The following is a 55,479-nucleotide window of genomic DNA, read 5'->3' on the forward strand; positions in this document are numbered from 1 at the left end:
CGGACGAGCGCGAACAGCGCGAGCGCGCGCAGCCGGGGGTCGTCCAGGTCGCGGGCGAGCGCGGCGGCCTCCTCGGCGTCCGCCCGCGCGCGCGGGTCCCCGATGCCGGTCAGTTCGGCGGCGCGAGCCGTCAGCAGGCGGCACCGGACGTCCGGGGCGAGGCCGTCGCGGTCGAGGAGGCGGGTCAGCAGGCCGATGACGCGGTCGTCGACGGTGCCGTAGGGGCGCAGCAGCCAGGGGACGGGTTCGGTCCACGCGGTGAAGGCGGCGCGGAGCAGGTCGTCGCGCCCGGCGCGTTCGGCTAGGTCGACGGCGCGGCCGCGGGTGGCGCGGGCGTCCAGCAGGGCGCCCGCGCGGATCTGCGCGCGCAGCAGGCGGCCGAGGAGGTCGATGCGGGCGGCGTCGTCCCGGCCGGGGAGGCGCTCGAACGACTCCAGGGCGCGGGTGAGCAGGCCGACGGCGGTGTCGTGCGCGTAGCGGTGCTCGGCGAGGTCGGCGGCCCGGACCGCGTACGCGACGGCCCGGGCGGCGGTCGCGGCGGACGCGGCGTGGTGGAAGTGGTGGGCGAGCGCGGGGGCGTCGTCCGGCGTCAGCCGCTCCAGGGCCGCGCCGAGCCGGGCGTGCATGCGGGCGCGGCGCAGCTCGCTGAGGTCGGCGATCATGGTGTCCCGGACGAGCGCGTGCGCGAACCGGACGCGGCCCGGCGCGGGCTCGGTGAGCAGCCCGGCGACGATCCCCGCGTCGAGCGCGTCCAGTACCGCGTCCTCGCCGGTGTCGGCGGCGAGGACGAGCGCGTCCACGTCGGCCTCGGTGCCCGCGACCGCGGCCAGCCGCAGGACGGCGACGGCGGGCTCGGGCAGCCGGGCGAGGCGGCGGCGCAGTACGTCCCGCACCCCCTCGGGGACCTGCGAGGTCGCCACCAGCGCGCCCTCGCCGCCGAGCAGCCGCGCGCTCTCCCGCACGTAGAACGGGTTGCCGCCGGTGCGTTCGGCGAGCGCCGCGACGGTGGCGGCGTCCACCTCCGCGGACACCTCGGCGGCGACGAGCCGCGCGACGGCCGGTTCGGGCAGCCCGCGCAGCGGCAGCCGCAGCGGGGACAGCCGGGCGAGGACGGCCAGCGCCTCGGTGAGCCGCGCGCCGGTCTCGTCGGCGCGGAACGCGGCGACGACCAGCAGCGGCGCGTCGCCGGACGCGGCGGCCAGGAGGGCGAGGGTCTCGGCGTCGGCCCAGTGCAGGTCGTCCAGCATGACGGTGAGCGGACGCCGCCGGGCCGCGTCGCCCAGCCACGCCCACACCGCCCGGTGGAGGGCGAACCGCCCGGCCGCGGTGTCGCGGGGCGCGGCGGCGGACGCGTCTTGCAGCAGCGGCGCGACCCCATCGGGCGCGGGGACGTGCCGGGCGAGCGCGGTGAGCGCCTCCGTCCACGCCCAGGCCGGGGGAGCGCCGTCGCTCTGCGGGCAGCGGCCGGTCACGACGAGCCCGCCCCGCCGTTCGAGGTCGTCCGCGAGCCGGGTCAGCAGCGCCGTCTTGCCCAGCCCCGCCTCGCCGGTGACGAGCGCGACGCGCAGCCCGCCGCGTTCCGCGAGCCCGGTCAGCGCGGCCACTTCGTCCTCGCGGCCGAGGAACGGCTCCCGCTCGGGGACGGGCGCGGCCGCGGGCGGCGCGGCGGGCGCGGGGAGACCGGGGTCGCGCCCCTGGAGGATCGCGGTCTCCAGCGCGGCCAGCGCGGGCCCGGGGTCGAGACCGAGTTCGGCGGCGAGCAGCGCGCGGGCCTCCCGGAGGGCGGCGAGGGCGTCGGCCCGCCGGCCCGCGCCCCACAGCGCCAGCGCGAGCAGCCGCCACGCCTCCTCGCGGAGCGGCTCCTCGCGGGTGAGGAGCTCGGCCTCCGGCACGGCCGCGGCGGCGCCGCCCGCGCGCAGGACGTCCGCGACGTGCCGCTCCCGCGCGGCGAGCCGCAGCTCGTCCAGCCGGTGGATCTCGGGGCGCGCCCACTCCTCGTCGGCGAACTCCGCGAACGCCGGACCCCGCCACAGCGCCAGGGCCTCCGCCGCCCGTCCCGGCTCCTGGGCGAGCGCGCCGAACCGCCACGCGTCCACGGCGTCGTCGGGGAGGCGCAGCGCGTACCCGGGCGCGACCGACACGAGCACCCGCGCGGGCGCGCGCGGCGCCCGCTCGGGCTCCAGGATCCGGCGCAGGTTCGAGACGTACGCCTGCAGGGACGTGACGGCCTGCGCCGGCGGCTCGCCGCGCCACACTTCCTCGATCATGCGGTCGACCGACACGACCCGCCCGCGCGCGGCGACCAGCAGCGCGAGCACCGCCTGCTGCCGGGGCCCGCCGAGCGCCACCGGGACGCCCGCCACCTCGGCCTCGAACGCACCGAGCACCCGGATCCGCACCATGACGGACCGATCGTATTGGGCGCCCGCCGGGTCGCTCCAAGTCGCGTTCCAAGCCGGCTCCAAGACGCCCCGCGCAGGCTCGTGGACATGAGCACCGACACGGTCCGCACCGCCACCCCGTTCACCCACTCGATGGTCGTCGTCCACCGCGGCATGCGCCGCGAGTCGCGCCTGCTGGCCGAGCTGGTCGCCGCGACCCGTCCCGGCGACCGCCGCCGCGCCCGCGCGCTCGCCGCGCACCTCGCCGACTACCTGCTCGGCCTGCACAACCACCACCACGGCGAGGACGAACTGATCTGGCCGCCGCTGCTCGCGCGGGTGGACCTCGACGCCGACGTCGTGCTGCGGATGGAGGCCCAGCACGAGCGGGTCGCCGCGTCGGTCGCGCGGCTGCGCGAGCTCGCCGCCCCGTGGGCCCGCACGGCGGACGCGTCCGTCCGCGACGCCCTCGCGGACGCGCTGGCCGAGCACCGCGCCGTCCTCGCCGAGCACCTGGACGACGAGGAGACGAACCTCCTGCCGATCGCCGAACGCCACCTCACGCGGGACGAATGGAACGCGCAGGGCGAGCACTTCGCGCGGCACACCCCGAAGACGAAGCTGCTCACCCTCCTCGGCGTCGTCCTGGAGGACGCGACGCCGCAGGAGCGCGCGGAGTTCCTCGCCGGACTCCCCGCACCGGCCCGCGTGCTCTGGCGGCGCTTCGGGGCGCGGCACCACGCCGCCCGGATGCGGCGGCTCCGCGAGGACGTCCGCACGTCCCGCGTCGGCACCGCCCTCGCCGCGCTCACCGGCCTCGGCATCACCTACGTCGGCCTGAGCTACCTCCTCGCCCCGGTGGCGACCGCGTCGGGCTTCGGCCTCCCGGCGTGGCCGACCGGGGAGGACGCCGCCTGGCTGAACATCAAGGGCGTGCGGGACATCGGCACCGGCCTCGCCGTCCTGGCCCTGCTGGCCAGGGGCAAGCGCGAAGCGCTCGGCTGGGTGATGCTCGCGTTCGCGACGATCCCGGCGGGAGACATGCTGACGATCCTGCGGCACGACGGCTCGGCGGCCGCCGCGTTCGGAATCCACGGCGCAACGGCCGCCGCGGTCCTCGCCTCGGGCCTGCTCCTCCTCCGCCGCACAACCCGCCGCTGACCCGCCCCGGCCAGTCCGGTACGGGAGGCCCGGGACCGCCGATCGCGGTCCCGGGCCGGGCGCGGTCAGGGCTCGGTAGTGCGGTAGGCGGCGGTCACGGCGACTGCGGCGTACTGCATGGTGAAGGTGCCGCCCAGGGTGTCGATGGCCGCGCCGACGCCGTCGAGCACCTGGGCTAGCGCGTCCGGGGGGAGGCGGGTGAACGCGCCCTGGGTGGGCATCTGGTCGAGCCACTCGTCGCGGGTGTAGGGGCGTTCCCAGTCGTGGACCCACTGCTCGACGTCGCCGAAGCCGTCGGTCGCGCGAATGCCGTCGGCGGCCTTCTCGAGGATCGGCCGGTAGCCGTCCACGCCGCCCTTCGCGACGGCGTGGAAGTCGATCGGCGAGTCGGGCATGACGCGGAGGCAGACCTCGGCGGTCGCCGCGGCCACCTCGGGCGGCGGTGCGAACACGTTCCAGAACGCGGCCAGCCGGCCGCCGGGGCGCAGCACCCGCGCCGCCTGGGCCGCGCCGGCGCGGGGGTCCACCCAGTGCCAGGCGGTTCCGGCGACGACGGCGTCGAACGTGCGGCCGGCGGGGTCCCAGTCCTCGAACGTCGCGACCTCGACGTCGATGCCCTGGGCGCGGGCGAACGCGGCCATGCGCGCGTCCGGTTCGACGCCGAGGATCCGGCAGCCGGACGCGGCGAACTGGCGGGCCTCGATGCCGGTGCCGCAGCCGACGTCGAGGACGTCCGGGCCGGGGGAGGCGGCGACGATCGCGTCGATCAGGGCGTCGGGGTAGCGGGGCCGCGTCCGGTCGTAGCGTTCGGCGTCCGTGCCGAACGACTCGGCCATGGCCCGGACCCGGTGGGGTTCCGAAGGTATAGTGGGCATGTGCCCACTGTAGTGGGCGCTCGCCCACTCGTCCAGAATGTGGGGACCGGCGGGGAAAGGGGCGTGGACGGTGCCGACAGGGGTGGCCATCCGGGACGTGCGGCGGCAGCTGTTCGACGCCGCCGAACGGGTCCTGCTGCGGGACGGGCCGAGCGGGCTGACCAGCCGCGCGGTCACCACGGAGGCCGGCTGCGCCAAGGGCGTCCTGCACCGGCACTTCGCCGACTTCGACGCCTTCCTGGCCGAGCTCGTCCGCGACCGCGTCGCCGGGCTCGACGCCCAGGGCGCCGCGCTGCGCGCCGCCGCAGGGACCGGCACCGTCCCCGGCAACCTCACCGCCGCGCTCACCGACCTGTTCGGGACGGTCGCCGTCGCGATCGTCGGCCTCGTCACCTCCCGCGACGAACTGCGCGCGCGCCTGCGCCGGGACCGTCCCGCGGGGGTCCCGCTCCTGACGGAGGCCGCGGAGATGATCGCGTCCTACCTCGCCGCCGAGCGCGACCGGGGCCGCGTCGCGGCGGACGCCGACGTCGACGCGCTCGCCCCCGCGCTGATCGGCGCCGGGCACCTGCTGTTCGCCGACCGGACGTCCGCGCCGCCGGACACGGACGCCGTCCGGGCGATCGTCACCACGGTCATCGCGGGGGCGCTGCGGGAGCCGTGACCCGCTCGCGGCGCGGGAGCAGGAAGGGCGTCGCGAGGGCGGCGGCTCCGGCGGCCGCGATCGCGGCGCGGGGCCCGGTGACGCTCGCGAGCAGCCCCCACAGCGCCGTCAGGGCCGCGGTCGCGAGCCGGCTCGTGACCGTCCACGCCGCCAGCGTCCGGACGAGCCGGTCCGGCGCGGTCAGTTCGAGCCTGCGGGTGGCGAACACGGGGTTGAACACGCCGATGCAGGTGATCATCCCGAGCTCGACGGCCATCACCAGCACGAGCCCCGCCGCCCCGGGACGGACGAACGCGAGCCCCGGCAGCCAGCAGGCGCGGAGCGTCCCGGCGACCAGCAGCACCCGGTGCGGCCCGAAACGGGGGACGAGCCGGCGGGCCAGCCGCGACCCGATCAGCCCGCCGACGCAGGGCAGCGCGAAGACGAGCCCGTACTGCCACGGCGCGAACCCGAGCCCGTCGAGCATGAGGACCGCCAGCAGCGGCCCCGCCGCCATGATCAGCCCGTTGACCAGGACCGTGTTGAGGAACAGCGCCCGCAGCGCCGGCTCGGCCAGGATGTGCCGCCAGCCCTCCAGCAGGCCGCCCGTGCCCCGCGCGCCCGCCCGGACGGGCCGCGGTTCGCGCCCGCGGACCGCGCGGAGCGACGCGGCCGACACCAGCAGCCCCGCCGCGTTCGCGAGCACCGTCGCGACCGGGCCGAACAGCCCGATCGCGGCCGTGCCGAGCGGCGGCCCGAGCGCCGTCGCCGTCCAGGTCGTCGCCTCCAGCCGCCCGTTCGCGGCGAGCAGCCGGTCCGGCGGCACGAGCTGCTTCAGGTAGGCGCCGCTCGCCGCCCGGAACGCGATGTCGGCCGCCGCCATGACGACCGCCACGGCCACGAGCTGGACGAACGTCAACCGGCCGAGCGCGTGCGCGGCGGGCACGCTGAGCAGCGCCGCGGCCCGCAGCAGGTCCATCGCGATCATCACCGGACGCTTGCGGCGGTGCTCGGCCCACGGCCCGAGCGGCACCGCGAGCGCCGCGCCCGCCGCCGTCCCGGCCGCCGCGAGCAGCGACACCGCGGCCGGTCCCGCGTCCAGCACCAGGATCGCGATCAGGGCGAACGCGTCGAACGCGAGCATCGTCCCGAAGGTGCTCGCCGCGTAGGCCGTCCAGAACGGGCCGAACCGCCGTTCCCCGCCCATGCCCCGCCGCCCGCCCTCCGGTCGCCCGCCCCCGACCGCGAGATCAAAGCAGGGACGCGCGCCGCACCGCCAACAACCGGCGCGCGGGCGGACGACAACCCCGGGTTGTACGGGCGCGTCAGCGCACGGCGCCCTCCGGCCGTTCGGCGATCCGGCGCGGCGCGGAACGGAGAGCCGGGCGGCGCCGTCCACAGCGCGGGCCCGCTGCGGCCCGGGTCGCTCGGCGGCGCCACGCGTCCGCAGCTCGGCTCCAGCGCGCCGGCGTCCGGGTGCCGGTGGCCGAGGTCGCGCACGTCGCCGCTCGCCCACTGACGGCGGCGTCGCGCCGGGACGACCGGCACCGGCCCGGCGATCATCGGCGGGACGGCCGCCACGGCGACGGGCGCGGCCGCGTCACCGGTGCGGGCTCGGGACCGGCTCGGCGGTCGCCGGGCGCCGCGGCGGCCTGCTCGGACCGGGGGTTACCGGACGACGAGGATGATCTTGCCCAGGTCGGACGCGTCGACGACCTCGTCGTCGAAGTCGACGAGGCCGCCGTTGCCGGTGCCGTCCGGGGCGCCGTACTCGATCGTCGGCTGCGGCTCGGGCGGGGGCGCGGCGGCGGCCGCCGCGGGTGCGGCGGCGAGCAGGGCGCCGACGGTGAGCAGCATGGTGATCGTGCGCATGCGGGGGTCCACCTTCCGGAGGGTCGGGGGAACGCGTGGATACGCGCCCATCGCACAGTGTATGCGATCGGTCACTTACTGTGCCCGGCGGTGGCCGCATTCAGGGAGGATGGCGGGCCCTGGGTTCGCTGTCGTTCCGCAACCGGCTGCGCATACCGCCTTTGCTCCGCCCCCGACGGATTCCTTACCCCGGCTCTCTCGCTCCGGTTCCCTCACGCCGGTTCACTCACGTCGGCTCACTCAGCTCGGGTTCGTCCCGTTCCGGGCGCGCGTCCACATCTGCAGGTAGGACTCCGCGCCGCGGGCCAGGTCGTCGATGATCTCCCGGCCGCCGACGTCGCCGACGTCGGCGAGCCAGTCGGGGACGAGGCCGTAGTTCGCGACGCCCTCGGTGTTCAGGTCCCAGGTGCGGACGCCGGTGCGGAGCCGGTCGAGCTTCACGGACGGGTCGAACGGCGAGGTGAACGGGTAGTCGAGGGGGTTCGCGCCGTTGTCCGGGCGGGGGCCGGGCAGGGGGCCCATGCCGTTGGCGTCGAGGCCGTAGCCGTAGCCGAAGAGGTGGCGGGGGTCGCGGTGCCGCTTATTGCGCTTCCATTCGGCGACGAAGCCGTCCGCCGGGGAGCCGTAGCCGGTGATCATGCCGCCGAGCCGGTAGACGCGCTCCGCGAACGTCCCGTCCGTCCAGCTGTGGGACGACACGACGCCCGAGTGGCGCGCCGCTTCGAGGACGCCGAGGGTCTCGTCGGCGGCCTTGACGCTCATGTGGTCGATCTCGACGATCATGCCGCGCTCGACCATCCCCCGGACCATGTGCTCCCCGAGGTCGGTGAGCCCGGCGACGTTGCAGTGCGGCGGGCTCGGATACAGCGGGAGCGTGACGCCGGCCATGCCGAGGCGCCGGAGGGGTTCGCGCAGGACGTCGCCGAGCCCGCCCGCGGGGGCGATCGTGTTGTCGTGGGCCGGGCCGGTGCACGTCTCGGCCCGCCAGAACCGTCCGGTGCCGAGGAAGTTGCCCGCGTTGATGACGACACCCGTGGTGCCGGGGTCGAACCGGACGCCGCAGAGCGCGTTGTCGAACTTGTGGCACAGGAACATCGACGAGACGCCGAGCCCGCGCATCTCGTCGAGGCCGCGGTCGATGTCCGCGCGGGTGCACTGCGGCTCGCCGCCGATCGTCCGGCAGCCGAACGGCTCGGACGTCTCGACGCCGAGGACGACCGCGAGCTTCCCGGCCTCGATGACGCCGCGGGCCTCGGCGGGGTCCGTGACGATGCGCAGCCAGCCGTCGCCGCCGTTCCGTGCGTCGATGTGGGCTTCGAGCTCGCGCATCCGCTGTGCCTGCAGGCGGATGACGTCCATCTCGTCGCATGCGTTGCGCTTGAGCGGATAGACCTCGCAGAGCTGCCGGTTCGCGACGAGCTGGTTCACCAGGATCCGCTGCCCGGCGCGCCGGGAGCGCTCCAGCCAGGTGTAGTGCATCTGCTGGTGGGTGCGGGAGTCCCAGGCCGGCCAGTCCGCGAAGGTCGGCCAGCCGGCCGGGTCGTGGGTGCCGAACGGGCTGCCGTGCCGGGTGAAGTTCTCGAACCAGGCGAACGCGCCGTCGAACCCGTGGTCGGGGCAGTCGCGCAGCGCCGCCGCGATGCCGTCCGGGTCGAACGGCTTCCCGCAGAGCAGGCTGCCGCCGAACGCCTCGTACGACATCAGGTGGCTGTGCAGGTCGGCGTACCCCCGCACCTCGCCGGGCGCGGACGGACGCGCACGGGCGGGGGCGGCGACGGCGAGGCAGGCGGCGAGGAGGGCGAGGACGAGCGGGACGGCGGCGGGGCGGGAGCGGCGGGACGGGCGGAGGACGTGCATGTGGCACCTCGGCCGGGGGAGTGGTCCACGGGCTGATCCGAGTGAAACACCGAACCGGCAAGAAGTGAATGTCCCTCATGTTATGAAGACGGCCTCGCGTTTTGTGCGGCGGTCATAGTCCGTCCGGGCGGCGCCGGGCCGTGTGCGGGCGGGCGGGGACGGCTAGGGTCAGAATCCCGTTCGGAAGGGAGAGACGGCATGGCGGTCGATCCGACAGGCGAAGGATTGAAGCGGTTCCTCGCGGAGGACCCGGGCGGGCCGGTGGTGATGCTCAACCTGCCGCACTTCCGCTCCGAGGCGCTCTCCGAGGCCGTCCTCCAGGCGACCGTCCCCCTCGCCTGACCCCGCCGGGCGCCGGGCCGTAGCGAACATGACATTTGTTCATGTTTAATGTGACGCCCGGTCAGGTCAGGCGGGGAGGGTTCATGGACTCGGTGCCCGAGGGGTTCCTCTGGGGGACGGCGACGGCGGCCTACCAGATCGAGGGGGCGGTCGCCGAGGACGGCCGCGGCCCGAGCATCTGGGACGCGTTCACCGCCGAGCCCGGACGGGTGAAGAACGGCGACACCGGCGACGTCGCCTGCGACCACTACCACCGCTGGCCGGAGGACGTCGCGCTGATGGCGGGCCTCGGCGTCGACGCCTACCGGTTCTCCGTCGCGTGGCCGCGGATCCAGCCGGACGGGCGCGGCCCCGCCAACCCGAAGGGGCTCGACTTCTACGACCGGCTCGTCGACGCCCTCGCCGAGCGGGACATCGCGCCCGTCGTCACCCTCTACCACTGGGACCTCCCGCAGGCCCTCCAGGACGACGGCGGCTGGATGAACCGCGACACCGCGCACCGGCTCGCCGAGTACGCGGGCATCGTCGCCGACCGGCTCGGCGACCGCGTCGCCGCCTGGATCACGCTGAACGAGCCGTTCGTCCACATGACCGAGGGGTACGGCATCGGGACGCACGCGCCCGGCGAGGCCCTCCTCCTGGACGCCCTCCCCGCGGCCCACCACATGCTGCTGGCCCACGGCCTCGCCGTCCCGGTGCTGCGCGCGCGCTCGGCCGCGCCGATCGGCATCACGAACAACTACAGCCCGGTGCGGCCCGCGAGCGACGACCCCGCCGACCGGGCCGCCGCGGACGCGTTCGACGTCCTGCAGAACCGCCTGTTCACCGACCCGGTCCTGCTCGGGCGGCTGCCCGACATGAGCGCCTACGGCATCGCGGCGGACGCGCTGCCGTTCGTCCGCGACGGCGACCTCGCCGCGATCGCCGCGCCCATCGACCGGCTCGGCGTCAACTACTACAGCCCCACCCGCATCGCCGCCCCGCGCGGCGGCGCGGCGGCCCCGGCGGCGGGCGGGTCGGTGCTCGCCGAGGTCGGCGACCGCATCGAGGACGCCGGGCTCCCGTTCGAGGACGTCCCGATCGACGGGCACCCGCTCACCGCGTTCGGCTGGCCGGTCGTCCCGGACGGCCTGTACGACCTGCTCACCGGCCTCCGCGACGCCTACGGGAACCGGCTGCCGCCCATCCTGATCACCGAGAACGGCTGCTCCGCCCCCGACGACGACCCCGCCCGCCGCGACCAGGACCGCATCGACTACCTGGACGGCCACCTGCGCGCCCTGCACCGCGCGATGGACGACGGCGTGGACGTCCGCGGCTACTTCGTCTGGTCGCTGCTCGACAACTTCGAGTGGGCCGAGGGCTACGCGCAGCGGTTCGGCCTCGTGCACGTCGACTTCGCCACGGGCGCCCGCACGCCCAAGGCGTCCTACCACTGGTTCCGGGAGCGCATCGCCCGGTACCGGTGAGCGGGACCGCCGGGTACCGCCGCCCGCCCGCCCGGGCAACGATGGTCGGTCATGAGCGAGTTGACGATTCCCGGGGTGCTGGCCCGGGCCGCGGCCACGTCCCCGGACACGGAGGCCGTCGTCGACGGGACCGTCCGCGTCACCTACGCCGAGCTGCGCGACCGGGTGCGGGCCGCCGCGCGCGGGTTCGCCGCGGCGGGCGTCGAACCGGGCGACCGCGTCTCGATCTGGGCGCCGAACGGGCTGCAGTGGATCGTGACCGTGCTCGGCGCCGTGTCGGCGGGCGCGGCGCTCGTCCCGCTCAACACCCGGTACAAGGGCGACGAGGCGCGCTGGCCGCTGGAGAAGGCCCGGGTGAAGCTGCTGTTCGTCGAGGACGGCTTCCTCGGCATCGACTACCCGGGGCTGCTCGGGCAGGACGCGTCCGGCGCGATCCCCGGGCTGCCCGACCTGCGCGGCGTCGTCACGTTCAACGGTCCCGAGCGGCCCGGCGTGACGGCGTGGGACGCGTTCCTCGGCGCGGGCGCGGCCGTCCCGGCGGCCGACGCGGACGCGCGGGCCGCCGCCGTCGCGCCCGGCGACGTCGCCGACATCCTGTTCACCTCGGGCACCACCGGACGGCCGAAGGGCGTCCTGTGCACGCACGAGCAGAACGTCCGGACGTACCGGGCGTGGTGCGGGCGGACGGGCGTCGGCGCGGGCGACCGGTACCTCATCGTCAACCCGATGTTCCACACGTTCGGCTACAAGGCGGGCGTCCTGGCGTGCCTGCTCCAGGGCGCCACGATGGTGCTGCAGCGCGTCTTCGAGGCCGCCGAGACCCTCGCGCTGATCGAGCGGGAGCGGATCACCGTCCTGCCCGGCCCGCCCACGATCTACACGACGCTGCTGGACGCCCCCGGCCGCGCGGACCGCGACCTGTCGTCGCTGCGGCTGGCCGTCACGGGCGCCGCCGACGTCCCCGTCGCGCTCGTCCGCCGCATCCGCGCCGAACTGTTCCCGCAGGTCGTGACCGCCTACGGGCTCACCGAGTCGTCCGGCACCGTCACCGCCTGCTCGGTGGACGACGACGACGAGACGATCGCGACCACGTGCGGGCGCGCGATCGACGACGTCGAGGTCGTCATCGCCGACGACAAGGGCGACCCGGTCCCGGCGGGCGAGGACGGCGCCGTCCTCGTGCGCGGCTACAACGTGATGAGCGGCTACCTCGACGACCCGGAGGCGACCGCCGCGACGCTCCGCGACGGCTGGCTCGACACCGGCGACCGGGGCCGCCTCGACGAGCGCGGCAACCTGCGGATCACCGGCCGGACGAAGGAGATGTTCACGGTCGGCGGCTTCAACGTGTACCCGGCGGAGATCGAGGACGTCCTCGCCCGGCACGACGCCGTCGCCGAGTCCGGCGTCATCGGAGTCCCGGACGAGCGGCTCGGCGAGGTCGCCCGCGCCTACGTGCGCACCCGGCCCGGCGCGTCCGTCGCCGCCGAGGAGCTGATCGCGCACTGCAAGGAGCGGCTCGCGAACTTCAAGGTCCCCCGGGAGGTCGTCTTCGTGGACGACCTCCCGAAGACCGCGTCCGGCAAGGTCCGCCGCGTGGACCTGCCCCGCTAGCCCGGACGGCTAGAGCGAGGCGACGACGCGGGCGCGGTGCTCGGCGGGGGTGCCCCACGCCGAGTGCAGCGCCCGCGCCTTGCGGATCCACAGCGACGGGTCGTACTCGTCGGTGTAGCCGATCGCGCCGTGCACCTGCAGGGCGATCTTCGCGGCGCCGTAGCACGCGTCGGACGCGGCGACCTTCGCCGCCGACACGTCCCGCCCGAACTCGGGCGTCCCGTACGCGAGCGCCGCCCCGTACAGCAGCGGCCGCGCGAACTCCAGCTCGACCATCGCGCCCGCCAGGTGGTGCTTGACCGCCTGGTACTCGCCGATCGGGCGCCCGAACTGCCGCCGCGTCTTCGCGTACTCGACCGACACGTCCAGCAGCGCCCGGCCGAGCCCGATCTGCTGCGCCGCGCACATCAGCACCCCGAAGTCGGGCCGCTCGCCCGGGGACCCGTTCACCCGGAACAGCCGCCGCGCCGGGTCGAGGGAGGTCAGCGGGCCGCCGGAGGCCGCGCGCGGCTTCCCGTCCGTCCCGAGGACGACGTCGGCGGCGTCGGCGTCCAGCGCGTGCGGGACGCCGAGCGTCACCATCGTCGCGCCCTCGGCGATGCCCGCCAGCAGCCCGCCGCCGCCCGTCCGGGGCAGCAGCTCCGCCGCCGCGAGCGTCTCGACGTACGGGCCGGGCGCCGCCGCCCGCCCGACCTCCTCCATCGCCGCGACCAGCTCGACCGGCAGCAGGCCCGCGCCGCCGCGCTCCTCCGGCACCGCGACCGCGAACAGCCCCGCCTCGGCGAGCGCCGCCCACACCTCGCGTCCCGGGCCGTGGTCCCCGGACGCCCACGCCCGGACGGCCTTCGCGGTGCCGGCCTCGGCGAGCAGCCGCCGCAGCGTCCCGGCGAACATCCGCTGCTCCTCGGACAGGACGAACCTCACCGTGCCCCCCTCGGCAGGCCGAGCAGCCGCTCGGCGATCACGTTCCGCTGGATTTCGTTGGTGCCCGCGTAGATGGGGCCGGCGAGCGAGAACACGTAGTTCTCCAGCCACTCCGACTCCAGCTCGCCGTCCGCGCCGAGCAGGTCGAGCGCCGTCTCGTGCAGCGCCACGTCCAGCTCCGACCAGAAGACCTTGTTCAGGCTCGACTCGGCGCCGATGTCGTCGTCCCTGGAGATCGTCTCGAACCCCTTCAGCCGGTACGCGCGCGACCGGATCCAGGCGTCCGCGACCCGGTCCCGCAGCGCCGTGTCCGCCGGGTCGGCCCGCTCCTTCCACAGGTCGACGAGCCGTTCCGTCGCGGCGGTGAACCGGCCGGGGGAGCGCAGCGTCAGCCCGCGCTCGTTGCCCGCCGTGCTCATCGCGACGTTCCAGCCCTTGCCGGGCTCGCCGATGACGTCGCCGTCCGGGACGAACACGCCGTCGAGGAACAGTTCCGCGAACGCGGGCTTGCCGTCGAGCCGCCCGATCGGCCGGACGGTCACGCCCTCGGCGTCCAGCGGGAACATCAGGTACGTGAGGCCCCGGTGCCGCTCGCTCTCCGGGTCGGACCGGAACAGGCCGAAGCCCCGGTCGGCGAACGCCGCCCGCGAACTCCACGTCTTCTGCCCGTTCAGCAGCCACCCGCCGTCCGTCCGGGTCGCCGTCGCGCGCAGCGCCGCCAGGTCGCTGCCCGCGCCCGGCTCCGACCACGCCTGCGCCCAGATCACCTCGCCGGCGGCCATCGGCGGCAGCACCCGCGCGAGCTGCTCCGGCGTCCCGTGCTTCATCAGGGTCGGCGCGAGCAGGTTGATGCCGTTCTGGCTGACCCGGCCGGGCGCGCCCGCCGCGTAGTACTCCTCCTCGAACACGAGCCACTGGAGCACCGACACGCCGCGGCCGCCGTACTCCTGCGGCCACGACACGACCGACAGCCGGTCGGCGCCGAGCGTCCGCTCCCACTCCCGGTGGGCCGCGAAGCCCTCCTCGGTCTCCAGCGACGGCAGCGGCTCGGCGGGCACTTGCTCCGCCAGCCACGCCCGCACCTCCGCGCGGAACTCCTCGTCCGCCGTCCCGAACTCAAGATCCATTCGCTGCCGCCTTCTCCGAAGCCGCCTTCATGCTCTTCGCGTCCTGTCCCGCCAGGGAGTCCGCGCCCGTCTCCGCGTTGTGCGCGTGCGCGAGGTGGTGGAGGCCGAACACCGAGTCCATCCCGGTCTGCAAGCCCTGCAAATCCTCGGCCTGGTTCACGGCCTTCTTCGTCAGCGCGAGCCCCATCCGGGGCATCGCCGCGATCCGGTCGGCCAGCGCGAACGTCTCGTCCTCCAGCGCGTCCCGCGCGACCACGCGGTTGACCCAGCCGAGTTCGTGCGCGCGCGCCGCCGTCATGCGTTCGCCGGTGTAGAGGAACTCCTTCGCGATGCGCGGGGGCATCACCCACGGGTGCGCGAAGTACTCCACGCCCGGAATGCCCATCCGGACGACGGGGTCGGCGAAGAAGGCGTCGTCCGACGCGACGATCAGGTCGCACACCCACGCCAGCATCAGCCCGCCCGCCACGCACGCGCCCTGCACCGACGCGATCATCGGCTTCGGGATCTCCCGCCACCGGCGGCACATCCCGAGGTAGACCTCCGACTCCCGCGCGAACCGGCTCTCCGCGCCCGACTTGCCGACGTGGTCCCACCACATGCCGGCCTTGCGGGGGAAGGTCCGGTCGGCGTCCCGCCCGGGGGTGCCGATGTCGTGCCCGGCCGAGAAGTGCGGCCCCGCCCCGGCGAGCACGATCACCTTGACGCCGTCGTCCCCGGCCGCCCGGTAGAACGCCTCGTCCAGCGCGTAGGTCATCGCGGAGTTCTGCGCGTTGCGGTACTCCGGCCGGTTCATCGTCACCACCGCGACGTCCCCCCGCCGCGCGTACTCGACCACCATGATCGCCTCCCTTCTTTCTAACAACTGTTTGGTAGAGTAACCGCTCCCGCCCGGCCCGGAACCGGGCACTCCCGCCCACCGAGAACCCGCCCCCGCGCGCGGGCCGCCGCGAGGCCCCGGCCGCCGTCCCGTCATGCCCGAACGTCTCCCGTTCGAGGGGTTCGCCCATTACGCTGCCCCGGTGGCCCACGGCGAGGTCGGACCCGGTGATGGCCTGCACGAGGTCGTCCCTGGCGGGGAAGTGCCGGTGGAGCGTGCCGATGCCGACTCCGGCCGCCGCCGCGACCGCGCGCATGTCGACGGCGCGCCGGTCCCCGTCGGCGCCGTCCAGGGCCGAGTTCATCGCCGCCGACCTCTCCCTCATCGAGGACGGCCGCCGCGTCGTCGCCCGCCTGCGGGAGAGCCTCGAACGCATCGACGCGCCGGCGCTCGCGGCGTCGTTCGTCCGGCAGCGCCGGCACGGCACCGCCTCGGCAAATACCTGTTCGTCACGCGGCTCGCCGATCTGCTGCGGGCCGCCGGCAGGCCCGTCGTCGTGAACACGGCCGTCCCGGGCGCCCGTCCGGACGCCATCGCGTTCGACGACCTGGAGATGGCGGACGGGTTCACGTTCAGGCGGTCAAGCGCTCAGCAGCGTCGGGCGAACGAACTGCTCGGGATCCTCGCCACCGACCGGAACCCGGATCTCGCCTACGTCACCTGGGGGCCCGCCCGGCTGGTGCGGACCAGCTTCGCCGGTGACGTGGGGACCGGCATGAGGATCTCCGCCGCCGTGGAGGAGGTGCTCTGACCGCGGCGCGGGATCACAGCGGCGACTTGCGCTCGCCGCGGCGGGACAGGCGGTCCTTGACCAGGGAGATGTAGCGTCGCTGCGCCTTCTCGTCGTCCCCCGCGCTCCCGCCGGGATCCCCGCCCGCGCCGCCGCCCGGGGCACCGCCCGGGGCGGGGAAGGGGCGGGGGCCGAGCGCGTCCTCCAGCAGCGACCGCAGCTCGTTCGGCAGGTACGGCGTCTCCAGGAACCCCCGGAAGTACGCGGAGGCGAGCGTCTCGCCCGCGTCCGGCTCCCGGTACAGGGCGAGGGCCGCGAAGATGAGCGCGGGCGTCGGCGGGTAGAGCCTGCCGCCGCGGACGATCCGGGCGAACTGCGAGCGGTCGAGCCGCGGGCCGAAGGCGGTCGAGAGAAGCTGCCGCAGCGAGACGAACTGGGGGTAGATGCCCCCGTGGAAGCGTTCGACCGGGCCCGCGAGGTAGCCGCTCTCCGCGAGGGCGTCCCGGACGGACGGGTCCCGTTCGGCGCGCCTGCAGAGTTCGCGGTGGACGATCTCGAGGACGTCCTTCCGGTCCTGCTGGACGGCGAGCTGCGCGAGCGTCCGGCTGCTCAGCCCGTCGAGCAGGTTCGTCGTGTTCCAGCGCAGCCGGACGGCGATCGCCAGGTAGGTGGCGGGGTCGCCGGCGGCCATGCGCGCCATGATGTTCAGCAGCCGGGCGGAGACGGCCTCGCCGAGGTCCTGCTCGACCACGAACAGGTGGGTGCGGTCGAGGGCGGGGCCGAGGCCGAGGCGCAGGCACGCCTCGTAGAGCCGGTCGACCTCCGGGTCGTCGCCGGCCCGGGGCCGCAGCGAGGGCAGCCCGCCCTCGACGGCGATGTCCCAGAGCGCGCTCCGCTGCGCCTCGTCCAGCTCGGCGTCCTGGACCTGCTGGAGGCGCGCCACCGCCTCGGTGAAGGCGGGCCCGTCGCCGTGCAGGACGGCGTGGACGCAGGCGCGCATCGCGTCCTCGGCCCGCCGGTAGTGCTCCTCGCCGTCGGACGGCGGGTCGGGCCGTGGCTCGGCCGTCTGGACCTGGGCGCGGAGCAGTTCCAGGGCCCGCACGGCGAAGCCCGCGTCCCAGCGCAGCGGCTCGCGGAGCGCGGCCAGCCGCCGGATCACGTCGGCCGCCCGTTCCGGCGTGCCCGCGTGGACGCCCAGCAGTTCGGCGTACGCGTGCGCGGGCGAGTTCCACGCGTCGGCGAAGCTCGGCACGGCGCCCCACGGCACCGCGTGCGCGTCCTTGTCGGCGTGGCTGGTGAACGCGAGCCGGATGCGGCTCTGCGACGTGCTGCTCACCCACGTCGCCGCGGACAGCTCGGTGCGCATCCCGTACGGCAGGAGCGCGGCGACGGCGTCGAGGAACCGGAGCCGCTCCAGGTACGACGGGACCTCCCCGGACGGCACGATGTGCACCGGCGTCCCGGTGAGCAGCAGCGCGGCCACGCCCATCGCGTGCTCGGTGGCCTGCGGCGCGATGGCGTCCGGGTACAGCGGCGGCAGGTGCAGGGGTGCGGCGGCGGCGCCCTCGGCCGGCGGCCGCCAGTCGCTCAGCGCGTGGTAGATCGCCTCGTACGAGACCGGCTCCGGAAGCCGCGAGTAGGGCAGCGCGCAGTAGCGCGTCATGACGATCTTGCGGCCGGTGTGGTCGCGCTCGTCCGTCCGGCGCTGGACGGCCATGCCGATGTAGAGTTCGCCCTCCGCGCGGGCCCAGCTCAGCGTGACCTGCGGCAGGTCGGTGTGGGTCCCGGTGGAGTACCGCTGCATGATGCGGGTGAAGCCGGCGTCGTTCAGGTGGCCGTCGCTGCACCGCAGCACCCGGTAGGACAGGCCGCTGGGCTCCTTCCCCCACACCGCCCACTCGGGGACGATCTCGATCCGGTCGCTCACCGTGCCGCCTCGGTCTCCAAGTCCACGCGGACGCCGTCCGACAGCCGCTCCGCCAGCCACAGGAGCGGCTCCATCACGTTGATGGGCCGCACGCCGGAACGGATGCGGAAGCCGCGCTGCGACCGGGCGTCCGGCACGACGTTCTGGTAGTCCCGCGGATTGAACCGGTTGACGCGCGGGTCCAGGTGGAACCCGACCGCGGACGTCACGAAGAAGCCGATCCGGTCCTCGCGGAAGTACCGGGTGAGCTTGCGCAGGACGAGGTCGGCGGTGCCGCTCCGCGACACCGAGCACAGCTCGCGGAACAGCTCCCGCGCGTCCTCGCCGCCCGCCACCCGGGGGCACCCGTGCTCGTCGGCGTCGAAGTCCAGCAGGCCGAGGTTCTGGGCGGTCTGCAGCACCCGCACCTCGTCGAACTTGGTGGTGCAGACCGCGACGTAGTGGGGGAGCCGCCCGTCGTCCGGCGCGTCCTCGGCGTTCAGCATGCGCTGCGCCAGCCGGGCGAGCATGCCGTCGAGGCTCTTGTAGGCGTCGCCCACCTCGAACTCGCGGATCGGGTCGAACAGGTACACGATGCCGCGGCTGCGCGCGAGGCTCTGCAGCATCGGCTCGTGGTCGCCGATGAAGTCGTTGCTGAACAGCTCGCCCTCGGCGTCGTGGACGTCGAGGCCGACGGAGTGCCCGCGCCGCACCGTGCGCCGGTTCCAGAGACGACCCTCACGGTGCTCACTCTGCCCGACGAGCCGCCACTGGTACTGCTCCACGCCGAAGGTCGCGTCGGGGAACTCGTTGTCGTTCGCGAGCTTGCTCGACAGCTTGATCAGGACGTCCGTGGACGCCTCGTTGGCGCCGATGACCTTCCAGTCGATGTGGTCCGCCCGGCTCAGCGCGATGTCCAGCGCGGCGAGGAAGGTCGTCTTGCCGGAACCGGTGGCCCCCCACATGGCGATGTTGTGGTCGGGGGACGGCGGTTGCCTCTCGGCTGCCATGCTCGGGTTCGCTCCATCCGTCGGGCGGGTCGGGTCAGGTGGTCTCGTCGAACGGGAACGGGACGTACCGCGGTTCGGCGGCGCCGAGGCCGAGCCGGGCGGCGAGCGCCGGCACGTCCACGGCGTCCTGTCCGGCGAGGGCGTCGCCCGCGAAACCGGCCCAGAACGGGTCGGCGCGGCGGGCGGGACGGTCGGTGACGGCGCCGCACGCGAAGCCGGGGCGGCGGCGCAGCACCGCCAGCGTCGTCCGCCAGTCCGCGGCGGCGGGGCACGGCAGGATCTCCGACGGCGCCACCTCGGCGGGGTGCGGCGGCCGGTCGCCGAACAGCAGCAGCGCGACGTGGGCCGGGTCCCGGGCGGGGATCAGCCGCTCGAGCTCCGCCAGGACGCACTCGACGGCGGCGGCGCGCGGGTACCCGGGGTCGTCGGGCTCGCGGTCGCGCAGGTCGTCGAGCGCCCGCAGCGCGTCGGCGGCGGGCCGGCGGTCCGCGACGACCCGCAGCGGCGGGGGCGGGCGGCGGACGAACGCGTGCGGTCCGTACGCGACGAGCGTGACCGCCGGTTCGGGCCCCGGCCCGGCCGCCGCGTTCCGGACGAACTGGGTCGCGCGGTCGAGCCGCGCGGCGACGTCGTCGGCCGGCCCGGACGTCTCGATCGCGCACACCAGGTGCACGTCCGGCGGTTCGGGCGGCAGCCGGTCCGGGACGGCCGCGACGAGCTCGTCCCACGTCCGGTCGTCGCGGACCGGCGCGTCGGGCAGCCCGTGGAACCGGACGCGGCCGGGCCGTTCGAGCTCGGCGGTCACCTCGTACCGGCCGGGCGGGACGTGCGCGCGCTGCAGCGACACCAGCCGGAAGCGGCGGTCGGCCCACGAGATGACGGCGAGCGCGGCGCCGGGCCCGTCGCTGCGGTGGAAGCGCAGGTCGAGGGGGACGGTGTCGCGGCGCCGGGACCCGACGGGGAACAGCACCCGGCCCCGGAACCGCAGCGTCCCGTCCGGTCCGGCGGCGAGGGTCGCCAGTTCGTACAGCTGGGTGAGGGGCTCGTCCGCGATGACCGTGCGCAGCAGCCCGCCGATCGCGGCGCCCGGCGCCGTGTGCGTCTGCGCGTCCGGCGCCGCCGCCTGCAGCCACGCGATCGCCTGCGCCGGATCGGCGCCGTCCGGGAAGGTGCAGACCAGCAGGGTCGTGGCGGCGGGGTCGAGGCGCGCCGCCCGCAGGACGCGCTCCTTCTCGGGCGCGCCGTCGGCCGACATCTCCTCCCACGTCGTCCGCCAGACCCTGGCCACGGGCACGTCGGCGGCGTTGCGCCCCACCTGGTAGGCGCTGATCCCGTCGGCGGCGGCCTCCACCACGATCAGCCGGTGATGCCCGGAAAGTCCCCTGATCGCCTTGGTGAGGGATTTTGGTAGTTCCTCACCTGGAACGGCCAACTGCGACTCCCGTCGTTTCCCATTCTCCCCGAGCGCCGCCGGGACGGGCGTTCCGATAACCGGCGAGGCGGCCGCGCGCGCCCGAGCGCGCGCGTCCTCGGGGATTCTCCCCGCTGATCATGCCGGTGCTGTCGATTATGGCCTGATCTGGCCACCCGGAATGCCCGCACAGCCCGTTATTCGTGGGCGCGCGGTTACACTTGGCCGTCGTCTGCCGGGGGCGTGATCGTCCCCTGCTCGAAACGGGCGAGAGGGATGAGATGCGACGTTTTCTGATCGCCCTTTCCGGGGCCCGCCCGGAGATCCTTCGCCGCTGCCCGTCCGAGCGCACGAAGTACGAGGGCATCGGCGGCGCCGTCCTCACCACCAGCGTCCTCGCCGCGCTGTCGATGTGGTTCGCCATGTACAGCGCCCTCGGCGTGCACCCCCTTCTCGCCGCGCCGATCGCGCTCGCGTGGGGCGCCGCCATCTTGAGCCTCGACCGCTGGCTCGTCACCTCCATCCCCGCCGAGGGCCCGCGGATGAAGTTCGCGGTGCCCCGCATCCTCATGGCGATCCTGCTGGGCGCCGTCGTCTCCACCCCGCTCGTCCTGCAGATCTTCAAGTCCGAGATCGACGCGCAGATCGTCGAGATCAAGCAGCGGCGCAGCAACGCGTTCACCGCCGAGCAGCGGACGGGCGAGATCGGCCGCCAGGTCACCGCCCTGCAGAAGCAGGTCGACACGCTGCAGGAGGTCGTGCGCTCGCGCGGCGACGTCCCGCTCGACCCGGCCACCGACCCGGAGATCAAGACGCTGGAGCGGCAGCGGAACGAGCAGCAGAAGGTCGCGGACAAGCACTACGACGAATGGCAGTGCCAGCTCTATGGCGGCGACGGCTGCACCCGCGAAGGCCCCGGGCCGCTGGCGTCCGCCAGTAAAGCCGCCTACGACAAGGCCCGCGGGCAGGTCACGGAACTGAACGGGCAGATCGAGGCCCGCAAGCAGGAACTCGCCGCCGACAGCGAAGCCGCCAAGAGCACCCGCCTCCAGCAGGCCACCGCGGAACTGCCCCAGGCGCGGCAACAACTGGAGGACGCCAGGGAACGGCAGGAAACGCTGCAGAAACAGTTCGACGGGGAGAACGCCAGAACCAACGGGCTGCTCATCCGCCTGGAGGCGCTCGGCGAAGTGTCCCGCAACGACACCACCCTGGCGGGCGCGCGGATCCTGCTCTTCCTGTTCTTCCTGCTGATCGAATGCCTGCCGGTGACGGTCAAGCTGATGATGAAACCCGGCAACTACGACCGCATCCTCGGCCTGGAGATCAAACGGGAGATGCGCGAGGCCCGCGCCGGCACCCGCCGGGACCCCGTCGGAATCGACTTCGGCGTCGACCCGTCGTCCTCCACCATGTCCATCTGGGAACGCAAGGGAGAGGAACGCGGCGACGCGCCGGAAGCCGCCGAACCGGTGGCGCACACCCGGGTGGCCGACCGCCCCGCCGACGCGGAGGGCCTCCCGACCGCCGACCTCGGCGACCTCGGCGGCAACGGGTTCGAGCGCAACGGGCACGACGCCGGTGCCGAGACCGCCGCCGACGACGAGGCCATCCGCCGCATCGCCGACACCCGCGCGAGCGCCGACCCGGCGCGCAACTCCGACGGGCAGCCGCTGTACGACGATGACGACTACTGAGTCGTCCCCGGGCCGCGTCCTCAACGACCGGTACCGGCTGGTGGAACCCGTCGGGCGCGGCGGCATGGGCGAGGTCTGGCTCGCCGAGGACACCGTCCTCGACCGCCGGGTGGCGCTCAAGGCGCTCCTGCTCGGCGCCTTCACCAACGCCCCCGAACTGCGCGAACGCGCCTTCCGTGAGGCGAAGGCCCTCGCCCGCGTCGCGCACCCCGGCATCGTCGGGATCTACGACGTGTTCCTCGACGGCGGCGACCCCTGGCTCGTCATGGAACTCGTCGAGGGCGTCCCGCTCGCCGACGTCCTCGCCGAGCGCACCCTCACCGAACGGGACGCCGCCCGCACCGCCCTCGCCCTCCTCGACGCCCTCGACGCCGTGCACCGCAGCGGCGTCGTCCACCGCGACGTCAAACCGGCGAACGTCCTCATCGAGGACGGCGGCCGCGTCCGCCTCATCGACTTCGGCATCGCCCTCGTCGGCGACGCCGCCCGCCTCACCGGCACCGGACTCGTCGTCGGCACCGCCGAGTACATGGCGCCCGAACGGATCAGGGGCGCCGACGTCGGCCCGCCCGCCGACCTGTGGTCGCTCGGCGTCGTCCTGTTCGAGGCCCTCGAAGGCCGCTCGCCGTTCCGCCGCGGCGAGGGCCCCGACGTCGCCTCCGCGACCCTCTGGGCCGTCATGCACGAACCCCCGCCGCACCCGACCGCCTCCGGCCGCCTCGCCGCGCCCGTCCTCGGGCTCCTGGAGAAGGACCCGTCCGCCCGCCTGACGAGCGAGTCCCTCCGCCGCACCCTGGACGCCGTCCTCGCACCCCCCGCCCGCGACCGCGCCCCGATCACCGACGACGGCGAGCCCTTCTCCTGCGGCGGCACCCCCGACCACGACCCCGCCCCGACCCGCACGGACCCCAGCCGGCGCCCCCCACCCAAGCGGCGGACATCGGACGGCGGCCGCATCCCGGGCGAACCACGCTCGCCGGGTGAGCGGCGTCCCGTGCGCGAGGGGCGGAGCCCGGCGGACGGACGTGACGCCGGTCGCGTGGGGGACGCGGTTCGGGGGGTGCGGCCGGCCGAGCTTGCGCGGGTGCTCGCGGCGGCGGACGCGGACGTGGACGCGGTGGTCGCGGCGTTGCGCGGGGTTGCGCCCGAGGTCGTCCGGGAGGTGCTGGAGGCCGTCGGCGCCCGGGCGGCCGGGGCGGTGCTGCGCCGGTTGCCGCGCGAGCAGGCCGCGCAGGTGCTCGCGGCGGGGTCGGCGCGGACGGCGGGCGTCCTGCTCGCCGCCGTGCTCGCCGCGCGCCGCCCGGACGGGCGGACGGCGGCGCACGCGGCGGCGGTGCTGCAGATGCTCGGGTCCGCCCAGGCCGGGGGCGCCGTCGGCGGGCTCGACCCGGAGGCGGCCGTGGCCGTGCTGCGGGCGATGCCGCCGGACGAGGCGGCGCGGATCCTGGCGCGGGCGGAGCCGCGGACCGCGGCGGGGATCATCGGGGCGCTGCCGGCCGCCGTCGCGGCGCGGGTGGCGGACGCGATGCCGGTCCGGCCGCTGTGCGCGGCGCTCGCCTACGTGCCGCCCGCGGTCATCGCGGACCTGCTGAGGGGGAGCGAGCGCGCCGAGGCGGTGCTGCGCGGCCTCGGCCGTCCGGTCCGCGACCAGGTCAGGCGTCGCCTGTGACGGCTCAGGACTTCCCGCGGGCCTTGCGCGTCTGGCTCTTGTTGGCCTTCTCGATGGCCTTCACCAGCTCGTTCTTGCTCATGTTCGAGCGGCCGGAGATGTCGAGGCGCTTCGCGACGTCGTAGAGGTGGGACTTCGACGCGTTCGCGTTCACGCCGCCGGCCGTCTTGCGGGAGGTGTTCCGGCCGCCTTCGGCCTGCTCGTCGGACGGCCCCTTGCCGCCGGACTTCGGCTCCCAGCGGTCGCCGACCTTCTCGTGGGTGTGCTTCAGGGCCGCGTAGGCGACCTGGTGGGCCCGGCGCCCCTCGCCGTACTCCTGGACGGCCGAGTCGTGCGCCTTCGCGAAGGTGCGCTGCGCCTTGGCGTCCGAACGCTTGATGGTGTCGGGCAGCTCCTCCTTCTTCGCCTGGCCCTTGCCGGTGGTCTTCGGCATCGTCCCGGCTCCTTTCTGATCGACTCTGCTGGGGGCGATACCCGACGGAACCGGTTAATCACACGTGACATGGGTCCCGTGGGCGCGGACGTTTGGGCCGCGCCCACGGGGCAGGGGCCCAGTGTTCGCCATCGAGAGGAGGACCCATGGCTGACGTCTTCGAAGTGCTCGGACGGGACCACGACCACGTGAAGGAGGTCCTCGCCGAACTGGAGGCCGGGGCCGGACGGACGGGTCCGGAAGGGCTCGAGCATCGCCGGAAGATGGTCGAGCGGCTGATCATGGACGAGTCCCGGCACGAGGCCGTCGAGGAGGAGTACTTCTGGCCGACGGTGCGGGAGCTGGTGCCCGAGGGCGACCGGCTCGCGGACCACGCCGTGGGGCAGGAGCAGTCCGCGAAGTTCGTCCTGAACGACCTCATGGGCATGAAGCCGGACGACGAACGGTTCGAGGAGCTGCTGCGCACGTTCATCGTGGACGGCCGCGAGCACATCGCCTACGAGGAGACCCGGGTGTGGCCGGAGCTGCGCAAGGTCATCACCAAGGAGCGGGCCGAGGAGCTGGGCCGGAAGCTGGCCGAGGGCAAGAAGAAGGCCCCGACGCGCCCGCACCCGCACACTCCCCCCAAGCCGGGCGTCCTGAAGGCCGCCGGGCCGGCGGTGGCCGCCGCCGACCGGCTGCGCGACAAGGTCGCCCACCGCGGGTGACGCCGCGTCACAGGTAGCGGAGCCACAGGTACGGGGTCGCCAGCGCGATCATCGCGACGGTGACGACGATGCCGTACTTGGTGAAGTGCCAGAAGCTGATCGGCGCCCCGTTGCGGGCGGCGATCCCGAGCACGACGACGTTCGCGCTGGCGCCGATCGCGGTGGCGTTGCCGCCGAGGTCGGCGCCGAGCGCGAGCGCCCACCACAGCACCTGGCCGTCGTCGCCGGGGTAGCCCTGGACGAGGTCGGCGACGATCGGGCTCATCGTGGCGACGTACGGGATGTTGTCGACGATCGCCGAGATGACGGCGGATCCCCACAGCAGCACCATGGTGGCGAGCCCGAGCCGCCCTTCGGTCTGCTCGGCGGCGAAGTTCGACACCTCGCCGATGACGCCCGTCTCGACGAGCCCGCCGACCATCACGAACAGGCCCGCGAAGAACACCAGCGTGGGCCACTCGACCTCGCGCAGCGCGTCCTCGGTGGTCACCTTGGTGGCGGCGACGAGCAGGCCCGCGCCGAGCAGCGCCACGACGGACGGCTCGTAGTGCAGCACCGGGTGCAGGACGAACGCGACGATCACGATCGCGAGGACGGCGAGGCCCTGCCACAGCAGCCGCCGGTCGGTGATCGCCTCGCGCTCGTTCAGCGACATGACCTCCTTCGCGCGCTCCGGGTCGTACCGGAACGCGGAGCGGAACAGCACCCGGCAGATCAGGCAGAACACGGCGACGAGCACGACGACCAGCGGCGCCAGGTGGATCAGGAAGTCGTTGAACGACAGCCCGGCGCGGCTCGCGATGATGATGTTCGGCGGGTCGCCGACGAGGGTGGCGGTGCCGCCGATGTTCGACGCCATCACCTCGGCGATCAGGTACGGGACGACCTTCAGCCCGAGCCGCTCGCAGACCAGGAACGTCACGGGCGCGATCAGCAGCACGGTCGTCACGTTGTCGAGCAGCGCGGACGCGGACGCGGTGATGAGCACGAGCATCACCATCAGCCGGTACGGCTTCCCGCGCGCCCGTTTGGCCGCCCAGATCGCGACGAACTCGAACACTCCGGTCTGCCGCAGCACCGAGACGATCACCATCATGCCGAGCAGCAGGAAGACGACGTTCCAGTCGATACCGGTCTCTTCGGAGAAGAACGCCGACTCGGCGTCGGCGATGTGCAGGAGGAGCATGAGCCCGGCGCCGCCGAGCGCGACGGCGGTGCGGTGGATCTTCTCCGAGGCGATCAGGACGTACGCGACGACGAAGATCGCGATTGCGGCGGCGGCCAAGAGGGCTCCGTTCGGGTGCGGGCTGCGGGTGGTGCGGGTGTGCGGGGGACGCGTCGGCGCGGCGCGAGCCGATCATCCGGGACGTTCGCCGCGCGCGCCAGGGGACTCTCCGGCGCCGCCCGCCTCGCGGTCGTCCGCGAGGCGCCGGGCGGACGCCCCGCGCCCGCCGGTGCGGCCGCGCGGAATCACGCCGCAGGCGATCATGGAACGGTCCAGGGGCGGGACGGCGCAGAACGGCGGCTTCGTCATCATCGGGACTTTCGGAGTCGGCGGATACGACGCCGACCAGACTTCCCGGCACACCGGTAGCAGACCTTAACGGGATCCGTACGCGCGATCCATACGCGGGGCCCGCGATCGGCGCGGGCACGCGGTACGTTCGAGACGTGCGCGCACGTGAACTCGCCGTCGAGTACCCGACCGTCACGCCGGAGGACGGCGCCCTGGACGCCGCCCGCCTGCTGGCCGAGGCCGGGCTTCCCGGGCTGATCGTCGCGGACGCGCGGGGCCGCCCGGTGGCGGTCCTGCCGGGCTCGCGGCTGCTCCGCCTGCTGATCCCGCGGTACGTCCGGGACGACCCCACCCTCGCGCACGTCTACGACGAGAGCCACGCCGACCGGCTGTGCGCGCCCCTCGCCGAGCGGAGCGTCGCCGACCTGCTCGGGCAGGACGAGCTGCCGCTCCCCGTGGTCGACGCCGACGCGACCGTCATGGAGATCGCCAGCGTCATGGACCAGGCCCGCAGCCCGATCGTCGCGGTCTGCGAGCGGCGCGGGGAGGCGATGCTCGGCGCCATCGCCGTCCCGCACCTGCTCAACCGGCTGCTGCCGGCGAAGTGACCGTCAGACACGGACGTTCCTGAACGAAGTGTTCAGTTACGTGCATGGCGTCGGGAAATCTACGTCATTTTCCGCCTCCTCGCGAGGGGCGGCGCACGGCGGTGCCCCCGGCCGGACGCGGCCGGACGCGGCCGGGAGCGGAACGTCCCCGCTGGTCGGGGGGCGCGGCGGCTCGGGAGCCTAGGCGGGGGCGTCGAATCCGCTCGCCCAGTACCGGCCGTGGACGGCCAGGTCGAGCAGCATCCGCGCGACCTCCTCGGCCGGCGGGCGCGGGTCGTCGATCTCCAGCCACCACTGCAGGACGGCCGTCTGCTCGCCGACCCAGGCCCGGGCGAGCAGCCCGGGGTTGATGCGCGGCTCGACGCCGTTGCGCTCGGAGCGGCTGCGGAACTCCTCGGCGGTGACCCGCACGCAGGACTCGACGAACATCCGCAGCGGCTTCCCGTCGCCCTCGCCGCGCAGGATGATCCGGTACAGGTCGCGCTCCTGCTCGGCGTGCCGGAGCATCTCCAGGACGGGCTTGCCGGTGAAGCCCACGGCGTTCTCGGCGATCAGCGGGCGCTGTCGCGCGCCGAGCTCGTCCAGCAGGTCCTTCGTGAGCCGGGTGAACAGGTCGTCCTTGTCGCGGCAGTGGCTGTAGAAGGTGGCGCGGGCGATGTCGGCGCGCTCGGTGACGTCCTCGACGGTGATCGACGCGTAGCCGCGTTCCAGCACCAGTCCCACCAGGGCGTCGCGCAGCGCCTTGCGCGTCCGCCGTGTCCGCCTGTCCTCAGCCATCGCCGTCCCTCGTTCACCGTGGTTCCGCCCGCGCTCGCCGGCGGGTCCCCAAGTGTAGAGACCTCTTGACAACCTGCGAGTTACTGAACACTCTGTCTGCTATTGGTCTAACGGTACGGAGAGTGTGCATGAACCTGGGGAGCTACCTGACCCGCAGCGCCCGCCACTGGCCGGACGAGCGCGCCCTCGTCTGCGGCGAGCGCGTGTGGACGTTCCGGGCGCTGGAGGACGAGGCGAACCGGCTCGCGTCGGCGCTGCTCGCCCGGGGGCTGCGCCCCGGCGACGCCGTCGCGTCGCTCGCGTGGAACCGCGGCGAGCTGGTCGTGGCCGAGTTCGCGCTCTACAAGGCGGGGCTGCTGCGGGCCCCCGTGAACGCGCGCCTCGGCCGCGGGGAGATCGAGCACGTCCTCGACTACGCGGGCGCGAAGCTCCTGCTGTTCGACGCCGCGCACGCCGGCGACGCCCTCGCCGCCGTCGGCGGCGGCTGCGAGCCCGTCGTGTTCGACCCCGAGAACCTCACCGGCGAGGCCCGCCCGCTCACCTACGCCGAACTGCTGGAGGACGGCGAGCCCGAGCCGGTCGCCGTGGACGTCTCGCCGGACGACCCCTGCACGCTGCACTTCACGTCCGGTTCGACGGGCAAGCTGAAGGCCGCGACGCAGACGTTCGGCAACCGCCGCGCGAACATGCGCAAGCAGATGATGAGCGACGACTCCCGCGCCCGGCCGGGCGTCCGCTACCTGGCGTGCGGGCCGATCACGCACGCCCCCGGGATGGGCCTGCTCGCGGGCGTGTTCGGCGGCGCGACCGCGCACGTCCTGCCCGCGTGGGACACCGGCGCGTTCCTCGACACGATCGAGCGCGAGCGGATCACCGCCACGTTCATCGTCCCGGCCATGCTCAACATGCTGCTGGCCGAGCCCGGGATCGGCGACCGCGACCTGTCGAGCCTGACGAGCCTGCGGATCGGCGGGGCGCCGGTGTCCCCGCAGCGGCTCCGGCAGGCGGTCGAGACGTTCGGGCCGATCGTCGCGCAGGGCTACGGGCTCGGCGAGACGACCAGCGTCGTCGCGGGCATCAGCAGCGCCGCGCTCGCCGAGGCCGTCGAGAAGGACCCGGAGCTGCTCGCGTCCTGCGGCCGCGCCGCGTACGACACCGAGATCCGGATCGTGGACGACGCGGGCCGCGAGCTGCCGCCCCGCGAGATCGGCGAGATGGTCGTGCGGGGCGAGGACTGCGTCCGCGAGTACTGGCGCGAGCCCGAGCTGACGAAGGAGACGTTCCGGGACGGCTGGGTGCACACCGGCGACCTGGCGTGGATGCGCGAGGACGGCTACCTGTTCATCGTCGACCGCAAGAAGGACATGATCATCTCGGGCGGGTTCAACATCTACTGCACCGAGGTCGAGTCGGCCCTCTACGAGCACCCGGCGGTCCGCGAGGTCTGCGTCGTCGGCGTCCCGGACGAGACGTGGGGCGAGGCGGTCAAGGCCGTCGTCGTCCGGCACGACGGGGCGGACGTCTCCGCCGGCGAGCTGATCGAGTTCTGCGCCGACCGCCTCGACCGCTACAAGAAGCCGCGCTCGGTCGACTTCGTCGCCGAGCTGCCGACCAACCGCAACGGCAAGGTCGACCGCAAGGCCGTGCGCGAACCGTTCTGGGCCGGCGTCGACCGGCGCGTCAACTGAGGGGACCCGATGAGCTTCTCGACCTTCACCCTGCGGCCGTCCTACGACGACGACCCCGAGCTGAACGGGCTCGTCGCGGACCTGCGCGGCTACCTCGCGGGGGAACTCGCCGACTACGAGCGCGAGCACGGCATCGACCGCACCACCCGGCTCACCCGCGGGATCCTCGAACCGGTCTGGCGGCGCAGCCGCGAACTCGGCTTCTACGGCATCCACCTGCCGGAGGAGTACGGCGGCCGCGGCCTGTCGCACACCCGGCTCGCCGCGCTCAAGGAGGAGATCGCCGCGGGCGGGCGCGTCCTCGGGCACAGCGTCCTCGGCGAGATGGGCGGCCCGCTCCGCGCCGGCGACATCTTCCGCAACGCCACCGAACGACAGATCAAGGAGTACCTGCTGCCGGTCGCGCGCGGCGAGCGGGCCTGCTGCTTCTCGCTCACCGAGGCCGACGCGGGCTCGGACGTCCGCGCCATGCGGACGGTCGCGGTCCGCGACGGCGACGGGTACCGGCTCACCGGCCACAAGGTGTTCAGCACCGCCGGGCCGTTCGCCGACTTCGCCATCGTGATCGCCCGCATGGACGGCACCGAGAGCTCCTACTCGGCGTTCTTCGTCGACCTCGACAGCCCCGGCTGCCGCGTCGAGGACGGCGCGACGCCGATGTCCGGCGAGCACATCGAGGCCGACGTGATCCTGGACGACTGCCGCGTCCCCGCCGCGAACCTGATCGGCGCCGAGGGCGAGGGCATGCGCATCGGCCTCGGCCGCGTCACCGTCAACCGGCTCCTGCACTGCCCGACGCTGCTCGGCATGGCCCGCCGCGCGCTCGAACTGTCGCTCGTGCGGGCGCAGACCCGGATCGTCCACGGCGCGCCGCTGCTGAAGCTGCAGGCCATCCAGCACAAGCTCGCCGACATGGCCACCGAGTACTACGCGGCCCGCTCGATGACCTACGGCGCGATCGCCGCGCTCGACGCCGGCACGCGGCCCCGCCTCGAGGCGTTCATGTGCAAGCTGTACGTCGCCGAGGCCGCGTTCCGGATCCTGGACGAGGCCGTGCAGATCCACGGCAAGGAGGGCCTCACGCAGGGCTCCGAGGTCGAGTACCTGTTCCGGAAGGTCCGCATGTTCCGCGTCCTGACCGGCACCTCGGAGATCCAGCGCAACGCGATCGCGAAGGGCCTGTCGATGTACGCCGAGGCCCTCGCCGGGCAGTCTGCCGGGGAGCCCGCCGCGCCGCCCGCGGGGGAGGCGGCTACGAGCCGAGGGTGAGGGCGACCTTGACGTCGTCGGCGCGGGAGTCGAACGCGTCGGCGAAGTCGTCCAGCGGGACGCGGCGGGTGACGAGGCGGCCGAGCCAGCCCGGGTCGGCCTTCGCGAGGGCGTCCGCCGCGGCCGCGTAGTGGGTGAGGTTCGCGTTGACCGAGCCGACGATCGCGTCGTTCTCGAGGACGATGTCGCGGTTCAGCGTGCCCGCGTCGACGGTCAGGTTCCGTCCCGCGGGCGACACGCCGGTCAGGCACACGATGCCGTAGGTGGCGGTGGAGCCGATCGCCCCGAACACCAGCCGCCCGACGCCCGTCGCCTCGATCACCACGTCCGGCCGCGCCGCCCGCACCGCCGCGTCGAGGCCGTCGTGGTGGTACGTCGCGCCGAGATCGGCGACGAGGCGGGGCTTCGGGCCGTCCGTGACCTGGTCCAGCACGTGGACGTCCAGGCCCCGCTGGACGCCCAGCAGCGCGGCGAGCAGCCCGATCGAGCCCGCGCCGGTGACCAGCGCCGTGCGGGGCTCGAACCAGGCGCGCGCGCCGATCCGCTCGACCTGCTCCCACGCCTTCGCGACGACGCTCGCCGGCTCCAGCAGCATGCCGACGTCCGCGAGGGCCGGGGCGAGCGTCACCGCGTACCCGGTCTCGACCCGCCACAGCTCGCTCGCGAACCCGTCGATCTCCTTGATGCCGCGCTCGGTGTAGCGGCCGTTGCGGCACATGTCGAACTGGCCGTGCGCGCACGCCCCGCACGGCTCCGGGTCGGGCCGCCGGACGACGCCCACGACCAGGTCGCCGGGGGAGAAGCCGCTGCCGGACGGCGCGTGCCGCACCCGGCCCAGCGACTCGTGCCCGATGACCAGGCGGTCGCGTCCCGGCGGGGCCCAGCCGTACTCGCCGGCCGCGATCTCCCGGTCGGTGCCGCACACCCCCACGGCGAGCCCCTCGACGAGCAGCTCGTCCGGGCCCGGCTCCGGGTCCGGGACCTCGGTGACCGACAGCGAACCCGGCCGCCCGGGGAGGATGGTCAACGCGCGCATGCCGTCTCCTTCATCGCGTGGCGGGGCGCGCCGCCGGCGGCGCGCCGCTGAGATGCCGGGCGGTGTTGACCAGCCCGACGTGCGAGTACGCCTGCGGGGTGTTCCCCACCTGCCGCCGGGCCGCCGTGTCGTACTCCTCGCTGAGCAGCCCGACGTCGTTGCGCAGGTCGAGGAGCCGCTCGAACAGCTCGACGGCGTCCGCGGTGCGGCCGACGCCGTGCAGCGCGTCCGCGAACCAGAACGTGCAGGCGAGGAACGCGCCCTCGTGCCCGGGCAGCCCGTCCACCCCGGCGCTCGTGTCGTAGCGCAGGACGAACCCGTCCCGGCAGAGGTCGCGCTCGATCGCCTCGACCGTCCCGACGACCCGCGGGTCGCCCCACGGCAGGAACCCGACCTGGGGGATCAGCAGCGTCGCCGCGTCCAGCGCGTCCGACCCGTAGAACTGCGTGAACGTGTTCCGGCGGGCGTCGTACCCGTTCTCGCAGACGTCCCGGTGGATCGTGTCCCGCAGCGCCCGCCACCGGTCGGCGGGCCCGTCCTGCCCGTACCGCTCCACCGCCTGGACGGCCCGGTCGACGCCCGCCCACGCCATCACCTTCGAGTGGACGAAGTGCCGCGGGTCCCCGCGGACCTCCCACAGGCTGTCGTCGGGGTCGCTCCAGTGCCCCTCCAGGAAGTCGAGCAGGGCCCGCTGGACGTCCCACGCGGTCTCGTCCGCCTCGATGCGGGCCTCCCGCGCGAGGTGCAGCCCCTCCAGGACCTCGCCCCACACGTCGAGCTGGAACTGCCCGGACGCCGCGTTCCCGATCCGCACCGGCGCCGCGCCCTCGTACCCGGAGAGCCAGTCGAGCTCGTACTCGGGGAGCCGCCGCGTCCCGTCGATCCCGTACATGATCTGCAGGTCGGCCGGGTTGCCCGCGACCGCCCGCAGCAGCCACTCCCGCCACGCCTTCGCCTCCGCGACGAACCCGGTGCCGAGGAGGGCCTGCAGCGTGAACGTCGCGTCCCGCAGCCAGCAGAACCGGTAGTCCCAGTTGCGCGGCCCGCCGAGCTGCTCGGGCAGCGACGTCGTCGCGGCCGCGACGATCCCGCCCGTCGGGTGGTACGTCAGCGCCTTCAGCGTGATCAGCGACCGCCGGACGGCGTCGGGCCAGCGGCCGTCGTACCGGAAGTCCTCGATCCAGCCGGACCAGAACGCCTCGGTGTCGGCGAGGGCCCGCTCGGGGTCCACCGGGTGCGGGCGGGGCTCGTGCGACGGCCGGTACGTCAGGACGAACGGCACCCGCTCGCCCGCCGACACGGCGAAGTCGGCGTACGTCGTCTCGTCGCGGCCCTCCAGCGGCACGGGGGTCTTCAGCCACGCCGCGTCCGGTCCGGCGATCGCGTTGAGCTGCCCGTCCCGGTGCCGCACCCACGGGACGATTCGGCCGTAGTCGAACCGCAGCCGCATCGCCATGTGCACGGGGACCCGCCCGCTGACGCCCTCGACGATCCGGACGACGTCGGCGGCCTCGCCGCGGCGCGGCATCGCGTCGATCAGCCGGATCGTCCCGTCGGGGGTCTCCCACTCGGTCTCCAGGATCAGCGAGTCCCCGCGGTACCGGCGCCGGGTGCACGCCCCGCCCGCCGCGGGGGCGATCCGCCAGAAGCCCGCGTGCTCGTCGCCCAGCAGGGCGGCGAAGCACGCGGGCGAGTCGAAACGCGGCAGGCACAGCCAGTCGATCGACCCGTCGCGGCCCACGAGCGCGGCCGTCTCCAGGTCGCCGAGCAGCCCGTAGTCCTCGATCCGCAACGCCACAGGTTCACTCCTCGGATGGGGGGACGCCCACGTGCCTACCCGTCCGCGGCGGAGTGAAAGCTCGCGCGGGGGACCGTGCCGGCTTGCGGGCCCGCTATCCGGTGACGACGGCCTCGGTCGTGACCGTCCCCGCGGTCGACAGGACCCACTTCGCGGAGATCCGCACCGCCGTGCCGGGCGGGACGGACGGGTCGACGCCGATGGAGAAGTTCGCGCCCGCCTCGGCGGCCGGGATCTCGATCTTCCGCGGCACCGTCACGCCGGGGGTGTGGCTGGTCAGCTCGATGACCGCGCCGAACGGGTGCCAGCGGTCGCCGAGCCCGACGGCCCCGATGTTGTTCCGGGCGCCGGCGCGCAGCTCGCGGACGACGCCGACCGTGTACTGCTTCGGCACCAGCAGCGGGGCGACCCGCATGGCCGGGTGGCCGAGGTCGGCCGCGACGTCGGTGATCCCGATCCCGCGGACGGGGACGGCGGGGTACTCCATCGTGAACGTGCCGCGGGTGCTCCCGGCGGGGACGACCGTGTAGCGCGGGATCTTCGGCACGGGGCCGTCGGGAAGCCCCGAGATGTGCGCGACCCGCAGGTCCACCGACGTCCCGCCGATCGCGGCGGGCGCCGCCAGCTCCACCGAGCCGGTGACCTTCGTGCCCGCGACCACCGCCTTCGCGTCCCCGGGGACGTCGAGGTCGACGCCCGTCACGGTCTGCTCGCGCCAGTCGAGCGGCCGCACGGTCACGCTCGTCTCGGCGGAGGCGCCGTCGCGGCGGGCGACCAGCGGGACGACCGTCTCGTCCTCGTAGGCCTCCAGCCGGATCGGGAACGTGACGCTCGTCTTCCCCTCGGGGACGCGCACGTGGCCGCCGTCCGTGGAGTACTGGTAGTTGCCGTCGGCGAACCCGACGCTGATCACCTCGACACCGAGGCCGCCCGCGGGCGCGGGCGCGGTCAGCCGGACGGTCTGCAGCGCCTGCCCGCCGGCCGTGATGACGGCGGGCGAGACGCCGGTCGAGGCGACCCGGGCCGTCGTGTCGGCGGCGGCGGACGGGGCGGCGATGAGCGCGGCGGGGAGGGCGAGGGCGAGGGCCGCGGTTCCGAGGCCCGCCCGGCGGTGGATCGTCATGTGCGACATGGGGCGAACGTAATGATCGCCGAGGCCGGCGGGGAGCGCGAAGATCATCCTGTTCGCGGCACGTAAGAATTGCTGACGCAGCGGCGCCCCGCGGTCGCTCTGCGGTCCGGGCCGCTTCCGGAGGCGTCCGCCCTTGACGGGCACGGCAGAATCGGCCACGAACCGGAGCGGAACGCGGAGGTGCGCGCATGGCGCGGCAGAGGGTGCGGCAGAGGGCGCGGCAGAACGGACGGGCGTCGTGACCGAACAGGGAAGGCCGGACGACTGGGTCGCCCGCTTCATGGCCATGCACGTCGACCGGATGGCGGCGGAGCTGTCGCCCGAGGTCACGTCGCGGCCGACGTGGGGCATGCTCACAGCGCCCGAAGTCGTCGACTTCGTGACGAACCTGGCGCCGCCGCCGTCGAAGGAACCGCTCGTCCACACCGAGACGCGGCCGTTCGGGCGCCTGTTCGTCGCGGCCAGCCACATCCCCACGATGAACATGCGGCGCTTCCGCAAGAAGCTGCTGGGCGACGGCTACCTGACGATGCTGGAGCCGATCAAGCACACGTCCGGCTTCGCCGCCGGCACCGCCGACCTCGCGCACTGGATGGTGTTCGACGACGGCAAGGGCAGCTACGGCGTGAACCTGTCGTACCTTCCGGCGGCGCGCGAGGCGAAGCCGCTGCTGCCGCTCGAACTGCTGTCGTCCAAGGAGAAACGGCAGGTCGGGCTGATCATCCGCTGAGCGGGGGGCGCGGGCCGGCGCCGCGCCCCCGCCGCGTCAGCGGCGCCGGGTGATGCGGGACGGCAGCGCCGCGAACCCCCGGTCGTTGGACGAGCGGACGCGCTTGGCGTTCGCCTCGTCGACCTCGTAGTCGGCGACGAGCCCGGTGATCTCCTCGAACGCGATCCGGGCCTCCAGCCGTCCGAGGTTCGCGCCCAGGCAGTGGTGGCGGCCGTTGCCGAACGCGAGGGACGCGCCGGTGTCGCGGTCGAGGTCGAACCGGTCGGGGTCGTCGAACACCCGCGGGTCGCGGTTCGCGGACCCGGTGAGGAGCAGGATCCGCGCGTCCGCCGGGATCGTCGTGCCGTGCAGCTCGACGGGCTCGGTCGTCGTCCGGGCGATCGCCTGCGTCGGCGGGTCCCAGCGCAGCGTCTCCTCGATCCAGTCGGGGATCCGCCCGGCGAACGCCGCCGCCCGCGCCTCCGGGTGCAGCCACGCCGCGTTCCACGCGTTGCCGAGCAGCAGCATCGTCGTCTCGATGCCCGCGCCCACCAGCAGGATCAGCACCCCGACGATCTCCTCGGGGGTGAGCCGGTCGTCGCCCTCCGCCGCGTCGAGCAGCCCCGACAGCAGGTCGCCGCGGCGCTCCCGGCCCCGCTCGATCGTCAGCTCGGTGTAGTACCCGACGAGCGCGCCGATCGCCTGCAGCGCCTCCGGCGGCAGGTCGTCGCCCTCCTCGTCCCGGTACATGATCGCCATGCCGAGGTCGCGGACCTTCGCGCGGTCCGCCTCCGGGACGCCCACCAGCTCGGAGATCACGTCCACCGGGAAGCGCGCCGCGAAGTCGGTCATCATGTCGAACGCGTCGCCCTCGACGTGCGGGCGGATGCACTCCCGGGCGATCTCCCGGATCCGCGGCTCCAGCTCCTGGACGCGCCGCGCCGTGAACGCCCGCGACACCAGCGCGCGCATCCGGGTGTGCCGCGGCGGGTCCATCGCGACGAACGAGAAGAACTTCTCCGCCTCGGGCCCCCAGAAAGCGGGCTCCAGCCGCAGTCCGTTAACACTGGAGAAACGGTTGGCGTCCTTCAGTGCCGCAATGACGTCCTCATGCCGGGACAGGGCCCAGAAATCGTCCTTGTCATTCCGGTAGACCGGCGACTCTTCGCGCAACCGCGCGTACACCGGGTAAGGGTCGTCCTGGATCGTGAAGTCGAACGGACTGTAGAAGGTCTCCACGGCGAAGTTCTCCCGGTTCGTCGGCGCGCTGCGGAAGCGATCTTGCCTGTTCCGGGGGACTCCCGCCACCAATTCACCATAATTCCGGCCCTCCCGCGTCCCGGTCATGCGGCCGGACGCAATAAAGTGAGCCAAAACATGCGGGAGGCGCCCATGGAACCGGTTCCGCCGGGGATCGATCCGACGAAGGCTCACCCTTCGCGCCGGTACAACTACTGGCTGGGCGGCAAGGACAATTTCTCCGTCGACCGCGAATCCGCCGACACCGTCGCGTCCGGCTTCCCCACCGTCGCCCTCGCGGCCCGCGAGAACCGCAAGTTCATGGCCCGCGCCGTCCGGTACCTCGCCCGCGACGCCGGCATCGACCAGTTCCTCGACATCGGCACCGGGCTGCCCTCGGCCGGCAACGTCCACGAGGTCGCCCAGTCGATCGACCCGGCGGCCCGCATCGTCTACGTCGACAACGACCCCGTCGTCCTCGTCCACGCGCGCGCCCTGCTCACCAGCTCGCCCGAGGGGCGCACCGCCTACATCGACGCCGACCTGCGCGAACCGGCGAAGATCCTCGCCGCCCCCGAACTCGCCGCGACCCTCGACCTCACCCGTCCGGTCGCGCTGATGCTCGTCGCGATCATGCACTTCATCGTCGACGAGGAGGACCCGTACGGGCTCGTCGCGCAGCTCGTCGGCGCCCTCCCGTCCGGCAGCCACGTCGTCATCACGCACGCCACCGGCGACCACCTCACCCCCGAGCAGTACGAGGAGGCCGTGGAGACGAACCGCCTCAGCGGCGTCCCGTTCGCCCTCCGCACCCGCGCCGAGTTCGCCCGCTTCTTCGACGGCCTCGACCTCGTCGACCCCGGCGTCACCGACGTCGTCGAATGGCGCCCCGACCTGCCGCCGGAGCACCGCCCCCGCGTCGAGGACGTGTCGATGTACTGCGCCGCCGCCCGCATCCCCTGATTCGCGGCCGCCCCGCGCGGGCATGCTCCGATGAGCGATGCCCGGAGTGCGCCGACTGGCCGAACGGACGCCGCCGCAGCGGGACCGGTGGGTCGACCTGGTCCGCGCGGTCGCGATCGTCCTCGTGGTGCTCGGCCACTGGCTCGCCGTCGTCGTCGTGCACGACGACGGCCTCGGCGGCGAGCACGTCCTCACGGCCCTGCCCTGGACGCAGTGGCTCTCCTGGCTCTTCCAGGTCATGCCCGTGTTCTTCCTCGCCGGAGGCTTCGCCAACGCCGCGTCCCTGAAACCCGACCGGCGCGCGTGGCTGCTCGGCCGCGCCGACCGCCTGCTCCGCCCCACGACCCTCTTCCTCGTCGTGGTCGCCGCGGCGGCGGCCCTCGCCCGCGCCGCCGGCGCCCCGGCCGGACCCGTCGGGACCGCCGTCTGGCTCGCGACGATCCCGCTCTGGTTCCTGGCCGCCTACCTCCCGATGATCGCGCTCACCCCGCCGATGCACGCCCTGCACCGCCGCTGGGGCCTCGCCGTCCCCGCCGCCCTGACCGTCCTCGTGGGCCTCGGCGACGCCGCCCGCCTGTGGGCGGACGTCCCCCACGGCGGCACGGCCAACTACCTCCTGATGTGGCTCGCCGTCCACCAGCTCGGCTTCGCCTGGCAGGACGGGCGGCTGCCCGCCCGGACGGCCCCGGCCCTGCTCCTCGGCGGGCTCTGCGGCCTCGTCCTGCTCACCACGGCCGGCCCGTACCCGGTCAGCATGGTCGCCGAGCCGGGCGCGGCCGTCCAGAACACCGCCCCGCCCACCCTCGCCCTCCTCTGCCTGGCGGCCGCCCAGGCGGGCGTCGTCCTCCTCCTGCACGACCGCGGGAACCGGTGGCTCCGGCGGCCCCGCCCGTGGACGGCCGTCGTCGCGATCAGCACCGTGATCCTGACCCTCTTCCTGTGGCACATGACGGCCGTCGTGATCGCCGCCGTCGCCCTGTACCCCACCGGCGCCTTCCCGCAGCCCCCGATCGGGACGGCCGAGTGGTACGCCCTCCGCGTCCCCTGGCTGGCGTGCCTCCTGCTGATCCTCGCCGCCCTCCTCGCCCTCTTCGCGCGCGCCGAACGCCCCGCCCGTCCGCCCCGGCGCGCGCCGTCCGCCGCCCTCACCGTCATCGGCCTGGTCTGCGTGCAGGCGGGCCTCATCGGCATCGCCCTCGCGGGCCCCGCCTTCCGCGCCCCCGCCGCCCTGCCCGCCTGGGCCCTGGCGGCCTACCTCACCGGCGCCGCCGTCATCCACCTCCGGCGCGCCTGACCGGTCAGGGTTCGAGGCCGGCCACGCCCATGCCGGTCGCCATGTCGACCGGCACGGACACCTGGTCGTGCGCGATCACCCACACGCCGTCGATCCGCCGGAAGCCGAACGTGACCCGGACCCACGTCCCCTTCACCGCCTCCCCGGTGCCCAGCGTGCCGCCGAGCCGGCCGAACCCGTGCCCGAACGCCACGTCGTCGCCCACCGCGAACGTCAGCTCCCGGAACTCGTACGTCACCTCCCCGAAGACCGCGAACACCTTCGCCCAGTTCTTCAGCTTCGCGTCGACCCCGAAGTGCTGCAGCGGCGGCTCGACGTCGAACGACACGACGTCCGCCGTGTAAAGCCCCTCCAGACTCTCGAGGTCCCGGGCCCGCAGCCCCTCGACCAGCCCGTCGATCCGCCGCCTGATCTCGGCCTCGTCCGCCGCCCGCCGTGCGTCCATCGTCTGCGTCCTTTCGATGCGGATCCTCGTGCCCGCATATACGACAACGCAGCCGCCCAAAATGTGACACGTCCCGCGCGGGCCGCTTGTTCGCCCGTCCGTCCCGGCGCTAGCGTGCCGCGGTGGACCTCTTCTCGCGCTCCTGGACGGCGCTGCGCGCGGCGGTCGCCGAACTGCCGGACGACGCCTACGCGCGGCCGTCCGGCTGCACCGGCTGGCTCGTCCGCGACCTCGTGTGCCACCTGGTCATCGACGCCCAGGACGTCCTGATCACCCTCGTCACGCCCGCCGACTCCGAACCGACCGTCGACGCCGTCACGTACTGGAAGCTCGTCGACCCGCCGACCGGGGAGGACCCCCTCGACGCGCTGATCCCCCGGCTGGCCGCCGCGTACGAGGATCCGCGGCTGCTCGCGTTCCACCTCGACGACGTCGGCTCCGCCGCCGGTCGCGCCGCCGAACTCGCGGACCCGTCCGTCCGCGTGAGCACGCAGGGCGAGGTGCTCACCGTCCGCGACTACCTGTCGGCGTACGTCCTCGAGTGGACGCTGCACCACCTCGACCTGCTCGCACACCTGCCCCCGGGCCCGCCCGAACCGCCCGCCGAGTGCCTCGCGGCGGCGCGCGCGTTGCTGGAACGGATCGCCGGGCGCCCGTTCCCGCCGTCGTTCACCGACACGGACGCGCTGCTGATCGGCACCGGACGCCGCACCCCGACGCAGGAGGAGACCGCCGCACTGCGCGACCTCGCGGCCGAACTCCCGTTCGTCCTCGGCTGACCCCGCCCCCGGCGACGCCCGTCAGAACCTCGATCCTCCACGGTGAGGAGGGTGAACGACCCGTCGAGCCCCACGTGTGCGCCGGTGCGAAGTGCACGCCCGACGCCGAGATCAGGGTGCGGCTCACGCGGGAGCCGCGGTGTCCTCTTCGGGGTCTGGGACTCCTCCGATGACCCCCCGGTCGCCAAGCCGCCGCCCGACCTGTCGTTGGCGGACCTCGTCCCGGATCCCGAGGCTCTCGACCCCGGCCACGACGAGGGGACGTGCGGGCGGGGCCTGCCGATCGTCGAGGCGCTTTCGTCGCAGTGCGGTGTGGACAAGACCCACCCGCACGGCAAGTGGGTCTGGTCGCGTGTCGCCTTCTGAAGATGGGGGTCATCACGCGCGGGCACGCCCCGCTTTGAGATTCCGGTTACGGGGCCGGGGTGCGGTAGCGGTCGAGTTCCCAGGGGTCGTGGGCGCTGAAGACCTCGACCTGGTCGCCGTGCCGGCGGAGGAGTTCGCGGAGCCGGGCCTGGGTGCCGAGCCTGAGGTCGTGGTGGGTCTCCGAACTGGTCTGCACGAGGTCCAGGACCGGGTGCGGGTGCGGGTCGGGGTCGAGTTCCCGGTGGTAGTAGTAGGCGTCCCCGCAGTGCAGGAGCCAGCGGTCGCCGTCGTGCACGGCGACACCGGTGTGGCCGGCGGTGTGGCCGCCGAGCGGGACGAGACGGAATTCCGGGCCGAGCCCCTCGGGCCGCAGGGAGACGAAACCGAACCAGTCGTGGCCCGAGTCGGTGGTGTAGGCGACCCAGTCCGGGTCGTGCGCCCAGTGGGCCGGGCGGTAGCGGAAGCTCGGCGCCTGGTGGGTCGCCGCGTCGAGTTCGGCCGCCAGGACGTGGACGCGGGCGGCGGGAAAGTCGGGCAGGCCGCCGCAGTGGTCGACGTCGAGGTGGGTGACGATGATGTGGCGCACGTCGTCGGGCGAGTAGCCCAGCCCCGCGATCTGCCGTATGGCGGTCTCCCGCTCGTCCAGTACCGGCTCCGCCAGCTGGACCCAGTCGGTACCGAGGGTGCCGGCGGGGTCGCGCACGTCGTCCAGGCCGAGGCCGGTCTCGACGAGGACCAGCCCGTCGGAGTCCGTCTCGACCAGCAGGCAGTGGTTGACGGCGTGTGCGGGAGCCGGGCCCCGGTAGGTGGCTTCGATCTGCCGGACGGACCCGCAGTTGAGGTGGTGGATCTGCATGGCGGCCATCCTGTAACTTGAACCGCGGTTCAAGTCAAGGAGGAGCGGTGGGCGGGACGCTGCTGGATATTTCCGAGGTGGCCGAACGGTCCGGGCTGACGGCGTCGGCGCTGCGGTTCTACGAGAGGCGCGAGCTGATCTCCCCGGCGGGCCGCAACGGGCTGCGGCGGATCTACCGGCCGGACGTCCTCGACCGCCTCGCGCTCATCTCCTGCGCGCGGAGCGCGGGGTTCACCATCGCCGAGATCGCCGGTTTCCTGCGCGCGACGCCCGGCGACGACGCTTTGCGCGCCCGCATGGCCGCCAAGGCCCGAACCCTGGATGAGGACATCGCCCGCCTCACCCGCATGCGCGACAGCCTCCACCACGCGTCGACCTGCACCCACGCCCCACTCGTCGAATGCCCCCACTTCAAAAACACCATCCGCGACCCGCGGCAACACGGGAGCGCCGAACCGGAGTGATTCCGGACGGCCGTCCCCGGCGGTTAGTCAGTCGTCGGGTGGGGTCGCGCAGAGGCGGTCGAAGGTCTCGACGAGGGCCGCCATGTCGACGGACGGGTCGAGGAGCCACTGGAGCTGGAGGCCGTCGGAGACGGCCACGAGGAGGCGGGCCATGTGCTCGGCGTCCTCGTCGTCGCGGACGGCGCCGGTGCGCTGGCCCGACCCGAGCCCGCGGGCGATCGTGGCGGTGAGGTCGCGGTAGCGGTCGGCGAAGAACTCGTGCGCGGGGTGGGCCGGGTCGGTCGCGGCGGAGGACAGGGCGACGAACAGGCGGACGAGGCCCGGCTGGTCCATGTTGTGCCGGACGGTCCGGGCGACGGCCTCGCCGGGGGCGGTGGAGTCCTCGCGGGCCTCGGCGAGGTCGAGGGTGTCGCGGCGGCGCAGGACGGCGAGGAGGAGTTCCTCGCGGGAGCCGAAGTAGTGCAGGACCCCGGCCTGCGACAGGCCGACGCGGTCGGCGATCTCCTGCAGAGGCGCGTCGCTTCGGCGGGCGAACACCTCGAGCGCGGTGTCGAGGATCTGCTCCCGCCGCCGGACGCCCTTGCGGTACGGGCCGCGCGGCTTGCGTTGGGTCGTCACGGGCCCGACCGTACTGCAGGCCCGGAAATGAGATGGTTTCGTGTCTGGACGTGAAACCTGAATTTCATTAGGTTTCCGGCATGCGTGCCAAGATCGCGGCCCTGGCGGCCGGAACCGTCCTCCTGCCGGCCGGGTTCGCGGCCCCGCCCGCCGCCGCCGACGAGGCGTCCGGGCGGCGCACGGTCGAGGTCGCGTCGTTCGACGGGACGAAGATCGTCACGAACTTCTTCCCGGCGCCCGGGCTGGCGAAGGGCGAGCGGGCGGAGTCCGTCCTGCTGGGGTCGGGGTTCGGCGGGCGCGGCGCGACCGATCCGGAGTCGGGCGAGCTGGGCTACCTGCTGGACGCCGGCTACAACGTGATCACCTGGAACCCGCGCGGTTTCGGGTCCGAAGGCCGGGTGCAGATCGACCACCCGGCGGTCGAGGGCCGCGACGTGCGGAAGCTGATCGACTGGATCGCGCGGCAGCCCGAGGCGAAGCTGGACGGGCGCGGCGACCCGCGGCTCGGCATGGCGGGCGGCAGCTACGGCGGCGCGATCCAGCTCGTGACGGCCGGGCTGGACGACCGCGTGGACGTGATCGTCCCCGGCTACACCTACCACTCGCTGAACGACGCCCTGTACCCGAACCGGACGATCAAGGCCGGGTGGGCGTTCGGCCTGTGCTCGGCGGGCCTGCAGAACGGCAACCGCTTCCACCCGCGGGTCTCCTCGATCTGCCTGCGCGCGCTGACGACCGGGACGGTCACGAAGCCGGACGAGCAGTGGATGCGGGAGCACGGCCCCGACTTCCTCATGAAGAACATCGACATCCCCACGCTGTTCATCCAGGGCGTGACCGACACCCTGTTCCCGGTGAGCCACGCGATCGCCGGGTACCGGAAGGTCAAGGCGAACGGCGCCCCGGTGAAGATGGTGTGGACGTGCGGCGGCCACGCGAGCTGCATGGACGCCGAGCACGACGGGTCCGTCGACCGGGAGGCGACGCTCGCGTGGTTCCAGCGGTACCTGCGGGGCGACCGGAGCGTCCGGACGGGACCGGAGTTCACGTACCCGGACAACACCGGCGCCCGGCACTCCGCCAAGGCGTTCCCGCCCCCGGCGGCGAAGCCGGCCCGCGGCTCGGGCGCGGGCACGACGCTGTTCAGCCCGGCCGACAACTCCGGCGCCATGTTCACCGGCGGGTACTCGCGCAACGCGATCGAGATCCCGGTCGACGCGCCGGACGGCGGGGTGCTGGTCGGGGCGCCGAAGCTGACGATGACGTACCAGGGGCGGGCGACGAACGCGAAGACGTCCGTCTACGCGCAGCTGATCGACGCGAGCGTCCCGGTGCCGGGCGACCTGCCCGCGTCGGTGATCCCGCCGCTGGCCGAGGGCGACCCGCAGGTCGTCAACGGGATGGTCACCCCGGTGCCGGTCACGCTGGACGGCGCCGCGCACCGGCTGACGATCGACCTGGAGGACGTCGTGTGGCGGCTGCGTCCCGGCTCGAAGCTGAAGCTGCAGATCGTCCCGAACAGCGCGGTGTTCAACCAGCAGCGCGCCGCCGGCTGGATCAAGGTGGCCTCGGCGACCGTGACCGTCCCGACGGCCGCGGGCTGACCGGACGGCGCCGGACGGTGCCGGACCCCGGCGGCCCGGGGCCCGGCGCCGCCGCTCACGCCAGCACGCAGTGCGTGCGGCTGAAGATCGTCGGCATGCACTTGTTGCAGTGGATGCACAGCGACTTGGTCGACGCGTCGGCCTGGATGCGGTTGATCAGGTCGGGCTCGCGCAGGAGGGCGCGGCCCATCGCGACGAACTGGAAGCCCTCGGCCATCGCGAGGTCCATCGTGGCGCGCTCGGTGACGCCGCCGAGCAGGACGAGCGGCAGGTCGAGCGCCGCGCGGAACTGGCGGGCGCTGCCGAGCAGGTACGCCTCCTCGTACGGGTACTCGCGGATGAACCGGTCGCCGACGAGCCGGACGCCGAGCTTCAGCGGCTGCTTGAACGTGTCGGCGAACTCGCGCACCGGGGCGTCCCCGCGGAACAGGTACATCGGGTTGAGCAGCGAGCTGCCCGCGGTGAGTTCGAGGGCGTCGACCGAGCCGTCCCGCTCCAGCCACGCCGCGACCTGGAGGCTCTCGTCGAGCCAGAACCCGCCGGGCACGCCGTCGTCCATGTTCAGCTTCGCGAGGATCGCGATGCGGTCGCCGACGGCCTCGCGGACGGCGCGGGCCGCGCCGAGCGCGACCTTCGCGCGGTTCGCGAGCGGGCCGCCGTACTCGTCCGTCCGCTTGTTGATCTTCGGGGAGAGGAACGAGCTGGCGAAGTAGTTGTGCCCGAGGTGGATCTCGACGGCGTCGAACCCGGCCTCGATCGCCATCAGCGCGGCGTCCGCGTGGGCCTGGGTGACGCGCTCGATGTCGGCGCGGGTCGCCGCGCGGGTCATCTGCATCGACATCGGGTTGAACGACCTGCTCGGCGCGATCCCCGGCACGCCGTTGGAGCGGCCGTTCGCGACGGGCCCGGCGTGCCCGATCTGGGCGGACGCGGCGGCGCCCTCGGCGTGCACGGCGTCGGTGAGGCGGCGCAGGCCGGGCAGCGCCTCGGGGCGCCAGTGGATCTGGTCGTACTCGGTGCGGCCGTCGGGCGCGACCGCGCAGTACGCGACGGTCGTCATCGCGACGCCGCCGGCCGCGTGCGCCCGGTGGAACTCGACGAGGTCGTCGGTGACGAGGGCGCCCTTCGTCATGCCCTCGAAGGTCGCGGCCTTGATCGTGCGGTTGCGCAGGGTCAGCGGGCCCAGGCGGGCGGGCTCGAAGACGTCCGGGGTGGTCATGTGCGCCTCCAGTCGGTCAGAGCTGCATCGGGGTCGGAGCCGGCCCGGGTCAGAGCCGCATCGCGGTCGGCTGCGCGTCGGGGCGCATGGCCGCGTCGGTCCCGCCGTCCACGAACAGGACGGCGCCGGTGGTGAAGCGGGCCTCGGGCCGGAGGAACTGGTGGACCCAGAACGCGATGTCCTCCGGCTCGCCGAAGATCCCGAGCGGCATCGGGGTGGGGAACTCGTCGGGGTCGTGGCCGGCCCCGGCGCCGGTCGAGCCGGTCATCAGCGGGGTGAGCACGGCGCCGGGCGCGATCGCGTTGAGCAGCACGCCCTGCCGCGCCCACTCGGGGGTGACGGCGGTGCGGCGCACCCAGCGGGCCAGCGCGAACTTCGAGGACGCGTAGGCGATGATCGACGGCGGCGCGAGTTCGGCGAACTCCGGCGGCATCGCCCGCGCGGCCTCGTCGGCCCGCGCGCGGGCGGCGTCCTCGTCGCCCGCGAGGGCGTGCTCGACGACCGCGTCGTCGATGAGCGGGACGGTCGTCGCGGAGTTCGACGCGATCGCGACGGCGCGGCCCGCGCCGGAGCGGGCGAGGGCGGGGCGCAGGCCGTCCAGCACGGCGACCGGCCCGAAGTAGTTGATCGACAGGACGGCGGCGGAGTCCGGCATGTTCGGCCCGACGCCCGCGACGGCCGCGACGCCGTCGAGGGTGCCGCCGCAGCGCGCCAGGACCTCCGCCACCGCGGTCGCGCGGCCCTGCGCGGTGCCGAGGTCGGCGATGACGTCCGCGTCGCGCAGGTCGACCCCGATGACGGTGTGCCCGGCCTCGACCAGGACGTCCCGGGTGGCCGCGCCCATGCCGGACGCGGACCCGGTGACGGCGAAGGTTCCCATGCTCGGTCTCCTCACGGTCGGCAAACTCTCTCACAATATTCAATCACTGATTGAATCGTGATTGCACCAGGTGTGATGCAATGTCCGCATGGCCCCCGCCCCGACCTCCACCCGCGACCGGCTGCTCGACGCCGCCGAGCGGCTGTTCCTCGCCAAGGACGCCGACCAGGTGTCCGTCCGCGCGATCAACGCCGAGGCGGGGCTGAACCCCGGCGCCGTCCACTACCACTTCGGCTCCCGCGAGGGCCTCGTCACCGCGCTCCTCGAGCGGGAGCTGCTGCCGCTGTGGGCGGAGCGGCTGGAGGGCATCGCCGAACGGTCCGCCGCGAGCGAGGACGGCGGCGCGCCGTTCGCCGTCGCCGACCTCGTCACCGCGATCGTCGAGCCGTTCGAGGAGCTCGTCCGGACCGACAAGGGCCGCATGCTCTGCCACCTGCTGGCCCGGTCGGTGCTGGCCGCGTCGCGGCTGCCCGCCAGCTCCCCGTGGTTCGGGCAGGCGCCGTTCGAGGTCATGCTCGGCCGCGCGCTCCCGGACCTGACCGTCCGGGAGATCGCCGACCGGTGGCGGCTGGCGTTCACGCTGCTGCTGGAGATCTACGGGCGCGCGGTCGCGCCCGCCCCCGCGTCCGTCGCGCCGCTCCCCGAGACCCGCACCGTGATCGCGTTCGTCACCGCCGGGCTCACCGCGCCGCCCGCCGACCGTGGACGGGCCGGGCCCCCGGTGGGGCACGGACCGCCATCACGTGATCACGTAAAGTGATCGACGTGGAAGGATCTGGGCTGCACAGACTGCTCGACACGGCCACGCGACTGTTCGCCGAGCTGGGCTACGACGGGACGACCCTCCAGCTCGTCGCCGACGCCGCCGGGGTCGACGTCGCGGACGTCCGCGCGTTCGGCGAGGGCAAGGGCGGGCTGTACCGGGCCGTGTTCCTGCGCGCCGCCGAGGCCGAGCGGGACGCGATGGAGCCGGCGCTGGCCGCCTTCACTTCCGACATGCCGAGCGTGCTGCGGCTCGCGGACGTCTACCTCGACTTCTACGTGCACCGCACCGACATCCTCGCGCTGTGGCTGCACCGCTGGATGGGCGACGCCGCCGACGTCCCGGGCCTCGAGGACAGCTACACGAGGCCGCTGTCGCAGCGGGTCGTCGACACCGTCCGCCCCCTGGTCCCGCCCGGCGCCGACCCCGACCACGTGGTGTGGACGATCGTGTGGTGCGTCTACGGGTTCCTGAGCGGCGGCATCGTCTACACCGACCGCGAGACCGGCCCGCAGCGGCTGCGCGGCCAGGGGATCAGGCCGCGCGACGCCGCCGCCGTCGAACGCTTCCGCGCCCACCTGCACATGCTCGTCGAGCGCATGCTGACCCCCGCGCCCTGACCCCCGCCCCGTCCCGCATCGGTGCCCGGCCGGCGGGTACGACGAGCCCGTCGGAGCACGCGGCGCACGGAGGTCGGGGGACATGGCGGAGATGCTGGCCGGACGGCTGGACGTGCGGACCCGGAGGTTCGCCCTCAAGGAGGTCCCGGTGCCCGAGCCGGGGCACGGGGAGGTGCGGATCGCGGTGAAGGCCGCGGGCGTCTGCCTGTCCGACCTGCACCTGATCGACGGCACGCTCAGCCCGCTCTACCTGCGCGGGGACGAGGTCACGCTCGGCCACGAGGTCGCGGGCGTCGTCGAGTCCGCCGGGGAGGGCGCGACCCGGTTCGCCCCCGGACGGCGGGTCCTCCTGCAGGCGGGCGAGGAGGACCCGGACGGGACGATCCTCACCCGCGGCGTCGACTACGACGGCGGCTGGGCGCAGTTCGCCGTCGCCGCCGAACGGACGGTCGTCCCGATCCCCGACGCGCTGCCGTTCGAGCAGGCGTGCATCATCCCCGACGCCGTCTCGACCCCGTGGGCCGCCGTCGGCGCCACCGCCCGGACGCAGGCCGGCGAGGCCGCGGGCGTCTGGGGGCTCGGCGGGCTCGGCGCGCACGCGGTCAAGCTGCTGCGCCTGCTCGGCGCCGCCCCCATCATCGCGATCGACCCCGTGGAACCGGCCCGGGAGCGCGCCCTGCGGTTCGGCGCCGACCTCGCGCTCGACCCGGGCGACCCCGGTTTCGGCGACCGGGTCAAGGCCGCCACCGGCGGCCGCGGGCTCGCCGTCGCGTTCGACTTCGCGGGCGTCCCCGCCGTCCGCGACCAGGCCCTCGGCGCCCTCGGCAAGGACGGGCGGCTCGTCCTCGTCGGCCTCAGCGGACGGTCCGTCACCATCGCCCACGACACCCTGTTCAGCTACCTGCGGCAGCAGGTCCTCGGGCACTACGGTTCCGAACCCGAGCACGTCGAGCAGCTCGTCCGGCTCGTCGAGCAGGGCCGCCTCGACCTCGCCGAGTCCGTCACCGACGTCCTGCCCCTCGCCGACGCGCCGCAGGCCGTCGAGCGCCTCGCGAGCAAGGAGGGCAACCCGATCAGGCTCGTCCTGCGCCCCTGAACCGGGCCACGACGTCCGCCGCCGCGCTGTGGACGGCTACGCCGGATCGGGCCCCGGGCCGCTCCGGCGGTACTCGCTGGGGGTGACGCCGTAGGCGGCGCGGAACGCGCGGGTGAACACCGCGGGATGGGAGAAGCCCCAGCGGGCGGCGATCTGCCCGACCGGGACGCCGCGCAGCGCGGGATCGGCCAGGTCCCACCGGCGCCGCGCACCGCGTGACGTACGCGACCACCGGCCCCCCGGACGTCCCGCGCTGAGCGGCGGCGCGGTGTTCGTCCCGCCGGGGCGGGCCCCGGCGGGCGGGTGGCCGGTGCTGTCCTGGGCGCACGGCACCGTCGGCCTCGGCGACGCGTGCGCGCCGTCCACGGCCGGCCGCTCGGAACGCGACATCGGCTACCTGAGCCGCTGGCTCGCCGCGGGGTACGCGATCGCCGCCACCGACTACGTCGGGCTCGGCACCCCCGGACCGCACCCCTACCTGGACGGCCGGACCGCCGCGCACGCGGTCACCGACATGGTGCGCGCCGCCCGGAAGGTCGCCCCCGCGCTCTCCCGCCGCTGGGCGGCGATCGGCCAGTCGCAGGGCGGCCACGCCACCCTCTTCACCGCGTCGCTCGCCACCCGGTACGCGCCCGAACTCGACTTCCGCGGCGCCGTCGCCACCGGGGCGCCGTCCAACCTGGCCCAAGTGTTCTCGCTCGCCGGCCCGTACCTCCCCGACCTGGGACTGGGCGGCCTCGCGCCCTACACCGCGTACCTGCTGAACGGGCTCGCCGCCGCCCGCCCCGGGTTCGACCCCGCCCCCTACCTCACCTCGGCCGGCCGGGCCGCGGTGCGCGACGCGGCGACGCTCTGCTACACCGACCTCAAGGAGCGGATGGCCGGGATCTCGCTCGGCGAGATGCTCGCCCGGCCGCTGTTCGACGCCCGCTTCCACGACACCGCCGCGAGCGTGCTGGACGTCCCGCTCACCGGCCACGACCGTCCCGTCTTCATCGCGCACGGCACCAACGACCTGGACGTCCCCATCCCGATGACGCTCAAGCTGGTCGCCGACCTCGAGGCCCGGGGCGCCGACGTCACGTTCAAGCCGTACCTCGGCGCCGACCACAGCGCCACGATGGCGGCCTCCCTGCCCGACACCGTGCCGTTCATGGCGAAGCTGTTCCGCTGACGCCGCCCGCACCGGCGCCGCGGGCTACGATCTGTCGGCCATGAGCCGGATGTCGATCTCATGGAGGCGGCTGGCGCCGGTCGCCGCCGTCGCGGCGGCGCTGGCCGCCCTCGGCTGGGCGCGCGGGCGGCTGGTGGTCGTCACCGTCGGCGGGACCAGCATGACGCCCACCCTGCACGACGGCGACCGGGTGCTGGTCCGGCGGCGGCCCCTGCACCGCGTCCGCCGCGGCGACGTCGTCGTCCTGGAACCGCCCCCGGACGGCACCCGCCTGCCGGGCCCGCCCGGCCCCGACGGCCGGAACTGGAACGTCAAGCGGGTCGCCGCCCTCCCCGGCGACCCGCTCCCCCCGGGCGTCCCCGGACCGGACGGGACGGTGCCCGCCGGGGCCCTCGCGGTCCTCGGCGACAACCCCGACAGCGTCGACTCCCGCCACCGCGGCCCCTACCCGGGCGACCGGCTACTGGGCGTGGTGGTGCGCCGCTTGAGCGTGTCGCCGGAGCCCGGTCAACGGCCGTCCCATGGCACAAAGCACCAAGGCCGGGGGAGCCGTTGATCGCATAGTCCACAAGATCGCACCGGGCGGAAAGCGCTCTCTTGTCGGCGGTGATCAACGGGGTTAGCTTCTGGGCAGCGCGCGCCGATCAGCCCCGAGCATGCTCCCGCCTCACCCCGTAGCCGCAGCCGGACCGCGTCCGGCTCGACCTGAGGAGACCCCATGTTGCGTGCCGTCAACCGTCTGGGCGACCGGATGCTCGGCAGGCTCCTGCCCGGCACGACCGCCCGCGCCGAGCCCTGCTGGTGGACCCGCACGGGCCTGCGCTGCTGCCTCTACGCCGGTATCACCACCTGCCGCTGACCGGACGACCCGATCGTGCAGTACGTCGCGCTGGCCGCGCGCTGCGTCCTGGGGCTCGTCCTCCTGGTCGCGGTGCTCGGCAAGATCCGCAGCCGGAAGGCGTTCCGCGAGTTCCGGCTGTCGGTGCCGGGCCTGGCGCCCGGCCTGCCGGCGACGGCGACGGCCGCCGCGGCGGTCGCCGCCGAGTCGGCCGCCGTCGTCCTGCTCGCGATCGGACGGACGGCGCCGGCCGGGCTCGCCCTGGCCGGTGCCGTCCTGCTCGTGTTCGCCGCGGCGATCCACCGCGCGCTCCGCGCCGGCCGGGCCGCGGCCTGCCGCTGCTTCGGGACGCGCGCGGTCCCCGTCGGCCGCACGCACATCGTCCGCGACCTCGCCCTCGCGGCGGTCGCCGCGGCGGGCCTCGCCGCCGCGGCGGCGCCCGGACCGGTCCACCCGGCGGGCGCCGCCGTCACCGTGGCGGGCGCGGGCGTCCTCACGCTCGTGTTCGTCTTCTTCGACGACCTGACCGACCTGCTGACCGCGCCGTCCCCGTGACGCGGTCCGGCCCCAAGGGACCATCGTTGCCATACCTCGCCGCGGGCGTCGTCTTCGTCGGCCTGCTCTGCGCGTTCGACCTGATCCTGACCCTGGCGGTCGTCCGCCGCCTCCGCGAGCACGCGGCGCTGCTGCAGGACGCACGCCCGTCCGTCCCGTTCACGCCGCCCGGCACCGAACTGCCCGAGTTCACCGCCGCCGCGCTCGACGGCACCGCCGTGACCCGCGCGTTCTTCACCGAGCCGACGGTCGTGGCCCTGTTCTCCACCACCTGCGCCTCCTGCCGGGAACGGCTGCCCGAGTTCACCGACCGCGTCCGCCGCCCCGGCGCGCGCGTCCTGGCGGTGATCGAGGGCGACCGCGCCGACGCCGAGGACTTCGCCGCCGCGCTCGCACCGCTCGCCACCGTCGTCGTCGAACCGGTGGACGGCCCGCTCAACACGGCGTTCGGAGGTCCCGCGACCCCCAGCTTCTACGTCGTGGGCGAGGGCGCCGTGGTGACGTCCGCCACGCTCACCCCGGCCGGGCTGCCGGTGCCGGCGGGAACGTGACCGGACCGGACGGGACGGCGCGGCGCGCCGCGTCCGTCGCCGCGCTCGCCTGGCGGGCGCACCGGACCGCGACCGCCGCCGCGGTGCTCCTCGCCGTCCTCGCCGGGCTGGCGCCGGTCGCGACGGCGTGGCTGACGAAGCTCGTCCTGGACGCGCTCACCGCCGGGGACCGGGACGTCCTGCCGCTCCTCGCCGCCGGGCTCGCGGCCTGCGGGCTGTGCGTGATCGTGCTGCCGCACGCGTCCACCTACGCCCAGGCCCAGCTGCGCCGGGCGGTGCGCGCCCTGGCCGCCGACCGCCTGTTCGGCGCCGTCAACGCCGACGCGGGACTGCGGCGCCTGGAGAGCCCCGCGTTCCAGGACACGCTGCGCCTGGCGCGCGAGTCCAGCCAGCAGGCACCGGACCGGCTGATCGTCGGAGCCCTGACCATCGGCCAGTCCGCCATCACCATGTCCGGCTTCGTCGGCACGCTCGTCGTCATCAACCCGCTGCTGATCGCCGTCATCGCCCTGGCGTCCCTGCCGTCCGTCCGGATCCAGCTCGGCCTGAGCCGGGAACGCGCCCGGACGATGTGGCGGATCAGCCCCGCGATGCGCCGCGAGGTCTTCTACGGGGAACTGCTGACCAGACCGGCGGCCGCCAAGGAGACGCGCCTGTTCGGACTCGGCGACTTCTTCCGCGCCCGGATGCTCGGCGAGATCCAGGCGATCAACGCCGCCGAGCGCCGGGTCGACCTGAAGACCCTGCGCGGCCAGGGCGTCCTCGCCCTGCTGGGGAGCGCGGTCGCGGGAGCCGGCCTGGTCTGGGCCGTCCTGGACGCCGCGTCGGGCGGCATGACCCCCGGCGACGTGACCGTGTTCATCGCCGCGGTCGCCGGCGTCCAGACCGCGCTGACCTCGATCGTCGACCAGTGGGCGGACGCCCACAACGCGCTCCTCCTGTTCGGCCACTTCTCCACGATCGTCACGTCCGAACCCGACCTGCCCGCCCGCCCCGGGGGCCGCCCCGTCCCCCCGCTGCGCCGGGGCATCGAACTCCGCGACGTCTGGTTCCGCTACGGCGAGGACCACCCGTGGATCCTGCGCGGCATCGACCTGTTCATCCCGTCCGGCCGCAGCGTCGCCCTCGTCGGCGTCAACGGCGCGGGCAAGAGCACCCTCGTCAAACTCCTCTGCAGGCTCTACGACCCCGACAAGGGCTCGATCACCTGGGACGGCGTCGACCTGCGCGACATGAACCCCGCGGACCTCCGCGAACGCATCGGCGTCGTCTTTCAGGACTTCATGGAGTACGACCTCACCGCGGCCGACAACATCAACCTCGGCGACATCACCGTCCAGGATCCCGCCCGCATCCGCGAGGCCGCGCACCAGGCGGGCGTCCACGACACGATCGAGGCCCTCCCGAACGGCTACGCCACGATGCTCAGCCGCATCTTCGCCGGCGAGGACGACGCGGGCGTCGCCCTGTCCGGCGGGCAGTGGCAGCGCCTCGCCCTCGCCCGCGCCCTCCTGCGCCGCGACCGCGACCTGCTCCTCCTGGACGAACCCAGCTCGGGCCTCGACGCCGAGGCCGAGCACGCCGTCCACACGTCCCTCCGCCGCCACCGCCGGGGCCGCACCAGCATCCTCATCTCCCACCGCCTCGGCACCGTCCGCGACGCCGACCTCATAGCCGTCCTCAACGACGGCCGCATCACCGAACGCGGCACCCACGACACCCTGATGTCAACGAACGGCGACTACGCCCACCTCTTCACCCTCCAAGCCACCCCCTACACCCCCAAGACCTGACCACCGCCCTCATCCGGCGGGTGCGGGATCGACTTTCAGCACCTGGAGGATCTCCTGGTGGAAACGGTCCATGGCGGTGTCGATACTGCGGACGAAGCCGGTCTCCTCGGTGCCGCGCTTGGTCCCCAGGCTCGTCGCGAGGGTCAGGCGGAAGGCGTCGATCTGCTGCGCGTCACCCGGGAGGAGCAGGCCCGGCTCGCTGACGAGGTTCTTCAGGAGGTCGCAGGGCCCCGTCTTGCAGCCGGGGGCGAGGGCCTCGACGCGAAGCTCGGGCGGGGCGTCGGCCAGCTGCCGCAGTAGCCACTGGACCCGCGTCAGCGGACGAGCGCGCGCCGCCGCGGGAATCTCGACGGTGGTCTCGATCTGGCCGGTGCGCAGGTCCGCCTCGAGCAGCACGGGCCCGCCGGCGTTCGGGACGCGAATCTCGGCGCTCATGCGTCCCGACTCCACCAGCGACGTCACCGTCTGCAGGCGGCGCACCGAGGCGTCCCCGTCGCGCCGCTTGCGCAGCACGGGCGCGATGGCGAGGCCCGTCCGCCCGCCGAGGCGCAGGCACAGCTGCCGGACGAGCTTCTCCCAGCTCTCGGCCACCTGCATGGCACGCCGGTCACCGAGCCGCAGCGTGCCCGCGGTGACGGCGTTGCGCACGGGCACCCACGCGGCGCCCATGTCCCGGAACCCCTGGCAACCGGCGTTGTCCTGCCGCAGGTAGTGCAGCAGCTCGCTGAGCAGCCACGCGTGGACGGAATTGGCCACGCCGTCGTGCAGGCACAGCATCTCCGCCTCGTGGGCCACTTCGGCCCACGACAGGTGGCGCAGCGCCACCTTGCGCAGCAGCCGTCTGTCGACGCTCAGCGGATGCTCGTTGTCCAGCGCGAGATCGTTCGACAGGGTGATCACGGTTTCGTACCCCTGCCGCGCCGCCACCTCGAGATAGGCCGCCACCTGGTCGGCCTTGAGCGGGTTGCCGCCCGTCTTGGTCTCGATCAGGGCGGTCCAGATCCGGCCGGCCCGGGCCACGCGCAGCACGCCGTCCGGCCGGACCTTGCCGTCACCGTGCTTGAAGGACGCCTCCGCGAACGTCTGGATCGTCCCGGCCGGGGCGTTAAACCGCGCGGTCAGGCGGCGGCCGAACTCCGGAACCTGTGCCATCACGGCCAGCAGGGTCGCCGTGGCACGGGCCTCGCGTTCCTGGTCGTTGCGCAACCCGGTGACCGGGAACAGCCGCGCGTGCTGCCAGGACGGATGCTCGGCCAGGCTGACCTTCGCCGTCTTCCGCACGGTCGTCTTCTTCTTGGCCGTCCGTACGCGCTTCGGACGAACCTCCTCGGGCGGCGCCGGGCGGCCCGGCCCGCCGACCGGCTCCGCGGCCGCCTCGCCGGTCTCCTCGTCGCCGTCGTCGACGTTGATCCCGAAGTCGGACGCCAGCCCGGCGAGCCCGGACTCGTAGCCTTGGCCGACCGCCCGGAACTTCCAGCCGTCGCCCCTGCGGTACAGCTCGCCGAAGATGAACGCGGTCTCGCGATCGGCGTCCTTGATGTCGAAGGCCAGCAGCACGTCTCCCGCACCGTCGGAGACGGTCAGCCGCAGGTCGTCCAGCGCACCGAACGTCGCCCCCGCGTAACGGCTGGCGGCCACGACGACGCGGTGCACGTCGGGCCGCAGTGCGCCGAGGTCGACCAGGATCCGGTCCTCACTGCCGGTCGCGGTCGGGGTCTTGCCGAGCAGCCGCACCGACTCGTCCGCGGTCGCGGGCTGGTTGTAGAAGACGAAGTCGGCGTCGCCCCCGACCTTGCCGTCCTCGCCGATCAAGAGCACCGAGACGTCGGCCTCGCCTTCACCGGACGGATCGATCCAGCTCAACGCAACGGTGACCGGCCCCGTCGCCGTGGACGGGCCGGACAGGTCGACGTTGGCGCCCTTGGACATCTGCTGCACGCGTTCGCTCCTTTGCTCGCGCCTGTTCACGCGCAACACAGCGGGAGCGTCGACCACCACGGACAGGTGAGCACGTAGGGCGATCATCTGCATGCGCAGAGGCAGCGTACGTCCCCCGGCGACGCCCAACGCCCCCTTCCGCCCGCACGGGCCACACCCGGCCACACCCCCGAAACCGCCCGA

53 protein-coding genes and 1 pseudogene (1 of these 54 cut by a window edge) are annotated in these 55,479 nt (G+C 74.1%); 28 read left to right on the top strand and 26 right to left on the bottom strand.

The features are described from left to right. Positions 1-2,402 carry the 5' portion of an ATP-binding protein gene (locus AB0L25_RS03790; protein WP_500168314.1) on the bottom strand. 787 nt of this gene lie to the left of the window's left edge, so only the first 2,402 of its 3,189 coding nucleotides appear in the window; it begins with the start codon at positions 2,400-2,402; the stop codon falls past the left edge of the window. A gap of 87 nt (positions 2,403-2,489) precedes the next feature. Between AB0L25_RS03790 and AB0L25_RS03795 the strand changes: the two genes are divergently transcribed. Continuing rightward, entirely contained in the window at positions 2,490-3,542 is a 1,053-nt protein-coding gene (locus AB0L25_RS03795; protein WP_500168316.1) for a DUF4267 domain-containing protein, read from the top strand. Between the two features lie 65 nt (positions 3,543-3,607). Here the strand turns inward: AB0L25_RS03795 and AB0L25_RS03800 are convergent, their stop codons facing one another. Continuing rightward, complete coding sequence (locus tag AB0L25_RS03800) at positions 3,608-4,417, bottom strand: class I SAM-dependent methyltransferase (RefSeq protein ID WP_500168317.1); 810 nt, start codon at positions 4,415-4,417, stop codon at positions 3,608-3,610. A gap of 70 nt (positions 4,418-4,487) precedes the next feature. Here AB0L25_RS03800 and AB0L25_RS03805 point away from each other — a divergent pair, with 70 nt between their 5' ends. Then, complete coding sequence (locus tag AB0L25_RS03805) at positions 4,488-5,081, top strand: TetR family transcriptional regulator (protein WP_500168319.1); 594 nt, start codon at positions 4,488-4,490, stop codon at positions 5,079-5,081. Here the strand turns inward: AB0L25_RS03805 and AB0L25_RS03810 are convergent. From AB0L25_RS03810 to AB0L25_RS03820, 3 genes are all read right to left on the bottom strand, one after another. After that, positions 5,053-6,267, bottom strand: a complete 1,215-nt coding sequence (locus AB0L25_RS03810; protein WP_500168321.1) for an MFS transporter — start codon at positions 6,265-6,267, stop codon at positions 5,053-5,055. The two genes, AB0L25_RS03805 and AB0L25_RS03810, sit on opposite strands and share 29 nt — an antisense overlap. Positions 6,268-6,728: 461 nt before the next feature. Continuing rightward, positions 6,729-6,932, bottom strand: a complete 204-nt coding sequence (locus AB0L25_RS03815) for a hypothetical protein (RefSeq protein WP_500168322.1) — start codon at positions 6,930-6,932, stop codon at positions 6,729-6,731. A gap of 240 nt (positions 6,933-7,172) precedes the next feature. After that, the gene (locus tag AB0L25_RS03820) at positions 7,173-8,789 is read right to left on the bottom strand and encodes a Coagulation factor 5/8 type domain-containing protein (protein ID WP_500168324.1); all 1,617 of its coding nucleotides are present in this window, start codon (positions 8,787-8,789) and stop codon (positions 7,173-7,175) included. A 198-nt stretch (positions 8,790-8,987) separates the two neighbouring features. On the opposite strand from AB0L25_RS03820, the pseudogene AB0L25_RS03825 reads away from it, so the two are divergent. The 3 genes and pseudogenes from AB0L25_RS03825 to AB0L25_RS03835 form a co-directional block, all read left to right on the top strand. Further along, positions 8,988-9,077: pseudogene (locus tag AB0L25_RS03825) on the top strand (DUF1330 domain-containing protein); the annotation flags it as partial. 137 nt (positions 9,078-9,214) lie between these two features. Next, entirely contained in the window at positions 9,215-10,600 is a 1,386-nt protein-coding gene (locus AB0L25_RS03830; RefSeq protein WP_500168326.1) for a GH1 family beta-glucosidase, read from the top strand. 51 nt (positions 10,601-10,651) lie between these two features. After that, positions 10,652-12,214 (top strand): FadD3 family acyl-CoA ligase, encoded by a 1,563-nt coding sequence (locus AB0L25_RS03835; protein ID WP_500168328.1) that lies wholly within the window; start codon positions 10,652-10,654, stop codon positions 12,212-12,214. Between the two features lie 9 nt (positions 12,215-12,223). On the opposite strand, the gene AB0L25_RS03840 is transcribed toward AB0L25_RS03835, so the two are convergent. From AB0L25_RS03840 to AB0L25_RS03850, 3 genes are read right to left on the bottom strand one after another with little or no spacing between them, the layout of a single operon-like run. Further along, complete coding sequence (locus AB0L25_RS03840; protein ID WP_500168329.1) at positions 12,224-13,138, bottom strand: acyl-CoA dehydrogenase family protein; 915 nt, start codon at positions 13,136-13,138, stop codon at positions 12,224-12,226. Continuing rightward, positions 13,135-14,265, bottom strand: coding sequence for an acyl-CoA dehydrogenase family protein (locus AB0L25_RS03845; protein WP_500168331.1), 1,131 nt, complete (start codon positions 14,263-14,265; stop codon positions 13,135-13,137). Before AB0L25_RS03845 ends, AB0L25_RS03840 begins: the two co-directional genes overlap by 4 nt. Then, the gene (locus AB0L25_RS03850) at positions 14,255-15,106 is read right to left on the bottom strand and encodes an enoyl-CoA hydratase (RefSeq protein ID WP_500168333.1); all 852 of its coding nucleotides are present in this window, start codon (positions 15,104-15,106) and stop codon (positions 14,255-14,257) included. The genes AB0L25_RS03845 and AB0L25_RS03850 overlap by 11 nt, the downstream gene beginning before the upstream one ends. Before the next feature lie 260 nt (positions 15,107-15,366). Between AB0L25_RS03850 and AB0L25_RS03855 the strand changes: the two genes are divergently transcribed. Together AB0L25_RS03855 and AB0L25_RS03860 are read left to right on the top strand one after the other, a co-directional pair. Next, complete coding sequence (locus AB0L25_RS03855; RefSeq protein ID WP_500168335.1) at positions 15,367-15,645, top strand: hypothetical protein; 279 nt, start codon at positions 15,367-15,369, stop codon at positions 15,643-15,645. Beyond that, positions 15,642-15,896, top strand: a complete 255-nt coding sequence (locus AB0L25_RS03860) for a hypothetical protein (protein ID WP_500168336.1) — start codon at positions 15,642-15,644, stop codon at positions 15,894-15,896. The genes AB0L25_RS03855 and AB0L25_RS03860 overlap by 4 nt, the downstream gene beginning before the upstream one ends. A 13-nt stretch (positions 15,897-15,909) precedes the next feature. On the opposite strand, the gene AB0L25_RS03865 is transcribed toward AB0L25_RS03860, so the two are convergent. Genes AB0L25_RS03865 through AB0L25_RS03875 form a run of 3 tightly spaced genes read right to left on the bottom strand, consistent with a single transcriptional unit; the run spans position 15,910 to position 20,223 of the window. After that, the gene (locus AB0L25_RS03865; RefSeq protein WP_500168338.1) at positions 15,910-17,802 is read right to left on the bottom strand and encodes a hypothetical protein; all 1,893 of its coding nucleotides are present in this window, start codon (positions 17,800-17,802) and stop codon (positions 15,910-15,912) included. Next, complete coding sequence (locus tag AB0L25_RS03870) at positions 17,799-18,791, bottom strand: hypothetical protein (RefSeq protein WP_500168340.1); 993 nt, start codon at positions 18,789-18,791, stop codon at positions 17,799-17,801. The genes AB0L25_RS03865 and AB0L25_RS03870 overlap by 4 nt, the downstream gene beginning before the upstream one ends. Before the next feature lie 34 nt (positions 18,792-18,825). After that, entirely contained in the window at positions 18,826-20,223 is a 1,398-nt protein-coding gene (locus AB0L25_RS03875) for a hypothetical protein (protein ID WP_500168342.1), read from the bottom strand. Between the two features lie 260 nt (positions 20,224-20,483). Between AB0L25_RS03875 and AB0L25_RS03880 the strand changes: the two genes are divergently transcribed. Both AB0L25_RS03880 and AB0L25_RS03885 read left to right on the top strand, forming a co-directional pair. Beyond that, positions 20,484-21,899 carry a DUF4407 domain-containing protein gene (locus AB0L25_RS03880; RefSeq protein ID WP_500168344.1) on the top strand — a complete coding sequence of 472 codons (1,416 nt, stop codon included), beginning with the start codon at positions 20,484-20,486 and terminating at the stop codon, positions 21,897-21,899. Beyond that, a complete protein-coding gene (locus tag AB0L25_RS03885; RefSeq protein WP_500168345.1) occupies positions 21,886-23,568 on the top strand; it encodes a protein kinase domain-containing protein in 1,683 nt (560 codons plus the stop codon). The genes AB0L25_RS03880 and AB0L25_RS03885 overlap by 14 nt, the downstream gene beginning before the upstream one ends. Positions 23,569-23,572: 4 nt before the next feature. Here the strand turns inward: AB0L25_RS03885 and AB0L25_RS03890 are convergent, their stop codons facing one another. Continuing rightward, complete coding sequence (locus AB0L25_RS03890) at positions 23,573-24,001, bottom strand: ChaB family protein (RefSeq protein WP_500168347.1); 429 nt, start codon at positions 23,999-24,001, stop codon at positions 23,573-23,575. Between the two features lie 146 nt (positions 24,002-24,147). On the opposite strand from AB0L25_RS03890, the gene AB0L25_RS03895 reads away from it, so the two are divergent. Beyond that, positions 24,148-24,708 (top strand): hemerythrin domain-containing protein, encoded by a 561-nt coding sequence (locus tag AB0L25_RS03895; protein WP_500168349.1) that lies wholly within the window; start codon positions 24,148-24,150, stop codon positions 24,706-24,708. 7 nt (positions 24,709-24,715) lie between these two features. On the opposite strand, the gene AB0L25_RS03900 is transcribed toward AB0L25_RS03895, so the two are convergent. Beyond that, positions 24,716-25,993: an ArsB/NhaD family transporter gene (locus AB0L25_RS03900; RefSeq protein WP_500168351.1), complete on the bottom strand. Its 1,278-nt coding sequence runs from the start codon at positions 25,991-25,993 to the stop codon at positions 24,716-24,718. A gap of 72 nt (positions 25,994-26,065) precedes the next feature. Next, positions 26,066-26,242: a hypothetical protein gene (locus tag AB0L25_RS03905; RefSeq protein WP_500168353.1), complete on the bottom strand. Its 177-nt coding sequence runs from the start codon at positions 26,240-26,242 to the stop codon at positions 26,066-26,068. Positions 26,243-26,379: 137 nt separating this feature from the next. Here AB0L25_RS03905 and AB0L25_RS03910 point away from each other — a divergent pair, with 137 nt between their 5' ends. After that, complete coding sequence (locus tag AB0L25_RS03910; protein WP_500168355.1) at positions 26,380-26,832, top strand: CBS domain-containing protein; 453 nt, start codon at positions 26,380-26,382, stop codon at positions 26,830-26,832. A 180-nt stretch (positions 26,833-27,012) separates the two neighbouring features. On the opposite strand, the gene AB0L25_RS03915 is transcribed toward AB0L25_RS03910, so the two are convergent. Further along, entirely contained in the window at positions 27,013-27,609 is a 597-nt protein-coding gene (locus tag AB0L25_RS03915) for a TetR/AcrR family transcriptional regulator (protein ID WP_500168357.1), read from the bottom strand. 128 nt (positions 27,610-27,737) lie between these two features. Between AB0L25_RS03915 and AB0L25_RS03920 the strand changes: the two genes are divergently transcribed. Beyond that, on the top strand, positions 27,738-29,297 hold the full coding sequence (locus AB0L25_RS03920) for an AMP-binding protein (protein ID WP_500168358.1): 1,560 nt from the start codon (positions 27,738-27,740) through the stop codon (positions 29,295-29,297). Between the two features lie 9 nt (positions 29,298-29,306). Further along, a complete protein-coding gene (locus AB0L25_RS03925; RefSeq protein WP_500168360.1) occupies positions 29,307-30,566 on the top strand; it encodes an acyl-CoA dehydrogenase family protein in 1,260 nt (419 codons plus the stop codon). Here AB0L25_RS03925 and AB0L25_RS03930 read toward each other — a convergent pair. The 3 genes from AB0L25_RS03930 to AB0L25_RS03940 all read right to left on the bottom strand — a co-directional run bounded on the left by AB0L25_RS03930 (position 30,550) and on the right by AB0L25_RS03940 (position 34,532). Beyond that, positions 30,550-31,602 carry a glucose 1-dehydrogenase gene (locus AB0L25_RS03930; protein WP_500168362.1) on the bottom strand — a complete coding sequence of 351 codons (1,053 nt, stop codon included), beginning with the start codon at positions 31,600-31,602 and terminating at the stop codon, positions 30,550-30,552. The genes AB0L25_RS03925 and AB0L25_RS03930 overlap by 17 nt on opposite strands. Before the next feature lie 10 nt (positions 31,603-31,612). Beyond that, positions 31,613-33,394, bottom strand: a complete 1,782-nt coding sequence (locus AB0L25_RS03935) for a glycoside hydrolase family 15 protein (RefSeq protein WP_500168508.1) — start codon at positions 33,392-33,394, stop codon at positions 31,613-31,615. A 100-nt stretch (positions 33,395-33,494) separates the two neighbouring features. Next, a complete protein-coding gene (locus AB0L25_RS03940) occupies positions 33,495-34,532 on the bottom strand; it encodes a hypothetical protein (protein WP_500168364.1) in 1,038 nt (345 codons plus the stop codon). A 238-nt stretch (positions 34,533-34,770) separates the two neighbouring features. Between AB0L25_RS03940 and AB0L25_RS03945 the strand changes: the two genes are divergently transcribed. Then, on the top strand, positions 34,771-35,262 hold the full coding sequence (locus AB0L25_RS03945; protein WP_500168366.1) for a hypothetical protein: 492 nt from the start codon (positions 34,771-34,773) through the stop codon (positions 35,260-35,262). A 36-nt stretch (positions 35,263-35,298) separates the two neighbouring features. Here the strand turns inward: AB0L25_RS03945 and AB0L25_RS03950 are convergent, their stop codons facing one another. Continuing rightward, the gene (locus tag AB0L25_RS03950) at positions 35,299-36,549 is read right to left on the bottom strand and encodes a cytochrome P450 (protein WP_500168368.1); all 1,251 of its coding nucleotides are present in this window, start codon (positions 36,547-36,549) and stop codon (positions 35,299-35,301) included. A gap of 84 nt (positions 36,550-36,633) precedes the next feature. Here AB0L25_RS03950 and AB0L25_RS03955 point away from each other — a divergent pair, with 84 nt between their 5' ends. Together AB0L25_RS03955 and AB0L25_RS03960 are read left to right on the top strand one after the other, a co-directional pair. Beyond that, on the top strand, positions 36,634-37,443 hold the full coding sequence (locus tag AB0L25_RS03955) for an SAM-dependent methyltransferase (protein ID WP_500168370.1): 810 nt from the start codon (positions 36,634-36,636) through the stop codon (positions 37,441-37,443). Positions 37,444-37,480: 37 nt separating this feature from the next. Further along, entirely contained in the window at positions 37,481-38,737 is a 1,257-nt protein-coding gene (locus AB0L25_RS03960; RefSeq protein ID WP_500168372.1) for an acyltransferase family protein, read from the top strand. A 4-nt stretch (positions 38,738-38,741) separates the two neighbouring features. Here the strand turns inward: AB0L25_RS03960 and AB0L25_RS03965 are convergent, their stop codons facing one another. Next, complete coding sequence (locus tag AB0L25_RS03965; RefSeq protein ID WP_500168373.1) at positions 38,742-39,182, bottom strand: YybH family protein; 441 nt, start codon at positions 39,180-39,182, stop codon at positions 38,742-38,744. 122 nt (positions 39,183-39,304) lie between these two features. Between AB0L25_RS03965 and AB0L25_RS03970 the strand changes: the two genes are divergently transcribed. Further along, positions 39,305-39,961, top strand: coding sequence for a maleylpyruvate isomerase N-terminal domain-containing protein (locus AB0L25_RS03970; RefSeq protein ID WP_500168375.1), 657 nt, complete (start codon positions 39,305-39,307; stop codon positions 39,959-39,961). Positions 39,962-40,373: 412 nt separating this feature from the next. Here AB0L25_RS03970 and AB0L25_RS03975 read toward each other — a convergent pair whose 3' ends face one another. Further along, positions 40,374-41,183, bottom strand: a complete 810-nt coding sequence (locus AB0L25_RS03975; RefSeq protein WP_500168377.1) for an MBL fold metallo-hydrolase — start codon at positions 41,181-41,183, stop codon at positions 40,374-40,376. A 47-nt stretch (positions 41,184-41,230) separates the two neighbouring features. Here AB0L25_RS03975 and AB0L25_RS03980 point away from each other — a divergent pair, with 47 nt between their 5' ends. Further along, entirely contained in the window at positions 41,231-41,647 is a 417-nt protein-coding gene (locus tag AB0L25_RS03980) for a MerR family transcriptional regulator (protein ID WP_500168379.1), read from the top strand. Between the two features lie 27 nt (positions 41,648-41,674). Here AB0L25_RS03980 and AB0L25_RS03985 read toward each other — a convergent pair whose 3' ends face one another. Beyond that, positions 41,675-42,265, bottom strand: coding sequence for a TetR/AcrR family transcriptional regulator (locus AB0L25_RS03985; protein ID WP_500168380.1), 591 nt, complete (start codon positions 42,263-42,265; stop codon positions 41,675-41,677). 80 nt (positions 42,266-42,345) lie between these two features. On the opposite strand from AB0L25_RS03985, the gene AB0L25_RS03990 reads away from it, so the two are divergent. Next, positions 42,346-43,869 carry a CocE/NonD family hydrolase gene (locus AB0L25_RS03990; protein ID WP_500168382.1) on the top strand — a complete coding sequence of 508 codons (1,524 nt, stop codon included), beginning with the start codon at positions 42,346-42,348 and terminating at the stop codon, positions 43,867-43,869. 55 nt (positions 43,870-43,924) lie between these two features. Here the strand turns inward: AB0L25_RS03990 and AB0L25_RS03995 are convergent, their stop codons facing one another. Together AB0L25_RS03995 and AB0L25_RS04000 are read right to left on the bottom strand one after the other, a co-directional pair. After that, positions 43,925-45,088, bottom strand: coding sequence for an NADH:flavin oxidoreductase (locus tag AB0L25_RS03995; RefSeq protein ID WP_500168384.1), 1,164 nt, complete (start codon positions 45,086-45,088; stop codon positions 43,925-43,927). Positions 45,089-45,137: 49 nt separating this feature from the next. Further along, complete coding sequence (locus tag AB0L25_RS04000) at positions 45,138-45,968, bottom strand: SDR family oxidoreductase (protein ID WP_500168386.1); 831 nt, start codon at positions 45,966-45,968, stop codon at positions 45,138-45,140. Between the two features lie 88 nt (positions 45,969-46,056). Between AB0L25_RS04000 and AB0L25_RS04005 the strand changes: the two genes are divergently transcribed. The 3 genes from AB0L25_RS04005 to AB0L25_RS04015 all read left to right on the top strand — a co-directional run bounded on the left by AB0L25_RS04005 (position 46,057) and on the right by AB0L25_RS04015 (position 48,447). After that, positions 46,057-46,728: a TetR/AcrR family transcriptional regulator gene (locus AB0L25_RS04005; RefSeq protein ID WP_500168388.1), complete on the top strand. Its 672-nt coding sequence runs from the start codon at positions 46,057-46,059 to the stop codon at positions 46,726-46,728. A gap of 5 nt (positions 46,729-46,733) precedes the next feature. Beyond that, a complete protein-coding gene (locus AB0L25_RS04010) occupies positions 46,734-47,351 on the top strand; it encodes a TetR/AcrR family transcriptional regulator (RefSeq protein WP_500168390.1) in 618 nt (205 codons plus the stop codon). An 82-nt stretch (positions 47,352-47,433) separates the two neighbouring features. After that, on the top strand, positions 47,434-48,447 hold the full coding sequence (locus AB0L25_RS04015; protein WP_500168392.1) for a zinc-binding dehydrogenase: 1,014 nt from the start codon (positions 47,434-47,436) through the stop codon (positions 48,445-48,447). Positions 48,448-48,483: 36 nt separating this feature from the next. Here the strand turns inward: AB0L25_RS04015 and AB0L25_RS04020 are convergent, their stop codons facing one another. Next, on the bottom strand, positions 48,484-48,780 hold the full coding sequence (locus tag AB0L25_RS04020) for a helix-turn-helix domain-containing protein (RefSeq protein ID WP_500168394.1): 297 nt from the start codon (positions 48,778-48,780) through the stop codon (positions 48,484-48,486). On the opposite strand from AB0L25_RS04020, the gene AB0L25_RS04025 reads away from it, so the two are divergent. From AB0L25_RS04025 to AB0L25_RS04050, 6 genes are all read left to right on the top strand, one after another. Then, positions 48,758-49,621 (top strand): lipase family protein, encoded by an 864-nt coding sequence (locus tag AB0L25_RS04025; protein WP_500168395.1) that lies wholly within the window; start codon positions 48,758-48,760, stop codon positions 49,619-49,621. The genes AB0L25_RS04020 and AB0L25_RS04025 overlap by 23 nt on opposite strands. A 40-nt stretch (positions 49,622-49,661) precedes the next feature. Continuing rightward, positions 49,662-50,177 (top strand): S26 family signal peptidase, encoded by a 516-nt coding sequence (locus tag AB0L25_RS04030; RefSeq protein ID WP_500168397.1) that lies wholly within the window; start codon positions 49,662-49,664, stop codon positions 50,175-50,177. 162 nt (positions 50,178-50,339) lie between these two features. Beyond that, positions 50,340-50,480, top strand: coding sequence for a hypothetical protein (locus tag AB0L25_RS04035; protein WP_500168399.1), 141 nt, complete (start codon positions 50,340-50,342; stop codon positions 50,478-50,480). Between the two features lie 15 nt (positions 50,481-50,495). Then, on the top strand, positions 50,496-51,014 hold the full coding sequence (locus AB0L25_RS04040; RefSeq protein ID WP_500168401.1) for a MauE/DoxX family redox-associated membrane protein: 519 nt from the start codon (positions 50,496-50,498) through the stop codon (positions 51,012-51,014). Between the two features lie 26 nt (positions 51,015-51,040). Next, a complete protein-coding gene (locus AB0L25_RS04045; protein ID WP_500168403.1) occupies positions 51,041-51,565 on the top strand; it encodes a TlpA family protein disulfide reductase in 525 nt (174 codons plus the stop codon). Then, complete coding sequence (locus AB0L25_RS04050) at positions 51,562-53,358, top strand: ABC transporter ATP-binding protein (protein WP_500168405.1); 1,797 nt, start codon at positions 51,562-51,564, stop codon at positions 53,356-53,358. The genes AB0L25_RS04045 and AB0L25_RS04050 overlap by 4 nt, the downstream gene beginning before the upstream one ends. 9 nt (positions 53,359-53,367) lie before the next feature. On the opposite strand, the gene AB0L25_RS04055 is transcribed toward AB0L25_RS04050, so the two are convergent. Further along, entirely contained in the window at positions 53,368-55,287 is a 1,920-nt protein-coding gene (locus AB0L25_RS04055; protein ID WP_500168510.1) for a TerD family protein, read from the bottom strand. Positions 55,288-55,479: the final 192 nt, after the last annotated feature.

This window comes from Spirillospora sp. NPDC052242 (genome assembly GCF_040679555.1).
Lineage (GTDB): Bacteria > Actinomycetota > Actinomycetes > Streptosporangiales > Streptosporangiaceae > Spirillospora.

Excerpts from the sequence above, each read along its gene's own strand:
- AB0L25_RS03995 (WP_500168384.1), bottom strand. The coding sequence starts at position 45,088 with ATGACCACCCCGGACGTCTTCGAGCCCGCCCGCCTGGGCCCGCTGACC.
- AB0L25_RS03855 (WP_500168335.1), top strand. The coding sequence starts at position 15,367 with ATGCCGACTCCGGCCGCCGCCGCGACCGCGCGCATGTCGACGGCGCGC.
- AB0L25_RS04035 (WP_500168399.1), top strand. The coding sequence starts at position 50,340 with ATGTTGCGTGCCGTCAACCGTCTGGGCGACCGGATGCTCGGCAGGCTC.
- AB0L25_RS03895 (WP_500168349.1), top strand. The coding sequence starts at position 24,148 with ATGGCTGACGTCTTCGAAGTGCTCGGACGGGACCACGACCACGTGAAG.
- AB0L25_RS03835 (WP_500168328.1), top strand. The coding sequence starts at position 10,652 with ATGAGCGAGTTGACGATTCCCGGGGTGCTGGCCCGGGCCGCGGCCACG.
- AB0L25_RS03810 (WP_500168321.1), bottom strand. The coding sequence starts at position 6,267 with ATGGGCGGGGAACGGCGGTTCGGCCCGTTCTGGACGGCCTACGCGGCG.
- AB0L25_RS03870 (WP_500168340.1), bottom strand. The coding sequence starts at position 18,791 with ATGGCAGCCGAGAGGCAACCGCCGTCCCCCGACCACAACATCGCCATG.
- AB0L25_RS03915 (WP_500168357.1), bottom strand. The coding sequence starts at position 27,609 with ATGGCTGAGGACAGGCGGACACGGCGGACGCGCAAGGCGCTGCGCGAC.
- AB0L25_RS03925 (WP_500168360.1), top strand. The coding sequence starts at position 29,307 with ATGAGCTTCTCGACCTTCACCCTGCGGCCGTCCTACGACGACGACCCC.
- AB0L25_RS03955 (WP_500168370.1), top strand. The coding sequence starts at position 36,634 with ATGGAACCGGTTCCGCCGGGGATCGATCCGACGAAGGCTCACCCTTCG.
- AB0L25_RS03940 (WP_500168364.1), bottom strand. The coding sequence starts at position 34,532 with ATGTCGCACATGACGATCCACCGCCGGGCGGGCCTCGGAACCGCGGCC.
- AB0L25_RS03815 (WP_500168322.1), bottom strand. The coding sequence starts at position 6,932 with ATGCGCACGATCACCATGCTGCTCACCGTCGGCGCCCTGCTCGCCGCC.
- AB0L25_RS03975 (WP_500168377.1), bottom strand. The coding sequence starts at position 41,183 with ATGCAGATCCACCACCTCAACTGCGGGTCCGTCCGGCAGATCGAAGCC.
- AB0L25_RS03920 (WP_500168358.1), top strand. The coding sequence starts at position 27,738 with ATGAACCTGGGGAGCTACCTGACCCGCAGCGCCCGCCACTGGCCGGAC.
- AB0L25_RS03965 (WP_500168373.1), bottom strand. The coding sequence starts at position 39,182 with ATGGACGCACGGCGGGCGGCGGACGAGGCCGAGATCAGGCGGCGGATC.
- AB0L25_RS03820 (WP_500168324.1), bottom strand. The coding sequence starts at position 8,789 with ATGCACGTCCTCCGCCCGTCCCGCCGCTCCCGCCCCGCCGCCGTCCCG.
- AB0L25_RS03960 (WP_500168372.1), top strand. The coding sequence starts at position 37,481 with ATGCCCGGAGTGCGCCGACTGGCCGAACGGACGCCGCCGCAGCGGGAC.
- AB0L25_RS03830 (WP_500168326.1), top strand. The coding sequence starts at position 9,215 with ATGGACTCGGTGCCCGAGGGGTTCCTCTGGGGGACGGCGACGGCGGCC.
- AB0L25_RS04030 (WP_500168397.1), top strand. The coding sequence starts at position 49,662 with ATGAGCCGGATGTCGATCTCATGGAGGCGGCTGGCGCCGGTCGCCGCC.
- AB0L25_RS04000 (WP_500168386.1), bottom strand. The coding sequence starts at position 45,968 with ATGGGAACCTTCGCCGTCACCGGGTCCGCGTCCGGCATGGGCGCGGCC.
- AB0L25_RS03890 (WP_500168347.1), bottom strand. The coding sequence starts at position 24,001 with ATGCCGAAGACCACCGGCAAGGGCCAGGCGAAGAAGGAGGAGCTGCCC.
- AB0L25_RS03850 (WP_500168333.1), bottom strand. The coding sequence starts at position 15,106 with ATGGTGGTCGAGTACGCGCGGCGGGGGGACGTCGCGGTGGTGACGATG.
- AB0L25_RS04055 (WP_500168510.1), bottom strand. The coding sequence starts at position 55,287 with ATGTCCAAGGGCGCCAACGTCGACCTGTCCGGCCCGTCCACGGCGACG.
- AB0L25_RS03885 (WP_500168345.1), top strand. The coding sequence starts at position 21,886 with ATGACGACTACTGAGTCGTCCCCGGGCCGCGTCCTCAACGACCGGTAC.
- AB0L25_RS03905 (WP_500168353.1), bottom strand. The coding sequence starts at position 26,242 with ATGACGAAGCCGCCGTTCTGCGCCGTCCCGCCCCTGGACCGTTCCATG.
- AB0L25_RS04015 (WP_500168392.1), top strand. The coding sequence starts at position 47,434 with ATGGCGGAGATGCTGGCCGGACGGCTGGACGTGCGGACCCGGAGGTTC.
- AB0L25_RS03990 (WP_500168382.1), top strand. The coding sequence starts at position 42,346 with ATGCGTGCCAAGATCGCGGCCCTGGCGGCCGGAACCGTCCTCCTGCCG.
- AB0L25_RS04005 (WP_500168388.1), top strand. The coding sequence starts at position 46,057 with ATGGCCCCCGCCCCGACCTCCACCCGCGACCGGCTGCTCGACGCCGCC.
- AB0L25_RS03795 (WP_500168316.1), top strand. The coding sequence starts at position 2,490 with ATGAGCACCGACACGGTCCGCACCGCCACCCCGTTCACCCACTCGATG.
- AB0L25_RS03930 (WP_500168362.1), bottom strand. The coding sequence starts at position 31,602 with ATGCGCGCGTTGACCATCCTCCCCGGGCGGCCGGGTTCGCTGTCGGTC.
- AB0L25_RS03880 (WP_500168344.1), top strand. The coding sequence starts at position 20,484 with ATGCGACGTTTTCTGATCGCCCTTTCCGGGGCCCGCCCGGAGATCCTT.
- AB0L25_RS03800 (WP_500168317.1), bottom strand. The coding sequence starts at position 4,417 with ATGCCCACTATACCTTCGGAACCCCACCGGGTCCGGGCCATGGCCGAG.
- AB0L25_RS03845 (WP_500168331.1), bottom strand. The coding sequence starts at position 14,265 with ATGGATCTTGAGTTCGGGACGGCGGACGAGGAGTTCCGCGCGGAGGTG.